Consider the following 49,547-nt stretch of genomic DNA (forward strand, 5'->3'; position numbering starts at 1 on the left):
AGTTCTTTTAGTTGTTGATTTCATAACACTCTCCAATTTTGGGGGTGGAAAGTGTCAACCTTATTTAGGACGGCACAGGGTTATTAAATCTGTGAGGTGGTTCAAGACAATAAAATTTAGAAGAAAATACCGTCAAACTTAGGTGGCTATTCTATCTGAGCACTCAGCTCACTACTTATAGTGGGCTGAGTGAGCGGTTGGGCATCGGCTCTTTATTTGGCGATGAATATGCCATATTAGGTTATATTCGTTAGTGTCTATTTTATCCCTAGCCGTTTTGCTAATCGGTGCAAATTGCCGTTATCTAATTCAAGCTGACGTGCCGTTGCTGCCCAGTTACCTTGGTTCTCTTCCAGAACTCGAACAATCATCGCTTTTTGGAAGGCGTCTGTGGCAGGCTTTAATCCGCCTTCTGGTAGCTCAAGCCGAGATTTTTGTTCCGTTTCTTCAACGTTCTTGATGTTCTGATTCGGCGTTCGGATGTCAAAATCTTGCTCAACTAACTCAATGTCCATGGCGTGGGTACGCGCTTTTGCCAAAACACCAGCACGTTTAATGACATGTTCAAGCTCTCGCACGTTGCCTGGCCATGAATAGTCTTTGAGTGCCTGCACCAAAGTGGGGGACAAACGAATGCTGTTCAATCCCAATTTGCTTCTTAAACGTTCGGCAAAAAAGCCTGCGAGTAACACCACATCGTCTTCACGTTCACGAAGAGGTGGAACATGAAGCGGGAAGACGCTTAGACGGTGATATAAGTCGGCTCGGAAGCGACCAGCAGTCACTTCTTCATGCAATATACGGTTGGTGGCGGCGACAATGCGTGTATTGACTCGAATATGGCGGTCATCACCCACACGTTGAATGTCGCCGTATTGTAGGGCTCGAAGTAACTTGGCTTGCAGCTCTAACGACAGTTCGCCGACTTCATCCAAAAACAGTGTGCCGCCGTCGGCTTGTTCGAACTTACCTTTACGATTGCTGATTGCGCCTGTGAATGCGCCTTTGATATGGCCGAACAACTCGCTTTCCGCGACCGATTCGGGCAGCGCTGCACAGTTGAGGTAAACCAAAGTATTGTTCGAGCGGCTAGAACGATGGTGAATAGCGCTGGCAACCAACTCTTTACCTACGCCCGTTTCTCCCATGACCAGCACAGACAATTCTGTATCGGCGACGGCATCAATCTGCTCTTGAAGATTCTTCATACCCGGAGAGTTGCCAATGATTTCATTACTTAAGGTGCGCTTCTCGGCGTAAGAGTCACGTGGCAGGCTTGCTTGTGTCTCTAGTTGTTCTAGTAGGAGTGCAGTGTGTAGGCCACCTGCTGCCAACGCGCTGACAAAACGTAACTCTTGGTTGCGTAGCCCATCAAATTGGTTGGGGTCGAAGGCGTCAATCGTAATGGCACCAATCAGTTGATCGTCGATCAGCAGAGGTAAACCAATGCAGGAATGGACATGCAGTTTGTCATCGTGGTTTGGAATCAAGCCATCGTATGGATCAGGTAAGTCGCTGTCAGAGGGAAAGCGCACGATATCGCCTGCTCGGGCAATGGCTTCTAATCTTGGGTGTTGCTCAATAGAGAAACGGCGTCCAAGCACTTCTTTCGCCAATCCATTGATCGCTAAAGGTTTAAAGTGTTGGTCTTCGTACAAAAGAAGGGCAGAAGAGTCACACTTCAATACGTCTCGAATCGTGGTTAATAACGTATCGAAGCGAGCCTGTTGAGTGAGCGCCGAGTTAAGATCTTGCGTGATGTGTAGCCATTGCGCGATTAAAGAAGTCATAGCCAATACCGATTGTGTCAATATGACTATTGTAGTGTCTTAATGACAATTTTCAACTGTGTCTAAATGACACTTTCTAAAGTTGATTTTTAATTAAGATATTGAAATATATAGCAATTGAAAGTTGGCACGCCCAGTGCAATACAAGAAGAAATTATTTTTGTTTATCCCGTCATTCAAGGTAGTAATTATGACAATTCACGTAAAAAACAACATCCACTGGGTAGGTCAACGCGATTGGGAAGTTCAAGACTTCCACGGTACAGAATACAAAATGACAAAAGGTACCAGCTACAACAGTTATCTAATTCGTGAAGAGAAAACCGTATTGATTGATACGGTCGATCATCGATTCAGTCAACAATTCATCCAAAATTTAGAGATGGAAATCGACCTTAAGTCTATCGACTTTATTGTAGTAAACCATGCAGAAGAAGATCACTCAGGCGCATTGTCGGCATTAATGGAGAAGATTCCGAACACGCCAATTTACTGTACAGAAGCGGCGATTGATTCGATTGTGGGTCATCACCACCATCCTGAGTGGAACTTCAAAACCGTAAAAACGGGCGACAGCATCGATATTGGTAACGGTAAGCAATTGGTCTTCGTGGAAGCGCCTATGCTGCATTGGCCAGACAGCATGATGACTTATCTAACTGGCGATGCAGTGTTATTCAGCAATGACGCATTTGGTCAGCACTACTGCGATGAACGCCTGTTCAATGATGAAGTGGATCAAAATGAGTTGATGGAACAGTGTTTGCGTTACTACTCAAACATCCTAACGCCATTCAGCAGCTTGGTAACCGCTAAAATCAAAGAAGTGCTGAGTTTCAATTTGCCTGTCGACATGATCGCAACGTCACACGGTATTGTATGGCGCGATAATCCGGTTCAAATCATCGAGCAATACTTGGCGTGGGCAGACAATTATCAAGAAGATCGCATTACGATTTTCTACGATTCTATGTCAAATAACACCCGAATGATGGCCGATGCAATCGCGCAAGGCATTCACGATGTCGACCCTGGCGTGGCGGTCAAAGTCTTTAATGTCTCTAAGCATGATAAGAATGAAATTCTCGCCAACGTATTCCGCTCAAAAGGCATCTTGGTTGGTTCGTCTACCATGAATAACGTCATGATGCCGAAGATCGCAGGCATGCTAGAAGAAATTACTGGTTTGCGCTTTAAAGTGAAGAAGGCCGCTGCATTCGGTAGCTACGGTTGGAACGGTGGTGCGGTGGATCGTATCCATGCTCGATTGACCGACGCAGGCTTTGAAACCGCAGTGAGTTTGAAAACCAAATGGCGACCAGATGGTAAAGCGATGCGTGAATGTCGCGAACATGGTCAGAACATCGCGAAATTGTGGGCAAAGCATGACCTGACAAGCCCTGTTATTTCGCCGGCGATTGCTGTGTCTGCACCACAAGTTCAATCACAACCCGCTGCGCCAGCGACAACACAAGCGGTAGTCGATGCTGCTCCTAGCAACCCTAGTACTGAGGCGCATCCCGCAGATTGTCAATGCATGGTTTGTACGGTTTGCAATTGGGTGTACGAACCAGCTAAAGGTGAGCCTAATCAAGGCGTTGAACCGGGTACGGCATGGTCTGAAGTGCCAGATTACTTCTTGTGCCCAGAATGTCACTTGGGTAAAGACGTCTTTGTCGAATACAACGGGTAAGGGGGCGAATATGCAAGCACCTATTGCGATTATTGGTAGCGGCTTTGCGGCTTACCAATTGGTGAAAACAGTGCGTCGAATGGACGCACATATTCCGCTGCAAGTGTTTACTGTTGATGATGGCGCGGAATACAACAAGCCCGATTTGAGTCATGTATTCAGTAACAAACAAACCGCCCAAGACTTAGTGGTTAGAAGTGGTGAGGCGTTTGCACAGGAACACAACATCGAACTGTTCGCCCATACCAAGGTTGAGCATGTCGACGTGCAAGCTCAGCAAGTGGTCGCCAACGGCCAAACCTATCCTTACTCCAAACTGGTGTTTGCGACAGGCGCGAAAGCCTTTGTGCCGCCAATATCTGGTGATGCAGCACCTGAGGTGATAACGCTGAACTCGCTACAAGAATATCAATTAGCGGAAGAGCAAATTAGCCGCGCGGAACGAATTCTAGTAATGGGTGGTGGTTTGATCGGCGTCGAGATCGCCATGGATCTCGCAACCAGTGGTAAAGCCGTTACGGTGGTTGAGCCAAATCCCCGTTTGCTCGCTAACTTGATTCCTGAATTTGTTGCATTGCGGCTGGAGAATCAACTTAAGCAGCAAGGTATTCAACTTGCCTTAGAGACTGGAGTTGTCGCGATCAATCACTCGGATGATTCGCTGGTGGCAAGCTTGAGCAAAGGTAAGGAAATCGAAGCCGATGTAGTGATTTCAGCTGCGGGTTTACGTGCTAACACTTGGTTAGCGAAGGCTTGTGGGTTGAGTGTCAATAAAGGCATCGAGGTGGATGCTCGATTACAGACATCAGCAGCCAATGTGTTCGCATTAGGCGATTGTGCTGAGATCCAAGGTCGAATGATGCCGTACCTCCAACCGATCGTGCTAAGTGCCAATGCTTTGGGCAAACAACTACTGGAGCAAGAAGCAGAGTTGAAACTACCGCCTATGATGGTAAAGGTCAAAACGCCGAGCTACCCAATTCAATTGGCAGGCGATTTTAGTTCGGTGACGAACTGGAGCGTGCAGATTTCTCAAACTGGTATTGCCGCGAAGGCAGAAGATGAAAATCGCCGACTCATGGGCTTCGTCGTGACGGGAGAACAAGTTACGCAAGCATTTCCACTACTTCGAGAGTTGTCTCAAGCCGCTCAGGCTTAACCGATTTAAACGAAAAGAATTGTAATTAGAGAGGGTATTATTAATGTCGCATCTACGAATTCCTAAAGACTGGACTGTTCAACGTTCAACGCCTTTCTTCACTAAAGACAATGTGCCACCAGCGCTACTGACTCATCACAATACCGCTGAGGGTGTGTTTGGGCAGCTGTGCGTCATGGAAGGGCAAGTGACTTACTACGGCTTTGCTGATGAAAATGCCACAGAAGCAGAAGTAGTGGTGGTGATTAATGCAGGCCAGTTTGCTACAAGTCCACCGCAGTACTGGCACCGCATTGAGATGAGCGATGATGCTCAGTTCAACATCAATTTCTGGTCGAACAAGGACAAGAGTGGGCAAGCGATGTTCCACGCTAAGCAGTAGTGAACCTTTGTAAGTGCTTTGACTGTTACGCTAATCGTCAAGTAAAGGGGTGTAGAAGGCGCAATAAACGGACTGCAATGCAGGATCATCGAGACCGAGGAAAGAGAAATCACGAGTAATGATTTCAATTCTTTAGTAGCATGTTACGAAACATTTCAGTCAGGTGAACCAAGGGAAGCGTGCAATGGAAAAACAACGAGTAGCATTTATTGGTCTGGGTGTGATGGGATACCCAATGGCTGGTTACCTAAGTAAAGCGGGCTTTGAAACCAAAGTATACAACCGCACAAAAGCGAAAGCCGACAAATGGGCTGAAGAATACCAAGGCGTAGCTTGTGAAACACCACGTGAAGCGGCAGAAGGCTGTGACATCGTTTTTACCTGTGTGGGTAATGATGATGACGTTCGTAGCGTTGTTTACGGTGAAGAGGGCATTCTGGTCGGCTTGAAAGCGGACGCAGTGCTAGTCGATCACACGACCACTTCTGCAGACCTAGCGGTTGAGCTGGCTGAAGCGTGTGCTAAGTATGGTAATCACTTCATTGATGCGCCAGTTTCTGGTGGTCAAGCAGGCGCAGAAAATGGTGTTCTAACCATCATGTGTGGTGGTGAACAAAGCATTTTTGACCGTGTGTCTCCGGCGATGGATGTGTACGCGAAGCAGATGACGCTACTGGGTGAAAACGGTCAGGGTCAACGCTGTAAGATGGTAAACCAAATCTGTATTGGAGGCGTTTTACAAGGTCTGAGTGAAGCTTTGTTGCTGGCACAAAAATCAGGCTTGGACATCGCTCAAGTTGTAGAAACGCTTAAGCATGGCGCTGCAGGTTCTTGGCAGATGGAAAACCGCGCAAATACGATGGCTGAAGACAAGTTCGATTTTGGCTTCGCTATTGATTGGATGCGCAAAGACTTAGGTTTCTGTCTGCAAGAAGCTGAGCGAGTGGGTCTAGAACTTCCACTGACTAAGAAAGTGGATGAGCAATACGCAGACCTTCAACGTGATGGTTTAGGTCGCATGGATACATCAGTACTGATCAAAGCGGTAGCTAAAAATCAGTAGTTGATGAATCAGTAATAGATAAACAGTTCTTTGGTATCAAAGAGCTTAAAGAAATCTAAGTTAATCATAATGAATCTCCTTGAGCATGGTTTGTGACTTGTGATTAAGGATTAGTGATTTGAAATCAGGAGGTGCTGTAGAGCACCTCCTTTTTTCGTCTTTAAATCACGCAGTGTAATGATTGCAGCGTTCGCTTACTTGTTTAAGCCTAGTGCAATTTCAAGACCTTTGCCGTACGCTTCGTCCGCTTGGTATGCGTGTTGAACGTGGCGCTGTTGGATGAACTCTGGCACACCGTCCATTGCGCGAGCTGTGTTATCGAACAGAGTTTGACGTTGCTCTTCGCTCATCAGACGGAATAGGTCACCCGCTTGGCTGAAGTAGTCTTCGTCTACACGATGATCGTAGTGATCAGCGTTGCCATTGATGCGTAGAGGTGGCTCAGAGTAATCTGGTTGCTCTGCCCATTCTTGTTTGTAGTTTGGCTCGTAACCCAGTGTTGAACCAAAGTTGCCATCAACGCGCATTGCGCCATCACGGTGGTAGCTGTGAACAGGGCAACGAGGTGCGTTCACTGGGATTTGATGATGGTTCACACCTAGACGGTAACGCTGAGCATCGCCGTAAGCGAACAGACGACCTTGTAGCATCTTATCTGGAGAGAAGCCGATACCAGGTACAACTGCTGCTGGGTTAAACGCTGATTGCTCAACTTCTGCGTAGAAGTTTTCTGGGTTACGGTTCAGTTCGAACTCACCAACTGGGATCAGTGGGTAGTCTTTTTGAGACCATACACGTGTTAGGTCGAATGGGTTGAAGTTGACTTCATCCGCTTCTAACTCAGGCATGATCTGTACGTACATCTTCCATTTAGGGAAGTCTTGACGCTCAATCGCTTCGTAAAGGTCACGGTGATGGCTTTCGCGGTCTTTACCTACGATGGCTTCTGCTTCTTGGTCAGTCAGGTTCTTGATGCCTTGTTGAGTTTTGAAGTGGAATTTCACCCAGTAACGTTCGTTTTCTGCGTTGATGAAGCTGAATGTGTGGCTACCAAAACCATGCATATGACGGTAAGAAGCTGGGATACCACGGTCACTCATTACGATAGTCACTTGGTGGAATGCTTCTGGTAGTGATGTCCAGAAATCCCAGTTGTTGGTAGAGCTACGCATGTTAGTGCGAGGGTCGCGTTTTACTGCGTGGTTTAGGTCTGGGAATTTTAGTGGGTCACGTAGGAAGAATACTGGTGTGTTGTTACCAACCAAGTCCCAGTTACCTTCTTCAGTGTAGAATTTAAGTGCGAAACCACGGATGTCGCGTTCTGCGTCTGCAGCACCGCGCTCACCAGCTACGGTAGTGAAGCGAGCGAATAGTTCTGTTTTTTTGCCGATGTCAGAGAAGATCTTAGCGCGAGTGTATTTTGTGATGTCGTGCGTTACTGTGAACGTACCGTAAGCACCAGAACCTTTTGCGTGCATACGACGCTCTGGGATCACTTCGCGGTCAAAGTGTGCCAATTTTTCAAGGAACCAAACGTCTTGTAATAGTTGAGAGCCACGAGGACCTGCAGTCATAACGTTTTGGTTATGTGCGACAGGGCAACCTGCTGCTGTAGTCAATTTCTTGTTTGTCATTTTTCTTCCCCCTCCAGGGTTCAATACCTTAGAAACTGTAGAGGAGGTTATTACGGAAAAGCTGGGGGAGAAAACTGATATTGCTTATCAATTCAATAGATGGTGACTATGGTCGAAACTATATTAGAATCAGAAATTTACTACATTAGCTTGATTGACATAACAATCGGCGTTCTCGAAAGCGATTGACTGGGGGGGAGCGCTATCCAGTTAGCGTGTCTGCGATGCTAGTAATATCGCCCCTTAAATGAAGTTTTACGTGTGATCAAAGGGGCGAAAGGGGGGAAGTAATTAAGAGTACTTCACTTCAAGTTGTTCAGCTTTTGCAAATGCTGGGTGTGTCGCGAGCTGTTTCCCATAACGTTCAATATTAGGGAAGTGATTAACTAAACCAAACTTTTGAACCAATTCGACAATGAAAGACATCATGATGTCAGCGCCAGTCAGACGCTCTTCTACTAGGTAAGTTTTGCCTTCTAAGGATTGCTCGAAGTAGCCTAGTACATTCATTGCTTCCTTGTCGGCATAGCCTGATAAAAACTGAGTTTCATTTGGCTCTTTGCTTACGAAGATTTTTAGCAACATAGGTAAAATTGCAGAGCTTTCTGCAAAGTGCATCCATTGCAAATATTCTGTGTGTGCTTTTGTACCACGCTCAGGAGCAAAGGCTCCGTCACTGTATTTCTCAATCAAATATTCGGTCATTGCACCTGACTCAATGATAATCTCGCCGTTATCTTCAAGAACAGGTGACTTTCCTAATGGGTGAACACTTTTTAGTTCTGGCGGTGCCATGAAGGTCACGGAATCACGGACATAGGGTACAATTTCGTAATTTACATCTAGCTCTTCAAGTAACCAAATGATGCGCTTTGAACGAGACTGATTGAGGTGGTGAAGTTTAATCATTTACATATCCCTTTTTATAATGGGTCGTTAATCTGTACTACAAGCTTGCCGAAATTCTTACCTTCCAACAGACCGATGAATGCTTCTGGCGCATTATCCAGTCCTTGTACTAGATGTTCGCGGTATTGGATCTTTCCTTCTGCCAACCATTGATTAATATCTTGCGCAAATTCACCGTAACGATGTCCGTAATCATCAAAAATGATGAAGCCTTGCACCTTGATTCGTTTGGTCAGGAGCTTACCCATTAGTAATGGAAGATGGTCGGTACCTTCAGGCAGCTCTGTCGCGTTGTACTGAGAAATCAAACCACAAAGTGGGATACGCGCATTTGTATTCAGAAGTGGCATTACAGCCTCGAATACTTTGCCACCTACGTTTTCGAAGTAAACATCGATACCTTTGTCACAGGCATTTTTCAGTTGTTCTGCAAAGTCTTCAGCTTTGTGATCAATACACTCATCGAAACCAAGCACCTCTTTAGCGTAACGGCATTTTTCTTCTCCGCCTGCTATACCAACAACTCGGCAACCTTTGATTTTACCAATTTGACCAACTGTTGCGCCTACAGGCCCCGTAGCAGCTGCTACCACGATGGTTTCCCCTGGTTTTGGCTGACCAATGTCGAGTAAACCCATGTACGCGGTAAATCCTGGCATACCTGCAACGCCTAGCGCGTAAGAAGGATTTTGCGGTTCTTTACCAAGTTTAATGACCATCTTACCAGTTGAGATAGCGTAGTCTTGCCAGCCAACAGTGTAGGCAAGAACCCATTCACCTGCTTCGTAATCTGGGTGGTTTGATGCTTCTACCTGACAAACTGTACCACCGACCATTACGTCATCAATTGCAACAGGGTCAGCGTATGATTCGGCATCACTCATGCGACCACGCATGTATGGATCTAGAGATAAATAAACCGTTCTCAATAGCATTTCACCCTCTTTCGGAGTCGGTTTCGTTACCTCTTCTAAACGAAAGTTTTCTTGTGTCGGTGCACCATGGGGACGTGACGCGAGTACTATTCTGCGATTTGTTGCGTTAGTCATATCTATCTCACTTGTTGATTAGACCGGTCGTCTAGTATTTATTTCAAAATATCCCGCTTATGTAAAGCGGGAAGGTTTACTGTGTTAACACTGACGCTTTTTCTGACAGTGAAACGTGTGTAGGGTGTTCATTCTGCTTCCACGCCGCCCGTTATGGGCAAGTGCGCGTATTCTGCAGTAAGTGTTGAGTATAGGTCAGACTTTGCGTCAATGCTGCCTGATCTTGATAAAGTTTGTTCAGCAAGCTAGCGCCATTCCAAAGGTAGTATATCTGCCTTGCTAATAACGCACTGTCACCATTGGGGATTGAGCCATCTTGAATGCCGATGTCTATGCAATCCGCTATCGCTTGAATGGTTTTGTCTGCTCCTTGGCGTAATGCCAAGCGCATTGACTCAGAGAGATCGGAGACTTCTGCACTTAACTTGACCAATAAACATTTGTTCGCATTACACACGTCGTCTTCTACTTTGACCATTTCTTCGAAATAGCTCATTAGGCGTTGGTAGCCACTCAATTCAGTATTGGTAAAGCGTGCGTTTAAACGCTCAAAATACTTAGTAAAGTAGTCTTGAATCATCGCTTCACCAAATTGTTCTTTGGACTTGAAGTAATGATAAAACGAGCCTTTTGGCACTGCGGCCTTTTTTAACAGCTCTGAAAGACCAACACTCGTGAACCCTCGGTTTACGATCAACTCGTATCCGACGTCGAGAATATGTTGGCGTGTGTCATTCGTCTTTGCGTTCATGGAGTGTACTATAGAATGAATTAGACCAGTCGTCTAGTATTTGTTGTGGGTTATTTAATCAGCTCATACTCAATAACAAAGAGCGTGTCGGTATTTGGGTAGATTTCTCGAATTAACTGCTTGAGTTTTGGTAGTTCGATGGCTTCTTGTTCTGCATGAAACTCATTAATATCTTCAAAGTGAAGTGGTTCTACAGAACGTATCTTGATATCGCAGACTTTACGATCCGTTTCTAAGGTAAAAACTTCGACTTCTGTATTGGGAACGTAATGGCTTTCTGATTCATCTCGAATCGTTATCGTCTTTTTGCCTGACGTGATCAACGGGGTTAAGAATTCAAAAAAAGTAATCTTGGTTGGATGAGATGGCATGATGTACTCGTTAGTCTGGTTGTTTGGCGTAATTATATACCCAAATCCCCCAGAGGTTCCTGTATTACTAGAACGATCGAGTGCGGATGAAGCGAATTAACTTGGCACTAAAGTAACCTGAGATAACGCCTATCCAGTTGGTGCTGAGATCATCAAAACTAAATGATCGATTTGGAATAAAAAGTTGGCTTATTTCTTCCATTGAAACGATAGCCAACAGCAGTAGCAAAAGACGAATCCCAAAAACGTCGGTTTTATTCGAGCTCACCAGAGAAGGGAACGTGAAGACCGATAAAAAGCCGATCAATAAACTGAAAGTAAAGTGAAGCGTACTCGATCCGCCTAAGTAGGTTTCCATTTGCAGGTAAGCAGTATGGTGTAAGTCAGAGCTTTTCCACAAAGAGAGTGAAGCGGTTAGCATCAGGACTAAAACAAAACTCGTGCGTGCCAGTATTAAAGCCATAATTAACCTATTGGAAAGAAGCCTAAGTAACGTTTTACAAAGTACAGTGCAGCTAAATTCTGGATAGCCATGCCAATTGCCATTGCCCACGCTGCACCAATCACCCCAAATATTTGGCAAAGCGTAACAAGTAGGCAGATGGACACCGTACCGGAGGAAATTGTAATGTATTTCATGGTTCTCTCATGACCACTCATTAATAATAAAAAACCTACCGAACCAGTCGCCACATTGACTAACTGCCCCAGAGAAAGGACGACTAATAGTGGTGCCGCAGCGAGAAACTCCTCACCAAAAAACTGCATTACAAACTCGGGGAAGAGGGTACAAATAATTACGGGTACAATCGCTAAACCAACATTGGCTCGGCACGCCAAGCGGCTCAGATTCTGCAGTTTGAGCATTTGACGCTCTTTGTAGAGAGACGCAAACATCGGGGCGACCACAAAGTTAATGGTAATCAGCACAAAGCCAATCAGTAGTGATGTGCGTTGGGCTGCGGCTAACAAACCGATTTCCGCTGTTGAGATAAAAAAGCCCGCAATAACAAGGCTTCCCCATTGAAGAACATTCGTGAAGATACTGCCAACCCAGACTTGCTTGGCAGAAGCGACCATTTTTTTGTTTGGTACGAAAGCCGATGTTTGATATTGATCTGAGCCAAGCCAATTGGCACTAGATATGACCGCGACACCTATGCTCGCTAAAAGCAGTGCGGTCATTAGATTGTTGATATTTTGCTGACCGATATAGTCTAGGGCAAAGACAAAAATGACCATCAAAATGCTTACCCCAAGCTGCAACGCAAACAGAGATGATACAACTTTTCTACATGCTTGAAGCACCCGACTGTTGGTTTGCGCAAGCACCAAGAAAGGTATGCAAAGCAAGCATAAAGTAATCGCATACATTGGTGATTGAGTCTGGTTTAGCTGTTCTGGAAACAGATTAAACCCTGCTAACAAAACGCCTATGGCGAGCAAGCAAAATGCCATACTTCGATAAAGTGCGGTTTTATAGTTTTGGCTTTGTTCAAGCTTCTCTTTGTTATTAAAAGCGATCGCATTGTAACGAACTAACGAGACATCAAAACCTAGCTGAGAAACGATGGCGAGTAGCGAGACTAGGTTGAATAAAAAGAAGAATTGACCGGCCGTCGAAGCGTCACTGGTCTTCGATACAATCAGAGTCAGTAAAAAAGCAAATAGCGCACTCAACACACGCGTGATTGCGGTTTTTAATCCAGTAGATAACAAGCTTTTTTTACCGCTGGGCATCAACAGTAATTTTTGTTGAACAGTGTGAAACATAGGAGCATTTAACCGTATAGTTTATTGAGTGCGAGGCGCTGTTTTTCTTCACTGAAGGCATTGTTTAATTCTGCTGTATATTGGCGAAAATCGATCTCTTCATAATGATTGACACAATGCGCGATCTGCTTGGCCATTTCTTCAGGTGTGAGCGCTAAAAACGGGTAGTTGAGATCTTTGGTTGCGCCGATGGTCCGAATAACCATAGGAAGATGTAACTTGGATGCTTCTAGAATGGTTAACGGCATCCCTTCCCATGCTGCAGTGTGTAGATAAAGGTCTGAACCTTTGAGCTTTTCAACTACCTCATCGCGAGGCAGCATACCCGTTACATCCACATTTTCAGTACGTAATTTCTGTTCGAGTACTTGGTCACCGCCACCTATCCATGTGATCTCTATCGGGCGGTTAAGCGCATACCGATTAAGGAACTGCAATGTGCTGATAAGAAACTGAGGATCTTTTTGGGGCGCGACACGACCAAGTACAATGAGCTTCAGCGCTTCTTGCTTGTCTCGCTCTATACGATCTTCACTTTGATAAGACACGTAGTTGTTGAGCAGTTCGGCATGTTTCGCACCAATGCTAATGGCTAGGTCACACTCTCGTTGGCTACAGCCTGCAACCACATCAATTTTGCTCAGTTTTACTTTCTCTAGTGCTTTATAGATCTGGCGTGCAAGCTCTGAGATATCTTCACGTTCGAAGGCATAACAGTGCGGTGTGTAAACCAAGCGTGCCTTGCCAAGCTTTAGAAATCGGCCGAGAAATCCTGCTTTACTCGAGTGCAAATGCACGACGTCGGGACCAAGTGATGCAATCATGTGGTTTGCATCGCGAATAAATTGAAGCAAGCCGCCTTCTACCCACTTTGTCTGTACGAAAATGTGGTGGTTGTTCTCATTGGTTAAGTCGTTTTCTCGGGCTCTGGCTAGCAAGAAATGCTGGTAAGGCTCGTCTCTGGATGAGTGAACATAACTATAGAGGGCGGTTTGAACGCCACCTCCAAACGCTTCTGTAACATGGAGTACTTTCTTCATGATGATTTTGTCCCTGGTGTTTGCATCCATTTGTGTTTAAAAGCATCACGCTCTTGCTCTGAATAAACGTGGCGATACAAGGGAAGATCGTACATATAGAACAGTTTTGAGAAGTCGTAGTGATTCTTAAAGTGTTGGTGGATATTGGAGTACCACTTGTTTTTCGCTTCGTTACTGTTTTTCAGCACGAAGTCTTGCAACTCAAGAAACTCACCGATTTCTTTATCAAGAGAACTGAGCTGTTCGCATTTGATTAGCATGACGTTGGCCTGATCGTTCTGGAATGTGAAGAAAGGTTGAGTGTTGTCCAGCTCTTGGCGCATCACATCGATATTGAAATTACGCTTTAACTCGTTGTCGAACCAGTCCGCAAAATAGTTGAGATTGATATAGTTATCAAAACAATGCTCGAGGTGCTGATACGTGACTTCCATATCTCGGTGAATTGCATCGTTCTTTTTGCCTTCGATAAATTGCAAATGGAGATCTTGAAAGAAGCGAGAAAAGACAGTTGCGATTGGATCGCGGACCAGAGTAACGATTTTAATCTGCTCGCGTTTTTGTAAGATACGTTTTCGCTGCTTGAGCACTAAGCGATAGAGTGCGCGGTTTCGGAAGTCGAAGAATTTACTCACGTCTTTTTTATTGTGATACATGTGAAATTCTTCGTGATCATCAAAGGTGTGGATGTGATAGCTCGGGATATTTTTCTCCCCTAGCGTGTGCTCAATTGATGAGGAGCCAACTTTGCCCATTTGGTAAACTAAAACAAAATTATCAGCTTGGAGTTCTCGGTTCTTTTCAAATTGTCGAGAGATTGAATACTTCATCTATCCTATCCTTGATTATTCATATTCGTGGTGATGGTTTACCGGAAAAGTATGAGCAATGGCCCTTGAGTCGTTGCTAATGCTGATCATGACGGGTAATAAGAGTATTAAAATTATGGTGGTGTTTACCGCAACGAAAAACACCATGATGAGGGCGTATATCGCAAGTAATAGGCTTTTTCTGTTTTCATTAAGACTACGGAAGCAAAAGCGAATAAAAAGAAAATAACCACCAAACAGCAGACCGATACCAAGCAATCCGTATTCAATTGCGGTATCTAACACAAAGTTGTGGGTGTAGATCGCCAGCTCATCATAATTAAAGTAACTGATCATAAAGTTGGGTAACATTTTCGCGCCGACACCTAACACCGGGTGTTGAAATAAAATATCTAGCCCATTGGCAAGTAAAAGTTTTCTATGAAGATTCGATACCCAGCGGGCTTCACTTTGGTTGGCAAATAAGACGTCTTCTTGGGTTATTTCCAATGTGTCTGCTAGCGTTTCAAACCCAACGTAGAGTGTGGTTGTGACGGCAGTAAACACAATGAAGCTTAAGGCTAATAAAATCGTCCACGTGTACGTTTCGCTGAGCGATTTTCTCATTAAGTTTTTTACGAGCAGTTGGTCAAAGAAGAAAAGCAGACAAAAACCAAGTAGCGCTTTTCTTTCTTGTGACAACACCAGTAATACTAAAGCTACGAGCATCAAAAGGTGGAAAGCGCGAATTTTATCTCGATAAAGGTACAGTAGCGAGCACAGTACACCGAACCCGTATTTACTTACCCCGAGTAACTTAAACCCGCTTTGATAGCCCTGAGCAAAGTGCCATAAGGCAACGAGCGTACAGATGAAAAACAACAGATACGTGAAATAAACCATTACCCGTTCGTCATCAAACACGCCATAGGCGTACATTAGGCTCAGTAGGCACAAAATCGCTAACCATTGCACAGTTTCTATAACTAGCGGCATTAAAGGGACGCGATTTAGCAGACCATTTATGAACACATACCCAGTGAACAATACGAGGAACCCCATACAGGGATGCATGAGTTTTTCAGCTTTTCCTTCCAATACCACTAATGCAGTAAAACCAATGGACAAAAGGCTTGCGATGTCAGAAGGGGCTAGCGCTATTCCTCCAGCACGAAACTTCATAGGAATAAAGAACAATGTTAGTAAGCACGCAGCTATTATCGGAGTTTGGTTATTTATCGGTACAAAGTTCATCATAAATTTTGTAATAGCTGTTCCTAAAGTTATTCAAAGTAAACTGGTTACAACGTTCGACAAAAAAACAGGAAGCAGCTTCATAGGAGCTTTTACTACCCACTATGTGAAGTATTTTTGTTATTAAGTCATCGGATTGACCTTGTTTAAATAAATAAGTTTTATCTCCGATTACTTCATTTAGTCCGGGGACGTCCGAGCCTAGAACTGGTAACCCTTCAGCCATAGCCTCTACAGCCGCAAGACCAAAACCTTCTACTTTTGAAGATTGCACATACAGATCGAGACTAGATAAGAATCGAGGAATGTCAGATGTGATACCATACCAATGTATACGATGATCGCAGTTCAAATCTTTTGCTTTTTTTCTAAGAACTTGTTTTTTTTCTCCGTCTCCAGCTAGATGGAGGTGGTAGTTTTCTGGTAATTTAGCTATTGCACATATTAATGTATCGTGGTCCTTATAGTGATGAAGCCTACCAACCATTCCTATGTTTATAACTCCTTTTTTTTCTAGCGCCTTATATAATTTAGGTTGTCTAGAGAATCGATGAAGATCTACACCATTGAATATTACTTCATAGCGGTCTTTGTATGCTGGTATGAATTTAACTAATGCTTCTTGAACCTTGTGAGTGATGCAAATAGTTTTGTCATTGCTCATATAAAGAAGGTGCTCCATAAACTTAAATAATGGATAGTCCCTGCGTCGATTAGTTGTGTTATGTTCTGTTTGTATTTTCCTTTTTCCAAAGGAAAATAGAGCGAGGTATATAGAAGGAAATAAATGACTATGTACCAAATCTGGCCATTGGAGTATTTTCCATTTTTCAATTAGAGACAGTGACTTCCAAACATAGCACGTCACTTCACTTTCTTTCAGTTTTTCCTCGAAATCATTGTCTGGATTAAGAATGAGAACTCGTATTTTATATTGAGGCATATGCTGGACTACTAGATCTACAAGAAAGCGCTGTGCTCCACCATTGCTAGATAAGTCATTGATTATGTGTAGTATTTTCATTTAAATACTTTTCCTTGAGTGATAGGATTTCAGAGTTTGAAAAGAAACGTTGTGCTAATTTTGATGAGAACATTTCTTCAACGTACTCGGGTGTAGGTTGAAATTGCGTTTTGAATTCTTTCATTAGTGGCGAGTACCATTTGTTGTCTGATTGATTTTCATAAACAACATCCACGGGGTAACCTAAAAAGTCTTCAACTGCGGAGTTAGCCTTCGTTAGCTTGTCACTTCGAATGACCAACAGTGAGAAGTTATTGTTATGGTATGTTTGATAGCCTACTTCGTGATTAAAAGACTCGTTAAACACATCAATCCCTGTTAGTTGTTTGATCTCGTTGTCAAACCACTGCAGCGCATATTGATGATTCATGTGCTTATCAAATGCTTCTTGGAGTAATTGCGGTCGTTCGGTACGTATTGCGCTGTCATCCTTTAGATATTTGTCCGCCATCCAAAAAGGAAGTGCTTGAAAGAACATTGAGACATTTCGTCCGATCGGTTCACGCACCAGCGAGATAATTCGAACTTTTTTCTTACGCTTTAACATGCGGCTCATCGTTATGCGCTTTAGTCGTCGCTTTAACGCATTGATCTGAGGCTTATGCAATTGCGCTCTAACGGGGGATATTTGTTTTTGCGCATCGACGGTCATAAGGTCGTGCAAGTGAATCGAGTCAGGAATGGAATGCTCTAATGCACTCGAACCTACTTTGCCCATTTGATAGATCAATACCGGTTGTTCTTGGCTTTTCAAGGTTTGGTACCAAGATAGGTTTACGTTAGTAGGCGTATTTCTGGACATAAAGCGTCTCTCCTTCCTTGGCCTTGGCTTGTGTGATTAAGACGCCAAGAGATGGAACTGAGTGTTGTATTTGTTTAGATAACGCAAGGTTAACCAGTGATGATTTTGTTGATTCTGAGCGAATGACGGTGATCAGACCATTGGCATACTGACCAAGAATAAGTGCGTCACTCACTGACAGTAGGGGCGGCGTATCGATAATGATCCGGTCATACTTATTTTGAAAATGTTCGAGCAACTTTTTAAAGCGATCAGAAGCCAGTAATTCCTGTGGGTTTGGCGGAATTAGGCCGGCCGATAATACATCTAAGTTGGCTTCTTTTATATGTGTAACACAATCTTTGATTGGCGTATCCATCGTCAGGATATGCGTTAAGCCAGGGCTTGATTCAGCAATACCGAATCGCTTTGCGATGGAAGGTCGACGTAAATCGCAGTCGATGATCAACACCTTTTCCATTTTTGAAAACGACACCGCCATATTGATACTGGTCGATGTTTTTCCTTCTTCTGGAATAGCAGAGGTAAAGGGCAATATCTTTTGCTTCGTGTTGGTTAATCTGAGCAGAAGCGAGGTTCTGACGGAGCGGCAAGCTTCACTAAATAGCTTTTCTTCATCATCTAAATACGCGGTATAACTGACGCCGTTTTTACGCAAATTGCGTTTTTTGACCATAGGAATCACACCTAAACACGTAACACCAAGTTTTTCCTGCACATCGGCTGTGCTTCGGATAACTTCTCGCATCGTTTCTAAGATGATGACCAGAGCGCAAGCAATGGCAAAGCCAAAAAAGGTGGCAATTAGTACCAGTTTGATTCGTTGTGGTGCCACCGGGAATAGAGGGATGATGGCTTTATCAGTAAAGCGAGCAGTGACATTCTTGTAGTCGCTGGTGGCGTTGGTCTCTTTCTCACGATTTAAGAACGCTTCATAGAGTGCCTTATTGGATTCAACCTCGCGTTTTAACTGTTCGTAACGCGCTTTTTGTGACCCTAACGATTGGAAGTCTGACTTTTTGTTATCGAGCTCTGCTCGAAGCATGTCCTCTTGCGCTTTTGCAGCAAGAAGGTCTTGTTGCTTACTGAAGGAAATGTCACGAATGAGTTGCTGGGTTCTTGATTGAATTTCAGCAAGCTGTGCTTTCGCCTGAATCATTCGATCATGCTTAGGTCCGTAGCGCTGTGCCAGTTCAGAGAGATTTTTGGCTGCCTGTGCTTCCGACAATTTGAGATCGCGGATTTGCGCTTGATTAGCGAATTCATCAATTGACAACAAGCTGTCTAAACTTTGCGAAGATTTACGTCGTAACAGTTGGATTAACGTCTGCGCTTCAATACGCTTATTAACAGCGATATTCAGCTTGCGAGTGAGTTCTTCTAGCTCATTTGCGTAAATTTCATCAATACCGTTGATATCGATCAACCCTTCTTTTAACAAGAATTCTTGCAGCGCTTGCTCCGAGTTACGTAATCGCTCCTCCAATTTTTGAGAGTTATTTGTCAACCAAGTAGCCGCATTTTGTGTAACGACCAATTTGGCTTCAAAATTTGCGTCAATGTAGGCTTGGCCGACCGCGTTGGCGATTGTCGTCGCAAGCTTAGGATCGGTAGAACGAAAGCGAATTCTGACTAATTGGGTGTTACGTACTGGCTCAATATCGAGTTTACTTCTGAAAGCTTGAAGTGCCTGATAATAGGACTCTGAAAACTGGGCGGTTTCTTTTGGGCTTGGTGCCACATTCAGTAGGTCTTGAACAAAAGGAATCGACTTTATTTGGTCGATTTTTTTATTTAACCCCCCTGAGCTTGTGAATTCAGGTAATTGGGTGAGGTTCAGCTCTCTAATGACCTTATCTGCAATATGATTCGATTTTAAAATGGCGATTTGCGTTTGAAAGTACTCTTTTTTTGTCGTGTCGACGCCATATACTTCCTCGATTGAAAGGGCGCTTTTTTGCTCCTCTTGGATGAGTAGCGTAGCTGTAGCTTGGTATATCGATGCTTTGGAGTAGATATACCAAGTACAAGTTAATGAGAACAGAAGCGTGAATGCTGCGATGCTTAGCCAATTCTTTTTAATCGCTTTGAAGTGATGGCCAAAACGAATCAGTTCTACTTTGTTCATCTGGAGATTATTTGGATGAGTCCCGTTCATTTGATTCCCTGTCACTTAAAAGAAGCTCTGGTCAATAAATACAATGTCACCAGGTTCAACGTTGCGGTGCATACTGACCCCTTCCATCGTTTGACCTGTTTTATGCTTGGTGAGGTTAATGCCTTTGCGTGAGGCTCTGTCGGTCAAGCCACCTGCTAGAGCGATGGCCTTCTCTATGGTTAACCCTGGACGGTACTCAAATCCACCAGGTTTCCTGACTTCGCCATTAACGTAAAACAGACGAAAGTTATTGATGGTGACCATCACTTTTGGATTGATGAGATAATCGCCTTTTAAGCCCGTTTCTATTTCGTACTTGAGTTGTTTTGGTGTTTTTTTGATTGCTTTGATTCGGCCAAGGTAGGGGTAATCAAAATAGCCATCTGACGTTATTAGAATATTTTTAATCGTAAGATCTTCTTCACCATAGACCTGCACGGAAATGGTATCGCCAGTATCGAGTAAGTAATCTTCCTCGTTTGAGTCAGCGTTGACCAAAGTGCTAAATAGCAACAACGCTACACTCATGAATTTGATGAATGCCTTCATTAATAATCCTTTTTACAGAGAAAACTGTGCGCTTAAAGTCCAAATGTTTTGTTCGAAGCTATAACCCGATCGGCTAGAGTTTTTATCTTGGTATTGCCAATCGGCTTGCAGCTGTATCCAACGTTTGATCTGATAATCGATACCAAAAGATAGAGTGTACCGATCGTCGTTTCTGGAGATTCCCGTGTAATCATCTTGTTGATAAACAGCACCTAAGCGAGTTGCAAGGTAACTATTCCAATCGTGCTTGAGGTTCAGTCGGTAACGAGTTTGTAGGTTGTAATCGCCATCTTGATCGGGGTTAACCGCCGCCTGAGTGGTTTTCACGCTGACTAGAGTTTGTTCTTGAGGCAACCATTCAAAGCCGATATCCCAACTAAAGCCTTTAAATGTCTCTCGTTGAGCGCTGTCAAAATCTTTGATTTGATAACCGAGTCGAGCGATGCCTTTGGTTTTTCCTGTAACTTCCCATTCGGCACCGGTGTAATAGAAACTGGTGTTGTTATCTTTCGATGGCTGCGCAGAATTTCGGTGCTGATACTCGGTTATGATTTGGTTTGTTCCGACTAACCAATAGGTTCTTGGCGTCGCTCTTAAATAGAACTCCAAATGTGCATTGGGAGCTCGAAAATCGTTGTATTTAGTTTTAGCGTTTGGGCGCCCAGGCAAGCCGTCACGATAGTTTTGATAGGTTTTATCACTATAGCCTAAACCGAATTCGAGTCTGCCTTTGGCACCGTTAGATCCAAAGACATAATTGGTTTTTACATCGTTACGGTTGAACTCTATTGGTGAGTCGATTGCGCTACCATTACCTTCGGTAATATCTTCTCCTCGAACTTCATGCTGGGCGCGAAAACGGTAATCAACCACTAAACGATGACGATGATTAAATTCGAAAAAGTTGGAAAACTGAAAAGTGTGGTCGTCGAAGTCGTTGCGATCGTCAGATGAAAAGCCCGCTTTTAACTTATATAAAATATCTGCGCGATAGCGATTCCGTTCTATACGTGCTAGTAAGCTTGGTTCTATACCCCAAATATTGACCGATTCTACATTGCCGGATTTTTCCGCTTTATTGATGTTGTCATCTCCCTCGTAGAAAGTTTTTACGAGGGGAATCAACTCTATACCAGACTCGGTTTGGTAAGCCATCGGTTCTGCGAGCAAGTCAGTAGAAAACAGACTCAATGTTATTGCCATTGTCAGTTTCTTCATAATCTTAACCTTAGTAAGCGTTAGCACCAGTGAAGCCTTTGAAAACGGTCATAAAGATGATTTTGATGTCCATCCAAACCGACCAGTGGTGGATGTAATCCAAATCAAACTCGACTCTCTTTTCCATTTTTTCTAAGGTGTCTGTTTCGCCGCGATAGCCATTAATTTGCGCCCAGCCAGTAATGCCTGGTTTTACTTTGTGACGTAGCATGTATCGGTCAACAATCTGGCGATACTCTTCATTGTGCGCCACGGCATGAGGGCGTGGACCAACAATAGACATGGTCCCTTGCAGTACATTGATAAATTGAGGCAGTTCGTCCAAAGAGGTGCGACGTAGAAATCCGCCAAAAGGCGTAATACGAGGATCGTTCTTTGTCGCCTGTTTCACGTTGGAACCTTGATCCATGGTTGTCATTGAACGGAACTTCCAGACTTCAATCTTGCGTCCATCAAGACCGTAACGATGTTGTTTAAAGATGACAGGGCCTTTAGAAGTTGCCTTAATGCCAATCGCAATGACGAATAGAATAGGGGCGATTAAGACCAAAATAATGCTCGAAAACAAGATGTCTTCAAACCGTTTTACCCAAGAAGAAATTCCAGCAAAAGGTGTATCAAAGACACTTAGTGTTTGAACTTGGCCGATCTGCGCCCAACGAGAATGTAAAAGGTTATAAGTGAAGAAGTCGGGAATCAGATACGTATTTGCGGTGGTATCTGAGAATTGGTTAAGAAGTGACGCAATGCGCTCTTTTGCGTGCATTGGCATCGCGATATAGACGTAATCTACTTCCCCTTTTTTAGCTCGCTCAAGGGCGTGGTCAACAGCTCCTTTAATAGGATAATCAGAATTTGGCAGTCTGTCGGAAGATCGTTCGTCGTAAAAGCCATCAAAAAGCACGCCGTGTTCTGTGTGGTTTTGAATTTCGTTAGCTAGGGTAATGCCGTGAGGAGTTTGGCCGATGATGATCGCAGTGCGAGTGTTGAATCCTTTTTTTCTCAAATAGGCTAATCCGGTACGGAATGTTACTCGCCATGCTAAAAGCAGAGCGGGCGTAATCGCAAACCACAGCGCTAAAATTGTGTTATCAAATAAGGTATGGACTTCAGAAAAATACAGCACAATAAAGATAAGTGCAGAAGTCACCGCCCAAGCAACACAGACAATAAACATCTGCTCTTTAAACGAACTGGTTCGCCAAGAGCGATACAGATTGCCGCTTTCTGCCATAAATAGAAAAGAGATGCCTCCAACGAAAGCCAATATGACGTAATCTTTCCCCATCGCAGTATTCATGTCTTTGAACACTAAAAGCAGCATAAAAGAGACGATGACAGCAAGATCTGAGATGCGATATAAAAAAGCGAACTCCATCTCATGAGAGCGGATAAGTCCTTTTTGTTTCATGACTCAGTTTCCCTTCTGACACGCTACCGCCCTTGGGTGTCTTCCCCAATTGCCGTGTCGTGAACGTTATTAGTAGTTAGTGCACAGAGCATTCTGTGGAATGCTGCTGAGTTTTTTGTCACGTGTAATTTCGTTGATAAGTGTAAAAATTTGCGTTGTTGAGGTAAGTGGAAATAAGAATGATATTTAGCCCTTTGGCTAAGTTTGGCGGGTTAGGAAAAAGCTGGTACTTACTTATGAGGGATGAGGAAAAGTATTAAAAATGAAGTATCAGTACAAAGACAATGGTTTATGTGAGGGTAGAAGAAACGGGTGATTTGATTCGTTCACGATTAATGATTTAGTATCGAATTGCTGATATTTATTAAGATAAAAAAATCCCTCTCAAGTGAGAGGGATTTTTGAGTAAGGACGAATGAACTATTCGACTTCTACGCCGTTTTCTTTGTATAGGCGGCGGCATGCGCGACCATCACTGTGGAACAGGTGACAACGATGAGCTGGAATACCGATCTCGATTTTATCGCCAGTGTCGACTGCAAGCGTGTCCGGCTGACGGAAAATAACGTCGGCGTCCGCGCCTTCTAGATTTAGGTATACTTGAGTTTCGTTACCTAGCTTCTCAACAATCATCACTTCACCGTGAATACTTGCATCAGCTTCAGAAGCGGATAATAGGTGCTCAGGGCGAATGCCTAAAGACATTCGGTCGCCGCGGTTAACTGTTGTACCATCCACTGGAATCCAGAAAGATACGCCGTTAGATAGTTGAACTTTGACGCGCTCTGCTTCTACTTCATCAATGAACACGCTCATGAAGTTCATTTTCGGAGAACCGATAAAGCCAGCTACAAAGCGGTTTTGTGGGTAATGGTAAAGCTCAAGCGGCTTACCAACTTGCGATACATAACCGCCGTCTAGTACAACGATTTTATCTGCCATTGTCATCGCTTCTACCTGATCGTGCGTTACGTAGATCATGGTACAACCAAGTTGGCGTTGTAGCTTAGTAATTTGTGCACGCATGTTTACACGCAGTGCCGCATCCAAGTTTGATAGTGGCTCGTCTAGAAGGAATACATTTGGCTGCGATACCAATGTTCGGCCAATCGCCACACGTTGACGCTGTCCACCAGAAAGTGCTTTTGGTTGGCGCTCAAGCAAGTGGCCTAGTTGTAGGATTTCTGCTGCTTGTTCAACACGCTTGTCGATTTCTGCTTTGTCTGCTTTTGCTAGTTTCAAGCCAAATGACATGTTGTCATATAAGTTAAGGTGCGGGTAAAGAGCGTAAGACTGGAATACCATACCAACACCACGTTTGGATGGTTCGACGTCATTCATGCGCTGGTCACCAATATACAAATCACCTGAAGTAATGTCTTCAAGACCGGCAATACAACGTAAAAGGGTAGATTTACCACAACCTGATGGACCTACGAAAACAACAAATTCACCTTCGTTGATTGTTAGGTCTACGTTCTTAGAAATCAGTACGTCGCCATACGCTTTACAAACATTTTTTAACGTGACACTCGCCATGTAGCTCGTCCTCGATCAATTTTTTATTATTCACCGCTCATCATTATATGAATTATCTAGCGAGCAGTAACAGTAGGAATCGGTAAGTTCTTGCGGTTGGTAAGAAAAGTAGGGTAGCACTTCAATAAAATGTCCTGAATAGAAGTGCTACCCATCATAGCCAAGTACGAGTTTCTCTCCCCCACATTATTCGTATTGTCTCCCCCGTGAAATAATTACCACAAACAACACTAATAATGACATTCCACTCGTCTGGCAATGCAAAACCAGCAAATCTTTTTCCTAATACGTAGGCACTGCTGGGAAAGGGTTCTTACCATCCACTCTTGGATGACTGCAGTTTCTAAGATTGTGCGTAGTGCGACATCCTCCTAATAGAAATAATTGTAGGGGGAGTAGAAAGGGAGGAGTAAAAAAGGAGGAGGAAGAAAGCAGTTGGTCGGAAATCACATTATTGCACCACCTAAAGTTGAAACCGATCACAGGAACTATCCATTTTGTGATTTGAGTCTCTTACCCTTGGCGATTTAGATCACGAAAATACGTCATAATTGTAAGGGCGTAGGGATTAGGAGGATGAGACATATTGGATTATTTCAGATGATATATGTCGAAATACGGCTGAACCTCAATGGACTAGCCCTACATCAAAAATATAAAAAGGATACGAACATGAAAAAGTTAAGCGCTGTAGCACTAGGTACTCTTGTTGCTTTGGGTTCTTTTGGTGCTAATGCTGCCATCGAAGAAGGACAACTTACTATCTGGATCAACGGTGATAAAGGCTACAACGGCCTTGCTGAAGTTGGTAAGAAATTTGAAGAAGACACAGGCATTAAAGTGACTGTGGCTCACCCAGATGGCCTTCAAGACAAATTCCCTCAAACTGCAGCGACTGGCGACGGTCCTGATATCGTATTCTGGGCTCACGACCGTTTCGGTGGTTACGCAGAAGCTGGCCTGCTAGCAGAAATTAAACCTTCTAAGAATATTCAAGAAGGTATCGTTGATTTCGCTTGGGATGCAGTACGTTACGACGGCAAATTGATCGGCTATCCAGTTGCGGTTGAGTCTCTATCTCTAATCTACAACAAAGACCTAGTTCCAAACCCACCAAAGTCTTGGGAAGAGGTTGCAGCATTAGATGCAAAACTTAAAAAAGACGGCAAGTCTGCAATCATGTGGAACCTAAAAGAACCGTACTTCACTTGGCCACTAATGGCGGCTGATGGCGGCTACGCGTTCAAATACACTTCTGAAGGTTACGATGTTAAAGACGCTGGTATCGCGAAAGAAGGCGTTAAAGACGCAATGAGCTTCGTAAAAGGCTTAGTTGATAAAGGCGTAATCTCTGCGGATATGGATTACTCCGTGTCTGAGTCTGCGTTCAACCAAGGCAAAACAGCGATGACGATTAACGGTCCATGGTCTTGGGGCAACATTGAGAAGTCTGGCGTTAACTACGGCGTGACTACGCTACCTAAGTTCCAAGGTCAATCTTCTAAGCCATTCGTTGGTGTTCTAACGGCTGGTATCAGCACTGCGTCTCCAAACAAAGACCTAGCAGTTGAGTTCATTGAGAACTACCTACTAACAAACGATGGCCTACGTATGGTTAACAACGATAAGCCTCTAGGTGCGGTAGCACTTAACTCGTTCCAACGTGAGCTAGATTCAGATACTCGTATCGCAGCAACAATGGACAATGCGATGAACGGCGAAATCATGCCAAATATCCCTCAAATGAACGCATTCTGGGGTGCGGCTAAGAACGCAATCATCAACGTAGTTGACGGTCGTCAAACTGTCGATGCAGCTCTTGCAGATGCAGAAAAACAAATGACTAAATAATTAAGTAAGACCTTTTTAAGGAGGGGGCAACTCCTCCTTACTTTTCTATATTTATTCTATATTCGCTAGCAGGTTCCCTATGCAGTCAGTTCAAGGTACAAATGCTATGACAGCACCAGAAGCCAGCCTTCCGAGCAGCAAAAAAGTGTTCATGAAATGGTCACTTTTAGGCACAGTCGGCATCATCAATGGCTACGCAACAATCCTTATGTATTCTCGCGGTGAGATTGCGTTTGCACTACTTACGCTCATTCTTACCGCTTTAGCGTTGTTCATCTTTGGTAGTAAAAAGACGTACGCACACCGTTACATCTACCCTGGTATAGCAGGGATGATCCTTTTCATTCTTTTCCCTTTGGCGTACACCATAGGTTTGGCGTTTACCAACTATAGCGCGAAGAACCAACTCTCTTTTGATCGCGCTCAGAACGTACTTTTGGACCGAACTTACCAAAGTGGTGATAGCTACCCGTTCACTTTGTATAAAACGGAGCAAGGCCATCAACTTGTGGTTGAAAAAGATGGTGAGCTACTTGCAAGCCCGACTTTTCAGCTTGATAACCTTTCAGCATCGGAGTTTGATCTTTCACCAATTGAAGAAGTAACGGGTGAAAAAGAATCAATCAAGGCGATTGTTAAGAACCGCAGTGCGTTGAGCAGTGTCGATTTACATTTGCCAAGTGGTGATGATATCCGCATGAGTGGGCTGCGCAAATTTGCTGCAGTTGTACCTTTGTACACATTACAAGAAGATGGTGAAACGCTTTACAACAACCGGACTGAAGAAACGCTACGTCCAAATATGGAAGTAGGTTACTACCAGCCTGTCGATGAAAACGGTCAATTTGTTGGTAGCACAGTGTCACCAGGTTTCGTGGTGAACATTGGTACCCACAATTTTGAGCGTGTTTGGAAAGATGATGGTATCAAAGAGCCGTTTATCAGTATCTTTATCTGGACCATTGTTTTCTCTGCGCTAACCGTATTGTTTACGCTTGTTATTGGTCTTGTCCTTGCCAGTGTGGTTCAGTGGGAAGCACTTAAAGGTCGCTCAGTTTACCGTTTGTTGCTAATCCTGCCTTATGCAGTTCCGGCGTTTATTTCTATCTTGATCTTTAAAGGTTTGTTTAACCAAAGCTTTGGTGAGATCAACATGTTGTTGGAAGGCTTGTTCGGCATTAGCCCGGCTTGGTTCTCTGATCCGTTCATGGCGAAAACCATGATCTTAATTGTGAACACTTGGCTTGGTTTCCCTTACATGATGATTTTGTGTATGGGCTTACTAAAAGCGATTCCAGACGATTTATATGAAGCATCAGCAATTGATGGTGCGAACTTTGTCACGAACTTTACACGTATCACACTACCAATGATGTTGAAGCCATTAACACCATTGTTGATCGCGAGTTTTGCATTTAACTTCAACAACTTCGTACTTATCCAGTTGTTGACTGGCGGTGGTCCAAATATGATTGGTACATCAGAGCCTGCGGGTTACACCGACCTACTAGTAAGTTACACCTACCGAATCGCATTCGAAGGTGCTGGCGGTCAAGACTTCGGCCTAGCAAGTGCGGTAGCAACGCTTATCTTCCTATTGGTTGGCGCATTGGCACTTATCAACCTACGCGTAACTAAAGTAGCTCAGGACTAAGGAGAAATTACAATGGCAATGGTACAAGGTAAGTCATTAAAGTATCGTGTTTGGGCTACTCATATTGCAATGTGGGCATTCTTGGCACTGATTATTTTCCCTTTGCTGATGATCATCGCGATTTCATTCCGTGAAGGTAACTTTGCAACGGGTAGCCTGATCCCAGACAACCCAACACTTGATCACTGGAAATTGGCATTAGGTTTCTCGGTGACTAATCCAGACGGTACAGTTACACCGCCACCATTCCCAGTAATGACATGGCTGTGGAACTCGGTAAAAGTGGGTGGTATTTCTGCAATCCTAATCGTGGCGCTATCAACCACATCGGCTTACGCGTTTGCTCGTATGAAGTTCAAAGGTAAGAACACCATTCTTAAAGCGATGATGATCTTCCAGATGTTCCCTGCGGTGTTGGCACTGGTTGCTCTGTACGCGTTGTTCGACAAACTGGGTCAGTACATTCCTTTCCTTGGTCTGAACACGCATGGCGGTCTGATCTTCGCTTACTTAGGCGGTATCGCACTGCACGTTTGGACCATTAAAGGCTACTTCGAAAGTATTGACTCGTCTCTAGAAGAAGCAGCGGCTCTTGATGGTGCTACACCATGGCAAGCATTCCGTTTGGTATTGCTGCCACTGTCTGTGCCAATCCTAGCGGTAGTCTTCATATTGTCGTTCATCATGGTAATTGGTGAAGTTCCTGTAGCGTCACTACTGCTTTCTGATGTAGACTCGTACACACTTGCAGTGGGTATGCAGCAATACCTATATCCACAAAACTACTTGTGGGGTGACTTTGCCGCAGCTGCTGTACTTTCAGCAGTGCCAATCACTGCCGTATTCTTACTTGCGCAGCGCTGGTTGGTTGGTGGTCTAACCGCTGGTGGTGTGAAAGGATAATCTCTTGTGGTCTGAGATTGATAAGAATAACTAGAAAAGGGCGACCACATGGTCGCCCTTATACTTAGCACGGATATTACACTTTTGGTTTGGCCGCCGATCAGTAATATCTTGGCTTTTATTGGCGTTACGCATAGCTGGCTGTTAGCTTAGTTCCTTACGATTCAATCACTAACAGTTTTTGTAACCATAACCTGAGTTTAGACTCAGGTTTTTTTATGCCTGTTAAAGGCAATTTTGCAATAAGTAGACAGAGACTAGCGGCTTTGCAATGGATTACACAGGGCTTGAATAATGCCCTGCGTAGCACTTCACATAAATAACTAGAGCTTAGTAAAAAGCTAAATTGAGGTAGGGAAGGAAGAGATTAAAACTCTCGGCTGGAAGGTGCGCATCCAACGTATTGAAGCAGCGTGTACAAACTTTCTTGCTGCAGTGCGACGCGACGAAATAGATTAGCAAAGGTAACGTCACCGCCAAAGCAAGTTTGAATGTAATGATTAATTTCTGTTTCGTTATACCCCTCGACGTACATGGTTCTCACCCACTGGTACTCGACCGCTTTTAAATTGGTCAACGTCTCTTCACTTAAGGTCGTTTCTTTTAGTCTCAAGATCCAAACTCTATCCAACTCTAAAATAATGGATGGATTTAAGCAAAGCTAGGTGAAGGATTTATGACAGAGAAGGGCGAGCGTGAAACAAATGGCAAAACCATGATGTTGCTCCACACTCTGGGTCTAGGTAACGTTGAGGTACTTAATAGCGTTCTTAACGGATGCCAGTTACTTGAGATATTTAACGTGTGCTTCCATTTCTTCCCCAATCTCTTTACGCATGTTCATAAGACGGATAGCGGATTGCTCTAAGGCTTTGTCTTCATCTGACTCTGGAATCCATTTCGGTACATCGGTTGGTTTTCCGTTTTCATCTACAGCAACCATGATAACGATACAGTGAGTGGTGAGTCTGTTTTTCATTTGCTTTGGATCACTAGCTTGCACGTCAATCGCAATGTGCATTGAGCTTCGTCCGGTATAAATGACTTTCGCGCTAACTTCGACTAAGTTGCCGACATGAATCGGCGCAACAAACCGAATGCCGCCAGCATATGCGGTAATGCAATATTTACCACTCCACGCTGCAGAGCAGGCGTACGCTGCCAAGTCGATCCATTTCATTACGGCGCCGCCGTGCACTTTTCCGCCAAAATTTACATCGCTGGGTTCTGCTAAAAAGCGAAGGGTAATGTCTCTTTGACCACTGCTCATCTGTCTTTCCTTGATGGGTTATTGTTTTCCCAATTTAGCAGCAAGATGAATTTTCGGGAATAGCGAATGAAACAAAATATTAACTTTTATTCGAACGCTGGAAGTGACAAGCCACAGCGTAGTTCTGTGGCTTGGGGTGTAGATGTTAATTGGCGGTAGAGGCAATCTCAGAATTGGATAATGGTTTTCTCTGTCTTACTTTTATTTGCGACAAGATAACGCCAGAGATGACTAACAACCCACCAATAATGTGGTAAGCGTAAATTTTCTCACCAATTAGTGTTGAAGCAAGTATGACGGAAACCACAGGCATTAGGTTCATGAACATAGCACTTGAATCAGCACCAATTGAATCAATCGCTTTGACCCACATCAGCGGCGCGAAAATGGAAGCAGCAATACCAGCATAAGCGATTAATGGTAGCGCGTCTTGGCTTGGTAACAGTTGCTCACTAGAGAGCCAAAGTGGTGTGAGCATCAAAACAGAAAAGAAGCCCTGCATGTAAACCAGAGTCAAACTACTGAATGGCATTTTCCAGCGTTTTAGCAGAACACAATAAGCCGCGTATACCATGGCAGCAACGAGCATTAAGCTGTCACCTTGCGTTAAGTCTTGATGTAAAAAGTAAGTGATATCACCGTGACCAAGCATAAATGCCAAGCCGCCGAGCGAAATGACACCACCGACGATACTTAACATTGATATAGATTTACCGAGCAATGGGACACTTAAAAACACACTGATCAAAGGAACTAAAGAGGTGATCAGGGCCATATTAGAGGCCGTTGTTGTTAAACCGGCATAGTATCCAAGTGACTGGTTGAGAACCATACCAAGTAACGCAAGAAACGCCAACTTAGCTATGTAAGGTCGAATAATGTGTCGTTGTTTGATGATTGCAGGCAGGCAAAATGGCGTTAGGAGTACCATTGCGACAAACCAACGGTAGAAACTCATCGCACTTGGTTCAATGGCGCTCGCAGCCATCTTGTTCACAATTGAGTTACCACCCCAAATCATAACGGTGAAAAACGGAAGTAAATAAATCATGAGAACCCTATAGCACAATTATTGATGGCGCTAGTCTGGCAGGTCTTTATAATAAAAAGTATCTCTTAAAAGACATCGTAAGCGATAGGAAGACAATTTTGAAAAAGAGCGCCAGAAATCTTCACCCCTCCTTATCAATCGATCGTGCGCCATCAGATGTATTTATGAATTTCGAAGCGTTTCTCTCTAATACAGAAACACGAATTCATAGCCACCCTTGGGGGCAAGTGCAACTGATCAGCGGTGGGATTCTGGAGATGGATGCAGAAGACACAAGATTTCTAGCACCTCCACATCTTGCTATTTGGGTTCCCGCCGGAGTTCGTCACACTAGCTACAACCGTAAGCCAATCGAATATTGTTCTTTGAACATTGCCCCTGAATTGACGGCGCATTTTCCAACCAAAACCAGTTTAATCAAAGTCACCCCCATCGTTTCTGCCATCATTGAGGACTTTCGTCAGCGTGACATTAACGTCGCGCAGAGCGATGAAGACAAACGCTTGGTGCGAGTGTTGTTGGATCAACTGGCGAAACAAGAAGTGGAACATCACTTTTTACCGACAACCGACAACAAATATCTTCAGCCAATCTTAAAAGCAGTAGAAGAATCGCCAACCGATGAAATTAGTTTGGCGGAGTGGGCGGCAAAAGTGCATACTACAGAACGCACGTTAGCGAGACATTGCCAGAGTGAGTTGGGCATGAGCTTTACTGAGTGGCGCTTACGTGTGCGATATTTACATTCTATGGAGTTGCTGCGTAAAGGGCAGACCGTAAAAGAAGTCGCTCTGACGTTAGGTTATAACCAAGCTAGCCCTTTTATCGCGATGTTCAAGAAATACTCCGGCATGACACCGGAGCAATACAAGAATCGATTGTTGTAAAAGTGTAGAGTCTATTTTAAAAAAATTGACAATGCGCTGTATGATGACCGACTCGAAAAGCTGATGGTATTGGAAAGACTTACGTCTATCTTGTGTCAGATTGAGTCAGAATTATAACCTTGAGAATTCGCTTTATTATTATTGCTTTACAACATGCCTGTAAGATTCTTTAGATGATACAATGTGCTAAAGTGACAAAAAACTCAATTGACACCGCTTAGATTTAAGTATTGATTGTTATTAGTTTCTTCAGCCGCCAATTTGTCCCTACTTTTCAAGGAAGTAGAGTTGTACTGTGCAACTATAACTCTTCTACCCTCAATCGTGAGTTCCAATGTGGGTGACCATATATTCTGATCGCGATGCGTCACAATAATCACGGTCGAGTTCAATGTTTGAATATGTTGAGCAATACTTTTTTCGGTTGCTTCGTCTAATGCTGCCGTCGCTTCGTCGAAAATGAGGATTGGCGCCTTTTTAATGAGAGCTCGCGCAATTGCGACTCTCTGTCTTTCACCTCCTGACAACCCTGAGCCTCTTTGTCCTACTGTTTGATGTATTCCTTTAGGAGATGAGTCAATAAGTTTGTCCAATTGTGCGTGTCTTGCAAAGCTCTCAACTTCATAATCACTTGCATTGGGATTACCTAACCGAATGTTATCCGCCAATGTGCCAGTAAAAATGACCGGTTCTTGAGCAACATAGGCTATATGCTGGGTGAGCACGTCATAAGGGATATTCTTTAGATCTATCCCTCCGAGCGAAATAAGACCTTGGTCAGGATCATCAAACCTTAGAAACAGGCCCAGTAAAGTGCTTTTGCCACTGCCACTGACTCCATTGATGACGACGGTATCACCTTGTTTGATCTCCGTGCTAGCATCTTCAAAGAGATCTAAATGGCCCACAAGGTTCAGTTCGAACTTATGGTTTTTGGGGGAGGTTGCAAATTGAGGATTAGGCTCAGGCAGAACAGGGACATTCGTTAACTGAGCGTAATTTTTAATTGAGGATTTTACGTCGTTAATCGCAAAGCCTGCCAACGCGAGTTCACCCAAAGGTGCAGCTGCACGGGTAATCAATATCAATAAAGCCAAGACTAATAAGGGTTGAGTAATCGGCTCTAAGACGAGATAGATGGCGATACCTGCAAGGGGTAAAATCGTTGCCAATCCTGATACTAAGGTTGCGATAGAAGCGTTACGATTAATAGTTGAATGAGCTTCTTCTTGTGCGTGCCAACTCTGTTCAATACGCTCGATTGAGCGCTCAGGCCCCGCTGTTGAGCGAAGTAACTCAAGGTGATCTATGAGCTCAAGTGTTGATTTAGTCGCTTGAAGCTCTGCGTCATGTCGGTCGCTATCTGAGCGACTTAGGTATCTTTGCGCCTTGTACTGAACGAGCAGTGCAACTAGTAACAGTACGGCACTGAGTAGTGCAATTTCACCTCCTCCAACGACCCCAATACCGATAATTAAAAATATGGGTAACATTGGAGCGTGTAAAAATGTTTGTAGCTGATGAGCAGGAATGGCCATAAAGCCAGGTATTCCTCGTTCTGCTAGTTGAGTGAGCTGAGTTCTATGCTGATCATTAAACCAAGCTAACTTTGCTTTACTGAGCGAATGACCTACTGATGAATAAAGATCCCCAGCCAGTTTCGCACCAGAGAGAAATCCAGAACGAGTTACAATAACGGTAACTATCACAGTTAGAACAGCAGCTATTATGACGTTCAATGGTGAAGCTTGTTCGACAATAGATATTGCAAGAAATGTGTAAGCCGTTGCCTCAAATAATGCAACTAGTCCCCAACCTATAGCGACTCGATATAGACGGTGCTTTGCACTTTGTGGAATTGTCGAATTGGAATAGAGGGTATTGTGAGCCGTCATACTTCTTCATCCTGTCGTTGAGCCTTTCTGTTGAGCATCAATGTAGTGTCTGCAAGTTTCGCGAGTTCTGAGTCGTGAGTAATTATGATCAATATCTTGTCTTGTGTTTTCGCAAACTTCGCGAGATTTCTGATCACAGTGAAGGCCGTATTTTTATCGAGAGCACTGGTTGGTTCATCCAGTAATAGAACGTTGGCTTGAGTTAGAAATGTGTTAGCTATTGCGACACGTTGTTGCTCGCCTCCTGAAAGCACGCTTGCATCAGAATTGAGGTCAATCTTTAATTGAGCTTGTTGCAAAGCTTGGTTCAGCTCGTCGTCACTTGAACTTGGCGTTGATAGTTTCAAATTCTGCCTAATGGTAGTTTTGAGTACACCGATATCTTGGGGTACATAGCGTATGGCGGAGTATCGGGATATCTCAGAGAGTTTAGACAGTTGATTGCCTCCTAAGGTAACGAAGCCTGAAAGAGGTGTTTCTTGACCTGCTAATAGACGTAGTAACGTACTTTTGCCTGCTCCGCTAGGCCCCATGATGGCTGTAAATGAACCCCGTGGGAAGTAGTGGGAGAAGTTATCAATAATATTAACAGTTCCATTAGCCACTACGATATTTGATGCTTGTAGTGATAGCGGTTTTTCTCCCGCGCTCAAACTGCCACTTTCTATTTGTGGTTGCTGTAAAAAGTCGCTGATGTTCTTTGCAGCATTCTTTCCTGCGTTAACGTAGTCCAATCCATGGCCAAGCTTCAGTGCGGGTGATACGACGGCCAAACCAAAAAAGAATAGCGACGCCATTGCCACGGGACTTAATTCATAGCCAATGGTATAGGCCATTGCGAAAGTCGAAACCGCTTGAAGTAATGCGGTAGCAATTGCTGCTGGAAGGGCAACGCTACCAACCCATTTCACTATGCCGTGAGTAAAGCGTCTTGTGGCATCATTATAGCTGTCGAGTGCTCCTGCTTGCGTGCCGTAAATTCGATTTACTCGGATACCTCTTGTGTAGTCGTTTACTGCGGTAACGATATCACCCATTATTGTCATGCGCTCTTTGCCATGTTTAGCGGCGAACCTAGGTAAAAAGAGTAGGTAGTACAATGATGCAATTAGACCAGGGAGCAGAGTAAGCATCGCTACCGGACCTGTGAGATTCAACATGATAAAAATAGAAGTTGCGGGTACGACAATGAATGTCACGAGTTCTGAAGGCAAATGCGCAACCATGTGGTGAAGCGTGCTGATGTCTTCGGAAACTATGCGACGCAGTTGATTATCACCATATTGAGAGATGGTCTTGCTTGGCAAGCGCGTCAAGTGCTGAGCAACTTGGCGACGTAATCGAGTGGAAAACTGCGACTCGGCATCATGAACTAACCACGAGCCCACTGATGAGGCAAGTGCGCTAGCCGCCCAAAGTCCTATGGCACCGTAAATCCATTGGTTTGCAAATTTATCGATAAGGTTTATCAAGCATAGCAGTGCACCAACTTTTGCCACAGCGGCAAGTGCTTCACAAAACGTTCCCAAAGCAAGCTTCTTAATCGATGGCTTTAAGGCTGGCATTAAGCTAGGCGTAACGTAATGTTGGCTGATTTTACTTATCATATTGTCACCTTATCTAGCCTATCAAGCGAAAATAAGGAGAACGTGGTAGAGCATATTGAGCTCTTATCGTTTTTCATATAAAGCCTATGGAAGTGGACGTTGATGGATTATGTTTTGAATTAACTTTGGCCGTAGGTGTTGCGAGCTCTTTGTCTGCTTGAATGTTGAAGATGAGTACTTCCTTTGATTTGTTGTGAATTTTCATGAACAGCCAAATGGGAGTAAGTCCCCCTTAGAAGGCAGGCTAAAGGGGAGGTGGAGGGATTAGAAATCCGCAGTAGCTGACAGCATCACTGTACGTGATGCGCCAAGAGCTAGGTCCGCATAGTGGGTGGTTGTCCAGTAATCTTCATCCAGTACATTGTTTACGCTAAGGCGCCAAACCACGCTTGTTTCAGCAATTTTTGAGTTGTAGCGTGCGCCAAGATCAAGAATAGTCTGTGCAGGTAATGCCTGAGTGTTTTGTGCATCAATGTATTGTTCAGACATATAGTTCGCTTGGCCGATAAGCGTGAGATCACGCATCGCAGGGAGGTTCCATTCTAATGCGAGTTTAGCTTGTAAATCGGGTAGCTTAGTTGCTTGTTTCCCCTCCTCTGTCACATCTGTTGCTTTTGTAATCTCTGCATCTGTATAGGCGATACCACCGATGAGTGTATAGTCCTTTGATAGTGTGCCGTAGAACCCCCATTCAATACCGCGATTGCGCTGTTCACCACCGAAAGAAAAAATGTTGGTATCCGGATCTTGGTACCCATTTGGCTTTTTAATCTCAAATAAACTGAACGTATGAGCAAAGCCGTCCAGGTCAAGCTTCACGCCTGCTTCAGTCTGTTTGGTTTTTTGGGGTTCAAAAGCCTCTCCTGCGTTTGCAGCGCTAGAGCCTGCTGTTTTCCCATTCGTTAAGCCTTCGGTGTAGTTACCATAAAGCGAAACTGAGCTCGAAACTTTGTATAATGCTGCAAGTGCGGGAGTGTAAGTACTTTCCTTAAACTTGGTGGTAGGAAGCGACATTCCGTTCATTATTATTCCAGATTCATAATCAATGCTCTGGTAACGCAAGCCGAGCGTGATTTGGTATTTCCCATCAACAAAAGATAACGTATCGGCAATGCCATAGCTGACCTGAGTTGAATCGATAGGTAAACCATAGTAGTTGTCGTAAACTGAATTTTCTGGTCCCCAAACAGGATCATAAATATTCGAGTTCCAAGGGGCTGGATTATTATTACCTGTTGGAGAATCATTTTTATCTTCTCTAAAGTAAGTACTATTCAGTACAAGGTGGTGTTCTACTGGGCCAGTGTCAAAGTTGCTACGAACACCTATCTCACCTGAAGTCCGTTTGTTCTCAAGCTTAACTGATCCGAGAGATACCTCTAGGTTACCTTCGTTATCGATGATTTTGATTCGTTGCGGTACATTTGAATGAAAATCTGTACGGCTACCACCCAATGCGCTGTATACAGTTACAGAGTCACTAACGCTTAGCTCCCCGCGAATCATCATCCCTTTATCTTCGCTATCATTGTAGGCCCAACTTGGCGTCAATAATGTGTCAGATGGAGGAGGTGATGGGATTTTGAGACCAGAAGCGATGCTTAACCCACGGTTTGCACCTTCAACTCGCTCTGTACTGTAGTAAAAATCTGCTTCAAGGAAAGCAATGTCATTACGCCAATCAAGGCTTAATGATGCAAGTTGAGTTTTGTTGCTTTGGTTGTTTATCGCGGTGTCTCCATCTTTAAATGCACCGTTGAAACGAATACCAAATTCTTCATTTGTACCAAAGCGACGTCCAATATCGATATGTCCTCCGAATTGAGTGTCCGATAAGTAGCTGCCGGTGAAAGATGTGATTGGTGTTTCTTGTGCTCTTTTTGTCACTAAGTTGATGGTGCCACCAACAGATCCATTCGGTGGCATACCGTTGAGCAAAGAAGCAGGACCTTTAAGTACATCAATACGTTGATACATTTCAGGAGAGGTTCGGTAATAAGGAGCGATACCATACAATCCATTAAGCATAACGTCGCTAATGTCTGAGTTGAAACCTCTTATTTTGAAACTTTCTTTGTTTAAGCCGGTTTCACCGCTGGTGAAAACAGAGGGATCAGAAGCTGAGATTACATCTGAGATATCGCGTGCTTGTTGGTCTTGAATGTGTTTTTCTGTGTATCCAATCGTATTGAAAGGCGTTTCCATGAAGTTTTTGTCGCCAAGCATTCCTATATTACTCGCGTGAGAAACTTTGCCAGCGGCATAAACTCTGTTTGCTTCACCATAAACTGTCATTGATTCATCTACGACTTCTTCAGCTTGAGCGATACTAATTGGTACGACAAAAGTACTAAATTGAAGTGAAATAAAGAGGGCGATATGACATGGGCTTGGTTTGTTTTTCTGTGAAGAGTCCATCGCTATCTGATGATAGTCATGAGTCATTATAGATTCCTTTTCTTTGTTTGGGCTAGCTCACATCCGTTCTGACGTCGATTGAGTGTTGAATTACTTAAGATCCAACTCATTGTTATTAGATTTAGCTTTGGTAACCTTTTAGGATGTCTTCAATTATGATTTTCAGAGATGTGATGCTTGCTGAAGTGATGTACCAAGCATCGGCATCAACAAAAACGACGTTGTCGTTTTTCCATGCTTTGGTTTGACGGAGTAGTGGGTTTGCTAAGTGTTCCGCATCAATGACAGGCTTTCCTTCCATTACTGCTGTTCGATCAATGATGTAAAGAATGTCTGGATCAGCTTGGCTAATGAACTCGCTAGAAATTGGCTGACCATGCAAACCTGTCTCCACTTTTTCACTCGCTGGTTTTACCCCCAGAACATCGAAAACGAAGCCATAACGAGACTCAACGCCAAATGAGCTGAAAGCACCATTGTTATGCATGACAACCAAAGCTTTTTCAGAACGCTCTTTCGTAACAGCGCGCACTTCTGCGACTTTTGCATCGATTTCGGCAACTTTCTGTTGGGCTAGCTCCTGCTTTTCAAAGATCTCACCAAGCTCTACAAGGTGTTTCTTAATGGTATCGACGTGATGGTCACGACTATTACGGTAGTTGATGTCAAAATGTAAAGTCGGAGCGAGTTGAGAGAGTTCTTCATACTGATTAGCATGTAGCGGAGTCATCAATACGAGATCTGGTTTTAGGGCATAGATCTTTTCCATATTAGGCTGAACTATCGCACCAAGATCCGCTATCTCAGGTGTGTCTTTGTATTTCGCTAGAAAGTGAGGAACAAAGTCTTTCACCATTCCTGAGATTGGAACATTTAGCTGATCTAAAAAGTCCACTTCGTTCATATCTAATGCTGCCACTCGTTGAGGGCGATGAGAAATAGTAGTTGCTCCGAGATTGTGTTCAATCACGATGAGCTTTTCTAATGGCTGAGTATCTTCAATTTTAGTTATTTCCGGCTCGCAACCTGATAAGGTTCCTAGAGCGCAGCAAGCAAGCGCGATACTCAAACGTAGGGGGCTCTTAAACATGGGGTATTTCCTTTTTGTCAGTGAGTTGTCTTTAAACAGGCGAGTAACAGTTTTCATATTTGGCTTCTTGTTCTTATCGTGATGGCTAGGAAATATCCCCCACAAAGGACATTCACCAAAATAGAGACGGTGGTTTTAAAGTTAAATAAGTGCTCTACCAGAAGTTGACCAGACAAGAACATGACAATTGCAATAGCACAAGCAACGAGCAATATGTGTCTGTAGTTCGGTGCGCTAGTAACGGAATAAGCAATATTGGCAATAAAAATTCCCATAAAAGCCGTTGGGCCAATCAAGCTCGTCGAAATTGCTACTAAAATGGCGATTACAGCAAAGAACTTTGGTACATATTGCTTATCATTTAGTCCTAATGACATCGCTTGGTCTCGACCTAGACCTATCACATCTAGCTCGCGTGACCATCTGTTAGCAAAGAGTGCCAAAACGCTTAACGCAATACTGGAAAAAAGTAACGTAGAAGGTTTCGCTCGCTCAAACGAGGTATAGCTGAGCCCTTGAAGGATAGAGAATTCTCCAGGGCTTATTCTGAGCTGGATAAATTGAGCAAGAGTTGTCAGCACCATTGTCAAAACAAAGCCAATCAGCAGAACTTGGTGCATGTCATGTTTAAATCTATTGAGTACCCAAGATTGAATCGCTAAGGAATACAACAGAATGAGTATTGCAGAGACAGCGAAATTACCGACAACACCTAATGTAGCAATGCCAGAAGTGCCCCCTAGTAATAAGAGTAGGGTTTGCCAAACCAGATAAACCGACTCATATCCCATAATGGATGGCGTAAGAATACGATTACCAGCTAAAGCTTGGAAAATAACAGCAGAGATGGCCACGCAGCTGCCCCCAATAACTATGGCACCAAGTTTAATCAGCCTCTTAGGGATGACGTAATCAAAATCCCACCCAGAGCTTGTAAAGATAAAGGCGATAGACAGTATGCAAACGAGTATAATGCTCACTCGCATGTTTGAGTAATGTGATCTCATACTCGTGCTCCTTTCAAAAGAAACACAAGAAACATGACTCCCCCGATAGCACTGGCTGTTAATCCAATTGGGACTTCAAAAGGAAAGGCAACAACTCTGCCTATGACATCGCAAAAAATAAGTAACGAAGCGCCGCCTAGTGCAACGATTGGTAGGGTGTTTTTAAGGTGATCGCCATATTTTAGTGCGACTAGGTTAGGTATGACTAAACCGATAAAATGAATGGCACCTACGGTCACCACTGTTATAGCAACTGTCACGGAAACTAGCATTAGACCCAAGGCGGCAGTGAACGCAATATTAATTCCTAAGTTGGACGCAACATCTTCGCCCATTCCCATCACAGTAAACTTATGTGCATATAAGTAAGTCAGTAGGGTGATGGGTAAAATCAAGAAAATTATTTCATAGTGTTCTTGGACCACTTTGGAGAAATCTCCCATTAACCAACCGGACATACTCTGTAAGATGTTGTTTTGATAAGCATAAAACTCCGCTATAGCACTTAGTACACTACCAAACATAAGCCCAATCACAGGTATTAACGCAGAGTTACTGAATTTAATTTTTCGTACGATGGCAATGTAGATAAGGCCAGCGGCGAAGCAAAATAGTACGGCGAAGAGCATACGTTCAAGCTTGTCTGAGGATGGAAGCATGACGATAGATACCAAAATACCGAGCTTTGCCGCATCGATACCGCCTGTGGTGCCCGGCTCAACAAAACGATTTCTAACAATATGTTGAAGAATAACACCACATATTGCGAGACCAGATCCGGTAAGAATTAGTGCGATTAGCCTTGGTAATCTGCTAGCAGTAATCGGTAGCCAAGCTTTGTCATCCATGGTCAGCAATAACGACCAATCTAGTTGGTTTGCGCCGACGAAAATTGAAGTTAAGCACAGTATAAAAAACAGGCTTACTACGTGAATACTCATACAGAATCTGCCCCAAAATAAAGTGAGTTTCTCTTAACTTATGACTTGGGGATGGAATACGAATAATGAATATCTATTCGCATATAGGTTCTAAATTCCAACAAAACATAACCAAGTTATTTTTTATAAACATTAAGGTCACAATCCAGCCCTCAAAGTATCACTAGGCCATACCTAAAAATTCAACGTGCTGATTTGGCTTTAAAACTGGATTAACTAGCAAAAGAAAAGTGCCGCTTTCAATGCAAAGAGAAAGAGGTTCTCGATTTAAAATTAAAATACAAATGGTAATTATTTTCATTATATCTTTGTTTTTTCGGTTAAGCAATGAGGTTCATATGTGTTTCTCTAAAAAGATCAATCGCGTATAAAAACAAGGCAATGGCTAATGCATGTGCTTTTGGGTAAGTGATTAAAAAATAAAGCCAAAGAGCATTAAGCTTTCTTATTGTTTAAGGATGTTTTTCGCTTCAGAAGCTCGTTGGTTGAGGTTTGATTTAAATGGTATGACGATAGTTTGTTCAGGAAGAGGAGTTAGTAGTGACGATGATGTCTAGATGTCGTTTGTATTTTAGGATTTATTAGATACCGCATTAAAATAGCGTCATAAAGTCGTGATGCTTCGCATCTTCAGTGTTAGCGATGTTAATGCGGTAATTTCTAATAAACTAGCGGATTAATGTCTCAACTTGCTTTTGGAGCAAAGTAAAGCTGATTCACAATTCAAAGACATCGTCAGTTGCTTTATTGTTAACCTGTGTTATTCGAGCTTACTTAGTACGTAATTCAAACCACCAACTACGGCTGCAACTTGCGCATCGTTGCATTCTTCGTCGGTCACCGTTGGGCTGTCTGGGTACACTTCCGTTGTCGTGCCGTAAACGCAATTTGTTACGCCGCCACACAGGCCCAGTTTTACCATTGGGTAGTTGATAACGCCAAACTGTACGACGGGTGAACCAATGATTTCGCCGTTTTCATCTGCTGGTGCAATGTGAGTCACTTTTGCAACTGACTCAATGACCGCTTTTTGGAAGTCAGGCTGAGGGTTTTCACTATCTCCCACCGTGTAAAAGCCATCTGGGATCATACCTTCAATGTACTCAATACCATCACGAGCAGCTAAGGCTGGACGGAACTCAGTTTCGTCAGAATCTGTCGTTTCATGTAGATCAATGTGCATTAACACATCGCCTAAAGTTGCAACTAGCTTTATGAGGTTAGCGGATTCTTCGGCAGGACTATCCTTATAGAAAGAGCGGTTTGGATCAATCGCGTTTGGATTCCAGCGGTTGATCACCTCGTAACCCCAAGGGCTTACGCAGGGGGCAACGACAATATTGAAATGCTCTGCATAGCGCTCTGCTTCCGTTTCTACAAACTTTAATGCGCCATGTACACCGCTGGTTTCGTAACCGTGCACGCCGCCTGTGACCAACACAACAGGTTTAGTTGAATCCCAATTGCGTGTTTTGATACAAAACAGAGGGAAGCGTGCCTCGTTGTATGAGAGCGCACCATATTGTTCAACATCAAAATGCCCGCGTAGGGCATCGATTTTACTGACGACTTCATCTTGGTAGCTACGTTTTACTTCTTGCGTTGCTAACCAAGCTTTACGTTCTTCTTCGGTCCAAGGTTGGCCAGGAGTACCGATCGGGTAAATGTATCCACTTTTCATCTATACTTTTTCTTTTGACTGCTGAAAGGTATCACAAGACTAGACCCGTCTTATCTTTACGGCAATATAAAACACCATTTGGGGTGGTATTCTTTGCAAAATCATCACTTTGATGAGTGATTCATTGGTGTTACATTTTGTTACTTACTCAATTTCATATAAGAGACCAAAAATGGCTGGAGCAAGTTTACTCACACTGTTGGACGATATTGCCACGGTGCTTGATGATGTCGCCTTAATGTCAAAAATGGCGGCAAAGAAAACCGCAGGTGTGTTGGGAGATGATCTAGCGTTAAACGCTCAACAAGTGTCTGGTGTTGCATCTGAGCGAGAGATTCCAGTAGTTTGGGCGGTTGCAAAAGGCTCATTCAAAAATAAATTGATTTTAGTTCCTTCAGCTTTACTTATTAGCGCGATTATTCCATGGCTTATCATGCCATTATTGCTAATTGGCGGCTTATTTCTCTGCTTTGAAGGGGCAGAGAAAGTACTTGAGAAAGTGTTTCCTCACTCGCATCCGCACGAAGAAAAAGAGGAGCTAGTTAATACTGGCGAGTCGATAGAAGAGTATGAAAGGCGTAAAGTTTCTGGTGCAATTCGAACAGACTTTATCCTTTCAGCAGAAATCATCGTGATTGCGTTAGGTACCGTGACAGGAGCCAGTCTTGTTACGCAAATTTTAGTTGTCAGTTTAATTGCAGTGATTATGACGGTTGGGGTTTATGGACTAGTCGCTGGGATTGTGAAGCTAGATGATTTAGGCCTTTACCTTGAAAGTCGCTCAAACGGTAAAGGTTGGGTGGCGAAAGTCGGAGGGGCCTTGGTCGCTTTTGCACCAAAGTTGATGAAGTTGTTAACCATTGTAGGAACTGCTGCGATGTTTTTGGTGGGTGGAGGAATTGTGGTGCACAACGTGCCAGCCATTCATCACTTTGTAGAGCCGATTATTATGAACTTTAGTGGCCATTCGGTTGCTACAGCCATTTTGCCTATTTTATTGAACGGTATTATCGGCTTTGTGGCAGGGTTAGTTGTGGTTGCGGTATGGACGATGGTTGAAAAGCTTCGTGGTCAATAATCACATCTAAAACATGAGACGATAGTAACAAGGGTCATGACTTCTTTTTACAAAAAGCATGACCCTGTTTTATAGGTGAAACGTCAGTAAAGTACTTACTTCACTTTCCACTCGATCTGTTCATTTGCTCGAATAGGCACAACGATATCATTGCCAAATGGCATCGTTTCTGGCACATCCCAAGCGGATTTTTCTAACGTTACCGTATCTGTGTTACGTGCAATGCCGTAAAAATCAGGACCGTTGAAGCTTGCGAAAGCTTCCAAGTTTTCCAACTTGCCTTCTTTTTCGAAGACTTCTGCATAAAGCTCTAGCGCTGCGTGTGCAGTGTAAGAACCAGCACAACCGCAAGCCGATTCTTTTGCCCCTTTCGCATGTGGCGCTGAGTCTGTACCTAGGAAAAACTTCTTGCTACCACTAGTTGCTGCTTCGATCAGCGCTTGCTGGTGGGTTCCGCGCTTAAGAATTGGCAAACAGTAGAAATGAGGTTTAATACCACCCACAAGCATGTGGTTACGGTTGAAAAGAAGGTGGTGGGCAGTGATGGTAGCCGCTACGTTGTCTGAGGCGTTGCTAACGAAGTTTGCTGCGTCGGCGGTGGTGATATGTTCTAGAACGATTTTAAGATTAGGGAAGTCATTGACGATAGGAGCGAGGACGGTATCAAGGAATTCTTTTTCTCGGTCGAATATATCAATATCGTGATGTGTTACCTCCCCATGAACCAAAAGTAACATTCCTACTTCTTCCATTGCTTCTAAAACGTGATAAATGTTTTTCGCATTGGTCACACCGGAATCTGAGTTTGTGGTAGCGCCTGCAGGATAAAGCTTGGCAGCAACAATGTGTCCGGTTGCTTTAGCCTTACGTATTTCGTCTGGTGTCGTGTTATCTGTAAGGTAAAGCGCCATTAAAGGCTCAAACTGTTCGCCATGTTGCTCTTTAATAATTCGGTCACGGTAGGCTAGGGCGAGCTCAGTTGTAGTAACAGGTGGGACGGTATTTGGCATAATCAGCGCACGGCCATTGTAGCGGCTGATGTCGCGAACGGTGTCTTTAAGAACTTCCCCATCGCGTAAGTGAACGTGCCAGTCGTCAGGACGAGTGATAGTCAGTGTTGTCATTAATTGCTCCCACCATTGAAAAGTTGTCTGATTGGAGCCTAAGCGCCGTATTTGCTTTTGAGCAAACGCTTGCGCTTAGGCGACAGGATGATAGAGGAATTGCCCTCATATTTCATCCCATTTTTCAATTTTATAAAGAGTGAGAGTGTAAGTGGTTACTTCATTGTTAACCAAAGCGCGTGGATCGTACCTGGTAGAAAGAAGAAACACGTCAATATTAGATTAATCAAAAAGTCTTTATTTAGACCTTTCTCCATAAACACCGCGACAGGCGGAAGAAAGATACATAACAAAATCAGAACCAGTTTTCTTGTATCCATAATTAAGCTCCAAATCGATAAATGGGAGTAGTGATAACTTGGGTGAATTATGTGTGTCGTATCACACTTTATCAAACGGTATTTGGTCAGAACGGTGTTAAAAAACGCGAATGTTGAGTGTAGTAAATACTTGTCACTAAAACCAAATTTATAAGAATATGGTTTCGAGAAAGTTGCGATGGATGAAGAGGCAGTAGACTCTGCAACTTAATGTGATTTGAGTATACAATACCGCAACAAATAAAAAACACCCGTAGGAAGAAGGCCATGTCGCAACCCGTTTTATCCCAAATTAATGTTTTTCCGGTTAAGTCAGTTGGCGGATTATCGCTGTCGTCCGTATGGGTTGAGAAACAAGGATTGAGCTTCGATCGCCGCTTTATGATTGCGAAAGCTGATGGCTCGATGATCACTGCGCGAAAGTATCCGCAAATGGTAACCATTAAGTCTGCCTTATTGTCCGATGGAGTGGTGTTTAGTAGTTTGGGTATGGAGCCACTTAAAATCCGTTACCAAGATTTCAAAATGCAGGAGACACCTGCAACGGTTTGGAAAGATACATTTACTGCCTATACCACGACAGATGATGCAGATGACTGGTTTAGTCGTGTGTTGGGGCAACGCGTTGAGTTGTTGTTTAGTGGTGAGCAATCGAATCGTGTCCGTGAAAAGCTAGGTCAAAACGTCAGTTTTGCTGATGGTTATCCGGTTTTAGTGATCAGCCAAGCTTCACTTGATGAGCTGAACCGAAGAAGTTCAGAGCTACACTCAATGGATCAGTTTCGTACTAACTTAGTTGTCTCTGATACTAAGCCATTTGAAGAAGATTCATGGAAGCGCATACGAATCGGTGAGGTAGAGTTTGAGTCTCTCAAACCTTGCGAGCGCTGTATCCTGACTACGGTGAATACCCAAAGAGGCACATTCCGTGAGAGCAAAGAGCCGCTCAAAACCTTGCAACAGTTCCGTGCAAACGATGTCGGTGGTGTGTTCTTTGGCCAGAATCTTGTCGCGCGAAATGAAGGCATTATTCGTCAAGGCGATAAAGTTGAAGTATTGGAGTACAAAGAGCCGGAGTTTTACGCAGATAACTCGCCAGTGCGCATGAAGCTTACATGTGTTGAGCGTGAAGAAATTGCCCAAGACTTTGTGACCTTATGGTTAGAGCCAAACAAAGGTTCGTTGCCTAATTACTTGCCAGGACAACACCTACCAATAGAGGTGAATATTGATGGTAAGAAAGTGGGTCGACGCTATACCTTATCATCCAGTCCTTCTCGTCCGGGTCGTTATGCTATTTCTGTAAAGCGTATCGCGGGTGGAAGAGTCTCTAACTCACTCTTAGACAACTTACAAGTCGGTGATGTTTTAGAGGCAGAACAACCTGATGGCCAGTTCCACCTAAAAACGCATGAAGCGCAGCCTCTATTGTTACTCTCTGCGGGTAGCGGAGTAACACCAATGCTATCGATGGTACGTTACTTAGCGGATCATAATCAGTTGGAGAACGTGGTTTTCTACCATCAATGTCGGACCGAAAATGATATTCCTTGTCGCTCAGAGTTGGAGCAGTTAAAGCGTGAGCACCCAGGGCTAGAAGTAAAAGTCTGTTTAACGCAACCTGCTGTTGATTGGTTTGGTTTGAAAGGGCGTTTAAGTTTGTCACACATTAAGCAAATCAAAGATGTTGAACAGCGGCAGGTGTTTGTGTGTGGCCCGGATGGCTTTATGGATAAAGCAAAAAGTCTTCTACTAAGAAAAGGGCTGCCAGAGGAAAACTACCATCAAGAAGCGTTTGGAGTTTCTTCTCTTACGTCAAAGCCAGAGAAAAGTCTCGCTATTGACTTTAATGGAACTAAAGTCGTAGGCAACAACCAAAAAACGTTGTTAGATCAGCTCGAAGATGCTGGGAAGGTCATCAGCAATAGCTGTCGTGCTGGCTTATGTGGCGCGTGTAAGGTTCAGCTTACGTCGGGTCAAGTACATCATCCGGACGTGCCCGCGTTGACTGATGAGGAACGTGCAATGGGAACCGTATTGGCGTGTTGTGCTGTGCCAGAGACGGACGTAACAGTAACCAACTAGGCGAGAACGTCTTTGTCCTTCGACAAAAACTGTTCCTAGACAAAAAAACGCTGCTATTTTTAGCAGCGTTTTGAGTTTTAAAGAGAGCTGAAAATATCGCTTAGTCGTAAATCGTCGGGATTGGCTGGCGTTTGTGCTGCGTTGCTTTGTAAATCGCTACCAGACGGTCACTCACTTGCTGTGGAACGGGTTTGCCCTCTAAGAAATCGTCGATTTGCTCGTAAGTTAAGCTTAGGGCATCTTCATCTGCTTTTTGTGGAGCAAGCTCTTCTAAGTCTGCTGTTGGCACTTTCTTCACTAGTTGCTCAGGTGCACCCAATGTAGCAGCCACTTCACGAACTTGGCGTTTACTTAATCCGAACAATGGTGCCATGTCACAAGCGCCATCACCAAATTTAGTGTAGAAACCAGTGATGTTTTCTGCTGAGTGATCAGTACCAAGAACAAGGCCGCCTACGTAGCCCGCGATCTCGTATTGAGCAACCATGCGAGCACGCGCTTTTACATTGCCTTTTACGAAGTCGACTTTTGCTGCATCAGTTGGTAGAAGATCTGTGCCTTCTAATGCAACGTGAGAAGCCGAATGAAGCCCGTCAACACCTGCTTTGATGTTCACCGATACAGAATGGGTTGGCTGGATAAAAGACAGAGCGAGCTGAGCCTCATCTTCATCTTTTTGCTCCCCATAAGGCAGGCGAACTGCGATAAATTGGTAGCTATTGTTGCCCGCTTCTTCGTTCAGCTGGTCTACAGCCAACTGAGCTAAACGACCACATGTCGTTGAGTCAACGCCACCGCTGATGCCAAGAACAAGAGACTTACAGCCCGCTTCTTGCAATTTACGCTTAATAAAAGCGACACGGCGTTCAATTTCAAAATGCGGATCAATTGAAGGGAGTACGCGCATTTCGTCACGGATGGATTGTTCCATTTAGGGTTCCTTTTCCTGCAAATATTTCAGACTCTAAAGCACATTTGCTCAAATGGTGATAAACCATACAGTTGAGGCTCATTAAACGCGACTTTAGGGTCAAAAGCTGTAAAGATTAGTAGTATCATACCGAAATCATCAGATTAGAAAACTCTCTTCAACCAGGTAATCACCGGATATGAAAAAAATCGCCATTTTTGGTAGTGCATTTAACCCACCTAGTTTAGGGCATAAAAGTGTTATTGAGTCTTTGAGCCACTTTGATCTTGTGTTACTTGAGCCAAGCATTGCACACGCTTGGGGCAAGAACATGCTTGATTACCCAACTCGGTGCAAAATGGTTGACGCGTTCATCAAGGATATGGGGCTTTCTAATGTTCAGCGTTCTGATGCAGAGCAAGCTTTATACCAACCTGGACAAAGTGTGACGACCTATGCGTTGTTAGAAAAAATTCAAGAAATTTACCCAACTGCCGATATAACTTTTGTCATTGGTCCTGATAATTTCTTCAAATTTGCTAAATTTAGTAGAGCCGAAGAGATTACGGAACGTTGGACTGTTATGGCATGTCCTGAAAAAGTAAAAGTCAGAAGCACAGATATTCGCAAAGCATTGGCCGAGGGTGAAGAGATCGGCGCCTATACAACACCTTCCGTACGTGATTTATTACTTAGTAAAGGCTTATACAGAGAAACATTGTCTGGGAACTGAGAGGTCAGATTTTCATGGTCAGAGTAGTTTTATTTAGTGCATGTGCGCTGCTTGTGGTGACACAAGCTCATTCCGCGTGTAACTATTTTTCTGATCGTTCCGTGGTGTTTGAAGATAACACGCTTCCAATCTGTGAAGAAATTTTAGATTCCATCGGCGTGTTAAGTACTGAAGCATTGATTTGGTATGCAGCGGAAGCGAAGCTTGAAGGACCAACAGAAAACTATTGGGAGGAGTGGGCGATTAAGCCGGAAGACACCCCACTTCTAACTCAAAACTTAGAAAAGAATTACTTTGGTCTTGGTTTTTGGATGCCGGAAGAGCTTCGAGACGAAGAGAGTAAAATGGATACAGAAGAGTGGCTTCGTAGTCACGGGTTGATGTTCAGCGTTGGTTTTGGTGATAAATCCGACGGACAGCCAAGAATGCGGTTTGATTATCGTTGGCACGAATATTATGACGCTGACTGGATGATGCAGATAGAAGTACCTTTCTAGGCATCTCAAGCAAATGAAAAAAGGGCGTACATTATCAATGTACGCCCTTTTTGTTTTAATTGTGCCGTCCTAAATAAGGTTGACACTTTCCCCCCCCAAAAAAATTGGAGAGTGTTATGAAATCAACAACTAAAAGAACTCAGCGCGATTACTCCCTCGCTTTTAAA

43 protein-coding genes are annotated in these 49,547 nt (G+C 43.8%); 12 read left to right on the plus strand and 31 right to left on the minus strand.

Annotation, left to right across the window (positions count from 1 at the left end):
• Positions 1-257: 257 nt before the first annotated feature.
• Positions 258-1,790 (minus strand): nitric oxide reductase transcriptional regulator NorR, encoded by a 1,533-nt coding sequence (gene norR / locus R7P80_RS27500; RefSeq protein ID WP_225492160.1) that lies wholly within the window; start codon positions 1,788-1,790, stop codon positions 258-260.
• A 190-nt stretch (positions 1,791-1,980) separates the two neighbouring features.
• Here norR and norV point away from each other — a divergent pair, with 190 nt between their 5' ends.
• From norV to R7P80_RS27520, 4 genes are all read left to right on the plus strand, one after another.
• A complete protein-coding gene (gene norV, locus R7P80_RS27505) occupies positions 1,981-3,483 on the plus strand; it encodes an anaerobic nitric oxide reductase flavorubredoxin (protein WP_225492162.1) in 1,503 nt (500 codons plus the stop codon).
• A 10-nt stretch (positions 3,484-3,493) separates the two neighbouring features.
• Positions 3,494-4,642 carry an NADH:flavorubredoxin reductase NorW gene (gene norW / locus R7P80_RS27510; RefSeq protein ID WP_225492163.1) on the plus strand — a complete coding sequence of 383 codons (1,149 nt, stop codon included), beginning with the start codon at positions 3,494-3,496 and terminating at the stop codon, positions 4,640-4,642.
• A 43-nt stretch (positions 4,643-4,685) separates the two neighbouring features.
• Complete coding sequence (locus R7P80_RS27515) at positions 4,686-5,024, plus strand: DUF1971 domain-containing protein (protein ID WP_005375231.1); 339 nt, start codon at positions 4,686-4,688, stop codon at positions 5,022-5,024.
• Between the two features lie 184 nt (positions 5,025-5,208).
• Positions 5,209-6,087, plus strand: a complete 879-nt coding sequence (locus R7P80_RS27520; RefSeq protein ID WP_005375233.1) for an NAD(P)-dependent oxidoreductase — start codon at positions 5,209-5,211, stop codon at positions 6,085-6,087.
• 194 nt (positions 6,088-6,281) lie between these two features.
• Here the strand turns inward: R7P80_RS27520 and R7P80_RS27525 are convergent, their stop codons facing one another.
• The 17 genes from R7P80_RS27525 to malK all read right to left on the minus strand — a co-directional run bounded on the left by R7P80_RS27525 (position 6,282) and on the right by malK (position 24,378).
• Entirely contained in the window at positions 6,282-7,721 is a 1,440-nt protein-coding gene (locus R7P80_RS27525; protein WP_170897552.1) for a catalase, read from the minus strand.
• 291 nt (positions 7,722-8,012) lie between these two features.
• Positions 8,013-8,630, minus strand: coding sequence for a glutathione S-transferase family protein (locus R7P80_RS27530; RefSeq protein ID WP_005375238.1), 618 nt, complete (start codon positions 8,628-8,630; stop codon positions 8,013-8,015).
• Between the two features lie 14 nt (positions 8,631-8,644).
• Positions 8,645-9,679: an NADP-dependent oxidoreductase gene (locus tag R7P80_RS27535; protein ID WP_132936309.1), complete on the minus strand. Its 1,035-nt coding sequence runs from the start codon at positions 9,677-9,679 to the stop codon at positions 8,645-8,647.
• Between the two features lie 151 nt (positions 9,680-9,830).
• Positions 9,831-10,430 (minus strand): TetR/AcrR family transcriptional regulator, encoded by a 600-nt coding sequence (locus R7P80_RS27540; RefSeq protein ID WP_005385858.1) that lies wholly within the window; start codon positions 10,428-10,430, stop codon positions 9,831-9,833.
• A gap of 50 nt (positions 10,431-10,480) precedes the next feature.
• The gene (gene yqfB / locus R7P80_RS27545; RefSeq protein WP_005385855.1) at positions 10,481-10,801 is read right to left on the minus strand and encodes a N(4)-acetylcytidine aminohydrolase; all 321 of its coding nucleotides are present in this window, start codon (positions 10,799-10,801) and stop codon (positions 10,481-10,483) included.
• A gap of 67 nt (positions 10,802-10,868) precedes the next feature.
• Positions 10,869-11,264: a VanZ family protein gene (locus R7P80_RS27550; RefSeq protein ID WP_053350073.1), complete on the minus strand. Its 396-nt coding sequence runs from the start codon at positions 11,262-11,264 to the stop codon at positions 10,869-10,871.
• 2 nt (positions 11,265-11,266) lie between these two features.
• The gene (locus R7P80_RS27555; RefSeq protein WP_213870334.1) at positions 11,267-12,574 is read right to left on the minus strand and encodes an oligosaccharide flippase family protein; all 1,308 of its coding nucleotides are present in this window, start codon (positions 12,572-12,574) and stop codon (positions 11,267-11,269) included.
• 8 nt (positions 12,575-12,582) lie between these two features.
• Positions 12,583-13,614, minus strand: coding sequence for a glycosyltransferase (locus R7P80_RS27560; RefSeq protein ID WP_005375250.1), 1,032 nt, complete (start codon positions 13,612-13,614; stop codon positions 12,583-12,585).
• On the minus strand, positions 13,611-14,444 hold the full coding sequence (locus R7P80_RS27565; protein ID WP_005375258.1) for a putative capsular polysaccharide synthesis family protein: 834 nt from the start codon (positions 14,442-14,444) through the stop codon (positions 13,611-13,613). Before R7P80_RS27565 ends, R7P80_RS27560 begins: the two co-directional genes overlap by 4 nt.
• Positions 14,445-14,459: 15 nt before the next feature.
• Complete coding sequence (locus R7P80_RS27570) at positions 14,460-15,680, minus strand: O-antigen ligase family protein (protein ID WP_395219570.1); 1,221 nt, start codon at positions 15,678-15,680, stop codon at positions 14,460-14,462.
• Entirely contained in the window at positions 15,655-16,701 is a 1,047-nt protein-coding gene (locus tag R7P80_RS27575; protein ID WP_170897549.1) for a glycosyltransferase, read from the minus strand. Before R7P80_RS27575 ends, R7P80_RS27570 begins: the two co-directional genes overlap by 26 nt.
• Positions 16,676-17,503 (minus strand): putative capsular polysaccharide synthesis family protein, encoded by an 828-nt coding sequence (locus R7P80_RS27580; protein ID WP_206958994.1) that lies wholly within the window; start codon positions 17,501-17,503, stop codon positions 16,676-16,678. Before R7P80_RS27580 ends, R7P80_RS27575 begins: the two co-directional genes overlap by 26 nt.
• Positions 17,481-19,661 carry a GumC family protein gene (locus R7P80_RS27585; protein WP_005385847.1) on the minus strand — a complete coding sequence of 727 codons (2,181 nt, stop codon included), beginning with the start codon at positions 19,659-19,661 and terminating at the stop codon, positions 17,481-17,483. Before R7P80_RS27585 ends, R7P80_RS27580 begins: the two co-directional genes overlap by 23 nt.
• Positions 19,662-19,676: 15 nt before the next feature.
• The gene (locus tag R7P80_RS27590; protein ID WP_005375265.1) at positions 19,677-20,210 is read right to left on the minus strand and encodes a polysaccharide biosynthesis/export family protein; all 534 of its coding nucleotides are present in this window, start codon (positions 20,208-20,210) and stop codon (positions 19,677-19,679) included.
• 12 nt (positions 20,211-20,222) lie between these two features.
• The gene (locus R7P80_RS27595; protein ID WP_225492166.1) at positions 20,223-21,428 is read right to left on the minus strand and encodes an outer membrane beta-barrel protein; all 1,206 of its coding nucleotides are present in this window, start codon (positions 21,426-21,428) and stop codon (positions 20,223-20,225) included.
• Between the two features lie 10 nt (positions 21,429-21,438).
• Entirely contained in the window at positions 21,439-22,839 is a 1,401-nt protein-coding gene (locus tag R7P80_RS27600; RefSeq protein WP_033906767.1) for an undecaprenyl-phosphate glucose phosphotransferase, read from the minus strand.
• 420 nt (positions 22,840-23,259) lie between these two features.
• Positions 23,260-24,378 (minus strand): maltose/maltodextrin ABC transporter ATP-binding protein MalK, encoded by a 1,119-nt coding sequence (malK, locus tag R7P80_RS27605; RefSeq protein ID WP_005375271.1) that lies wholly within the window; start codon positions 24,376-24,378, stop codon positions 23,260-23,262.
• A gap of 672 nt (positions 24,379-25,050) precedes the next feature.
• On the opposite strand from malK, the gene malE reads away from it, so the two are divergent.
• From malE to malG, 3 genes are all read left to right on the plus strand, one after another.
• The gene (gene malE, locus R7P80_RS27610) at positions 25,051-26,229 is read left to right on the plus strand and encodes a maltose/maltodextrin ABC transporter substrate-binding protein MalE (RefSeq protein WP_005375272.1); all 1,179 of its coding nucleotides are present in this window, start codon (positions 25,051-25,053) and stop codon (positions 26,227-26,229) included.
• Positions 26,230-26,308: 79 nt separating this feature from the next.
• Positions 26,309-27,883, plus strand: a complete 1,575-nt coding sequence (malF, locus tag R7P80_RS27615; protein WP_005375273.1) for a maltose ABC transporter permease MalF — start codon at positions 26,309-26,311, stop codon at positions 27,881-27,883.
• 12 nt (positions 27,884-27,895) lie between these two features.
• Positions 27,896-28,786, plus strand: coding sequence for a maltose ABC transporter permease MalG (malG, locus tag R7P80_RS27620; RefSeq protein ID WP_005375275.1), 891 nt, complete (start codon positions 27,896-27,898; stop codon positions 28,784-28,786).
• Positions 28,787-29,153: 367 nt separating this feature from the next.
• On the opposite strand, the gene R7P80_RS27625 is transcribed toward malG, so the two are convergent.
• The 3 genes from R7P80_RS27625 to R7P80_RS27635 form a co-directional block, all read right to left on the minus strand.
• Positions 29,154-29,399, minus strand: a complete 246-nt coding sequence (locus R7P80_RS27625) for a hypothetical protein (protein ID WP_005375277.1) — start codon at positions 29,397-29,399, stop codon at positions 29,154-29,156.
• 171 nt (positions 29,400-29,570) lie between these two features.
• Entirely contained in the window at positions 29,571-30,056 is a 486-nt protein-coding gene (locus R7P80_RS27630; RefSeq protein WP_005375279.1) for an acyl-CoA thioesterase, read from the minus strand.
• A gap of 145 nt (positions 30,057-30,201) precedes the next feature.
• Positions 30,202-31,107: a DMT family transporter gene (locus tag R7P80_RS27635; protein WP_225492168.1), complete on the minus strand. Its 906-nt coding sequence runs from the start codon at positions 31,105-31,107 to the stop codon at positions 30,202-30,204.
• 98 nt (positions 31,108-31,205) lie between these two features.
• Here R7P80_RS27635 and R7P80_RS27640 point away from each other — a divergent pair, with 98 nt between their 5' ends.
• Positions 31,206-31,994, plus strand: a complete 789-nt coding sequence (locus tag R7P80_RS27640; RefSeq protein WP_025768515.1) for an AraC family transcriptional regulator — start codon at positions 31,206-31,208, stop codon at positions 31,992-31,994.
• A gap of 203 nt (positions 31,995-32,197) precedes the next feature.
• On the opposite strand, the gene R7P80_RS27645 is transcribed toward R7P80_RS27640, so the two are convergent.
• The 7 genes from R7P80_RS27645 to R7P80_RS27675 all read right to left on the minus strand — a co-directional run bounded on the left by R7P80_RS27645 (position 32,198) and on the right by R7P80_RS27675 (position 42,633).
• Positions 32,198-33,889: an ABC transporter ATP-binding protein gene (locus R7P80_RS27645; RefSeq protein ID WP_033906768.1), complete on the minus strand. Its 1,692-nt coding sequence runs from the start codon at positions 33,887-33,889 to the stop codon at positions 32,198-32,200.
• Positions 33,886-35,496: an ATP-binding cassette domain-containing protein gene (locus R7P80_RS27650; RefSeq protein WP_005375287.1), complete on the minus strand. Its 1,611-nt coding sequence runs from the start codon at positions 35,494-35,496 to the stop codon at positions 33,886-33,888. The genes R7P80_RS27645 and R7P80_RS27650 overlap by 4 nt, the downstream gene beginning before the upstream one ends.
• A 264-nt stretch (positions 35,497-35,760) precedes the next feature.
• Positions 35,761-37,941 (minus strand): TonB-dependent receptor, encoded by a 2,181-nt coding sequence (locus tag R7P80_RS27655; protein WP_170890000.1) that lies wholly within the window; start codon positions 37,939-37,941, stop codon positions 35,761-35,763.
• Between the two features lie 94 nt (positions 37,942-38,035).
• Entirely contained in the window at positions 38,036-39,004 is a 969-nt protein-coding gene (locus R7P80_RS27660) for a siderophore ABC transporter substrate-binding protein (RefSeq protein WP_054701806.1), read from the minus strand.
• Positions 39,005-39,057: 53 nt separating this feature from the next.
• Complete coding sequence (locus R7P80_RS27665; RefSeq protein ID WP_053307879.1) at positions 39,058-40,011, minus strand: iron chelate uptake ABC transporter family permease subunit; 954 nt, start codon at positions 40,009-40,011, stop codon at positions 39,058-39,060.
• Entirely contained in the window at positions 40,008-40,952 is a 945-nt protein-coding gene (locus R7P80_RS27670; RefSeq protein ID WP_033906772.1) for an ABC transporter permease, read from the minus strand. Before R7P80_RS27670 ends, R7P80_RS27665 begins: the two co-directional genes overlap by 4 nt.
• Positions 40,953-41,712: 760 nt before the next feature.
• Entirely contained in the window at positions 41,713-42,633 is a 921-nt protein-coding gene (locus R7P80_RS27675) for a M14 family metallocarboxypeptidase (RefSeq protein WP_054578652.1), read from the minus strand.
• A 172-nt stretch (positions 42,634-42,805) separates the two neighbouring features.
• On the opposite strand from R7P80_RS27675, the gene R7P80_RS27680 reads away from it, so the two are divergent.
• On the plus strand, positions 42,806-43,711 hold the full coding sequence (locus R7P80_RS27680; protein WP_062730918.1) for a DUF808 domain-containing protein: 906 nt from the start codon (positions 42,806-42,808) through the stop codon (positions 43,709-43,711).
• 95 nt (positions 43,712-43,806) lie between these two features.
• On the opposite strand, the gene pyrC is transcribed toward R7P80_RS27680, so the two are convergent.
• Complete coding sequence (pyrC, locus tag R7P80_RS27685; RefSeq protein ID WP_064354886.1) at positions 43,807-44,835, minus strand: dihydroorotase; 1,029 nt, start codon at positions 44,833-44,835, stop codon at positions 43,807-43,809.
• 155 nt (positions 44,836-44,990) lie between these two features.
• Complete coding sequence (locus tag R7P80_RS27690) at positions 44,991-45,155, minus strand: YqaE/Pmp3 family membrane protein (protein ID WP_005375297.1); 165 nt, start codon at positions 45,153-45,155, stop codon at positions 44,991-44,993.
• Positions 45,156-45,422: 267 nt separating this feature from the next.
• On the opposite strand from R7P80_RS27690, the gene R7P80_RS27695 reads away from it, so the two are divergent.
• Positions 45,423-47,240 carry a hybrid-cluster NAD(P)-dependent oxidoreductase gene (locus R7P80_RS27695; protein WP_054701811.1) on the plus strand — a complete coding sequence of 606 codons (1,818 nt, stop codon included), beginning with the start codon at positions 45,423-45,425 and terminating at the stop codon, positions 47,238-47,240.
• A gap of 100 nt (positions 47,241-47,340) precedes the next feature.
• Here R7P80_RS27695 and nadE read toward each other — a convergent pair whose 3' ends face one another.
• Positions 47,341-48,171, minus strand: coding sequence for an ammonia-dependent NAD(+) synthetase (gene nadE / locus R7P80_RS27700; protein WP_005375299.1), 831 nt, complete (start codon positions 48,169-48,171; stop codon positions 47,341-47,343).
• Positions 48,172-48,349: 178 nt separating this feature from the next.
• Between nadE and R7P80_RS27705 the strand changes: the two genes are divergently transcribed.
• Both R7P80_RS27705 and R7P80_RS27710 read left to right on the plus strand, forming a co-directional pair.
• Positions 48,350-48,883 carry a nicotinate-nicotinamide nucleotide adenylyltransferase gene (locus tag R7P80_RS27705; protein WP_005375300.1) on the plus strand — a complete coding sequence of 178 codons (534 nt, stop codon included), beginning with the start codon at positions 48,350-48,352 and terminating at the stop codon, positions 48,881-48,883.
• 14 nt (positions 48,884-48,897) lie between these two features.
• Positions 48,898-49,380, plus strand: a complete 483-nt coding sequence (locus R7P80_RS27710; protein WP_017635276.1) for a hypothetical protein — start codon at positions 48,898-48,900, stop codon at positions 49,378-49,380.
• Positions 49,381-49,547 lie beyond the last annotated feature (167 nt).

This window comes from Vibrio sp. 2092, from assembly GCF_033339635.1.
In the GTDB taxonomy this organism is placed as follows: Bacteria; Pseudomonadota; Gammaproteobacteria; order Enterobacterales; family Vibrionaceae; genus Vibrio; species Vibrio alginolyticus.

Bases quoted from the DNA above. Each gene is read 5' to 3' on its own strand.
- R7P80_RS27710 (WP_017635276.1), top strand. From the start codon at position 48,898: ATGGTCAGAGTAGTTTTATTTAGTGCATGTGCGCTGCTTGTGGTGACA.
- R7P80_RS27560 (WP_005375250.1), bottom strand. From the start codon at position 13,614: ATGAAGAAAGTACTCCATGTTACAGAAGCGTTTGGAGGTGGCGTTCAA.
- malF (WP_005375273.1), top strand. From the start codon at position 26,309: ATGCAGTCAGTTCAAGGTACAAATGCTATGACAGCACCAGAAGCCAGC.
- R7P80_RS27515 (WP_005375231.1), top strand. From the start codon at position 4,686: ATGTCGCATCTACGAATTCCTAAAGACTGGACTGTTCAACGTTCAACG.
- R7P80_RS27650 (WP_005375287.1), bottom strand. From the start codon at position 35,496: ATGATAAGTAAAATCAGCCAACATTACGTTACGCCTAGCTTAATGCCA.
- R7P80_RS27675 (WP_054578652.1), bottom strand. From the start codon at position 42,633: ATGAAAAGTGGATACATTTACCCGATCGGTACTCCTGGCCAACCTTGG.
- R7P80_RS27580 (WP_206958994.1), bottom strand. From the start codon at position 17,503: ATGTCCAGAAATACGCCTACTAACGTAAACCTATCTTGGTACCAAACC.
- R7P80_RS27665 (WP_053307879.1), bottom strand. From the start codon at position 40,011: ATGAGATCACATTACTCAAACATGCGAGTGAGCATTATACTCGTTTGC.
- R7P80_RS27595 (WP_225492166.1), bottom strand. From the start codon at position 21,428: ATGAAGAAACTGACAATGGCAATAACATTGAGTCTGTTTTCTACTGAC.
- R7P80_RS27645 (WP_033906768.1), bottom strand. From the start codon at position 33,889: ATGACGGCTCACAATACCCTCTATTCCAATTCGACAATTCCACAAAGT.
- malG (WP_005375275.1), top strand. From the start codon at position 27,896: ATGGCAATGGTACAAGGTAAGTCATTAAAGTATCGTGTTTGGGCTACT.
- R7P80_RS27680 (WP_062730918.1), top strand. From the start codon at position 42,806: ATGGCTGGAGCAAGTTTACTCACACTGTTGGACGATATTGCCACGGTG.
- R7P80_RS27530 (WP_005375238.1), bottom strand. From the start codon at position 8,630: ATGATTAAACTTCACCACCTCAATCAGTCTCGTTCAAAGCGCATCATT.
- R7P80_RS27540 (WP_005385858.1), bottom strand. From the start codon at position 10,430: ATGAACGCAAAGACGAATGACACACGCCAACATATTCTCGACGTCGGA.
- R7P80_RS27705 (WP_005375300.1), top strand. From the start codon at position 48,350: ATGAAAAAAATCGCCATTTTTGGTAGTGCATTTAACCCACCTAGTTTA.
- malK (WP_005375271.1), bottom strand. From the start codon at position 24,378: ATGGCGAGTGTCACGTTAAAAAATGTTTGTAAAGCGTATGGCGACGTA.
- R7P80_RS27670 (WP_033906772.1), bottom strand. From the start codon at position 40,952: ATGAGTATTCACGTAGTAAGCCTGTTTTTTATACTGTGCTTAACTTCA.
- R7P80_RS27635 (WP_225492168.1), bottom strand. From the start codon at position 31,107: ATGATTTATTTACTTCCGTTTTTCACCGTTATGATTTGGGGTGGTAAC.
- norW (WP_225492163.1), top strand. From the start codon at position 3,494: ATGCAAGCACCTATTGCGATTATTGGTAGCGGCTTTGCGGCTTACCAA.
- R7P80_RS27655 (WP_170890000.1), bottom strand. From the start codon at position 37,941: ATGACTCATGACTATCATCAGATAGCGATGGACTCTTCACAGAAAAAC.
- R7P80_RS27590 (WP_005375265.1), bottom strand. From the start codon at position 20,210: ATGAAGGCATTCATCAAATTCATGAGTGTAGCGTTGTTGCTATTTAGC.
- R7P80_RS27585 (WP_005385847.1), bottom strand. From the start codon at position 19,661: ATGAACGGGACTCATCCAAATAATCTCCAGATGAACAAAGTAGAACTG.
- norR (WP_225492160.1), bottom strand. From the start codon at position 1,790: ATGACTTCTTTAATCGCGCAATGGCTACACATCACGCAAGATCTTAAC.
- pyrC (WP_064354886.1), bottom strand. From the start codon at position 44,835: ATGACAACACTGACTATCACTCGTCCTGACGACTGGCACGTTCACTTA.
- malE (WP_005375272.1), top strand. From the start codon at position 25,051: ATGAAAAAGTTAAGCGCTGTAGCACTAGGTACTCTTGTTGCTTTGGGT.
- R7P80_RS27520 (WP_005375233.1), top strand. From the start codon at position 5,209: ATGGAAAAACAACGAGTAGCATTTATTGGTCTGGGTGTGATGGGATAC.
- R7P80_RS27630 (WP_005375279.1), bottom strand. From the start codon at position 30,056: ATGAGCAGTGGTCAAAGAGACATTACCCTTCGCTTTTTAGCAGAACCC.
- nadE (WP_005375299.1), bottom strand. From the start codon at position 48,171: ATGGAACAATCCATCCGTGACGAAATGCGCGTACTCCCTTCAATTGAT.
- R7P80_RS27565 (WP_005375258.1), bottom strand. From the start codon at position 14,444: ATGAAGTATTCAATCTCTCGACAATTTGAAAAGAACCGAGAACTCCAA.
- R7P80_RS27660 (WP_054701806.1), bottom strand. From the start codon at position 39,004: ATGTTTAAGAGCCCCCTACGTTTGAGTATCGCGCTTGCTTGCTGCGCT.
- R7P80_RS27575 (WP_170897549.1), bottom strand. From the start codon at position 16,701: ATGAAAATACTACACATAATCAATGACTTATCTAGCAATGGTGGAGCA.
- yqfB (WP_005385855.1), bottom strand. From the start codon at position 10,801: ATGCCATCTCATCCAACCAAGATTACTTTTTTTGAATTCTTAACCCCG.
- R7P80_RS27695 (WP_054701811.1), top strand. From the start codon at position 45,423: ATGTCGCAACCCGTTTTATCCCAAATTAATGTTTTTCCGGTTAAGTCA.
- R7P80_RS27690 (WP_005375297.1), bottom strand. From the start codon at position 45,155: ATGGATACAAGAAAACTGGTTCTGATTTTGTTATGTATCTTTCTTCCG.
- R7P80_RS27525 (WP_170897552.1), bottom strand. From the start codon at position 7,721: ATGACAAACAAGAAATTGACTACAGCAGCAGGTTGCCCTGTCGCACAT.
- R7P80_RS27600 (WP_033906767.1), bottom strand. From the start codon at position 22,839: ATGAAACAAAAAGGACTTATCCGCTCTCATGAGATGGAGTTCGCTTTT.
- norV (WP_225492162.1), top strand. From the start codon at position 1,981: ATGACAATTCACGTAAAAAACAACATCCACTGGGTAGGTCAACGCGAT.
- R7P80_RS27550 (WP_053350073.1), bottom strand. From the start codon at position 11,264: ATGGCTTTAATACTGGCACGCACGAGTTTTGTTTTAGTCCTGATGCTA.
- R7P80_RS27555 (WP_213870334.1), bottom strand. From the start codon at position 12,574: ATGTTTCACACTGTTCAACAAAAATTACTGTTGATGCCCAGCGGTAAA.
- R7P80_RS27535 (WP_132936309.1), bottom strand. From the start codon at position 9,679: ATGACTAACGCAACAAATCGCAGAATAGTACTCGCGTCACGTCCCCAT.
- R7P80_RS27570 (WP_395219570.1), bottom strand. From the start codon at position 15,680: ATGATGAACTTTGTACCGATAAATAACCAAACTCCGATAATAGCTGCG.